This is a genomic window from Kitasatospora sp. NPDC101155 (assembly GCF_044768305.1).
Lineage (GTDB): Bacteria > Actinomycetota > Actinomycetes > Streptomycetales > Streptomycetaceae > Kitasatospora.
This window is the reverse complement of sequence record NZ_JBIWPN010000013.1, coordinates 161,023-218,693: the sequence shown is the minus strand read 5'-3', so window position 1 is coordinate 218,693 and position 57,671 is coordinate 161,023. Positions and strand designations below refer to the sequence as shown.

At 71.2% G+C, this 57,671-nt stretch carries 45 protein-coding genes and 1 tRNA gene (1 of these 46 running past the window's edge); 20 read left to right on the top strand and 26 right to left on the bottom strand.

Going from position 1 to position 57,671, the window contains the following annotated elements; genetic code table 11:
- Nucleotides 1-59, top strand: the end of a protein-coding gene (gene kynU / locus ACIRYZ_RS21660; protein WP_402946397.1) for a kynureninase. It extends 1,168 nt beyond the left edge of the window; 59 of the gene's 1,227 nt are visible here — the last part of the coding sequence; its start codon lies off the left edge, out of view; the stop codon is at nt 57-59.
- 24 nt (nt 60-83) lie between these two features.
- On the top strand, nt 84-236 hold the full coding sequence (locus ACIRYZ_RS21655) for a hypothetical protein (protein ID WP_402946395.1): 153 nt from the start codon (nt 84-86) through the stop codon (nt 234-236).
- Nucleotide 237: 1 nt separating this feature from the next.
- On the opposite strand, the gene ACIRYZ_RS21650 is transcribed toward ACIRYZ_RS21655, so the two are convergent.
- Nucleotides 238-1,200: a hypothetical protein gene (locus ACIRYZ_RS21650; RefSeq protein WP_402946393.1), complete on the bottom strand. Its 963-nt coding sequence runs from the start codon at nt 1,198-1,200 to the stop codon at nt 238-240.
- Nucleotides 1,201-1,276: 76 nt separating this feature from the next.
- Here ACIRYZ_RS21650 and ACIRYZ_RS21645 point away from each other — a divergent pair, with 76 nt between their 5' ends.
- The 4 genes from ACIRYZ_RS21645 (at nt 1,277) to ACIRYZ_RS21630 (ending at nt 4,227) form a co-directional block, all read left to right on the top strand.
- Nucleotides 1,277-1,906: a TetR/AcrR family transcriptional regulator gene (locus ACIRYZ_RS21645; RefSeq protein ID WP_402946391.1), complete on the top strand. Its 630-nt coding sequence runs from the start codon at nt 1,277-1,279 to the stop codon at nt 1,904-1,906.
- Between the two features lie 114 nt (nt 1,907-2,020).
- Entirely contained in the window at nt 2,021-2,728 is a 708-nt protein-coding gene (locus ACIRYZ_RS21640) for a 4'-phosphopantetheinyl transferase family protein (protein WP_402946390.1), read from the top strand.
- Between the two features lie 120 nt (nt 2,729-2,848).
- The gene (locus ACIRYZ_RS21635; RefSeq protein ID WP_402946388.1) at nt 2,849-3,331 is read left to right on the top strand and encodes a DUF2269 family protein; all 483 of its coding nucleotides are present in this window, start codon (nt 2,849-2,851) and stop codon (nt 3,329-3,331) included.
- A gap of 71 nt (nt 3,332-3,402) precedes the next feature.
- A complete protein-coding gene (locus ACIRYZ_RS21630) occupies nt 3,403-4,227 on the top strand; it encodes a helix-turn-helix domain-containing protein (protein ID WP_402946386.1) in 825 nt (274 codons plus the stop codon).
- Nucleotides 4,228-4,259: 32 nt separating this feature from the next.
- Here ACIRYZ_RS21630 and ACIRYZ_RS21625 read toward each other — a convergent pair whose 3' ends face one another.
- Nucleotides 4,260-5,249 (bottom strand): Lrp/AsnC family transcriptional regulator, encoded by a 990-nt coding sequence (locus ACIRYZ_RS21625; protein ID WP_402946384.1) that lies wholly within the window; start codon nt 5,247-5,249, stop codon nt 4,260-4,262.
- Between the two features lie 115 nt (nt 5,250-5,364).
- On the opposite strand from ACIRYZ_RS21625, the gene ACIRYZ_RS21620 reads away from it, so the two are divergent.
- On the top strand, nt 5,365-6,171 hold the full coding sequence (locus ACIRYZ_RS21620; protein WP_402946382.1) for an inositol monophosphatase family protein: 807 nt from the start codon (nt 5,365-5,367) through the stop codon (nt 6,169-6,171).
- Here the strand turns inward: ACIRYZ_RS21620 and ACIRYZ_RS21615 are convergent.
- From ACIRYZ_RS21615 to ACIRYZ_RS21590, 6 genes are all read right to left on the bottom strand, one after another.
- Nucleotides 6,164-7,045 carry an amidohydrolase family protein gene (locus ACIRYZ_RS21615; RefSeq protein ID WP_402946380.1) on the bottom strand — a complete coding sequence of 294 codons (882 nt, stop codon included), beginning with the start codon at nt 7,043-7,045 and terminating at the stop codon, nt 6,164-6,166. The two genes, ACIRYZ_RS21620 and ACIRYZ_RS21615, sit on opposite strands and share 8 nt — an antisense overlap.
- Nucleotides 7,042-8,676: an acyl-CoA dehydrogenase family protein gene (locus tag ACIRYZ_RS21610; RefSeq protein WP_402946378.1), complete on the bottom strand. Its 1,635-nt coding sequence runs from the start codon at nt 8,674-8,676 to the stop codon at nt 7,042-7,044. Before ACIRYZ_RS21610 ends, ACIRYZ_RS21615 begins: the two co-directional genes overlap by 4 nt.
- Nucleotides 8,660-9,298, bottom strand: a complete 639-nt coding sequence (locus tag ACIRYZ_RS21605) for a TetR/AcrR family transcriptional regulator (RefSeq protein WP_393032634.1) — start codon at nt 9,296-9,298, stop codon at nt 8,660-8,662. Before ACIRYZ_RS21605 ends, ACIRYZ_RS21610 begins: the two co-directional genes overlap by 17 nt.
- 175 nt (nt 9,299-9,473) lie before the next feature.
- Complete coding sequence (locus ACIRYZ_RS21600) at nt 9,474-10,967, bottom strand: S28 family serine protease (protein WP_402946376.1); 1,494 nt, start codon at nt 10,965-10,967, stop codon at nt 9,474-9,476.
- 285 nt (nt 10,968-11,252) lie between these two features.
- Complete coding sequence (locus ACIRYZ_RS21595; RefSeq protein ID WP_402946374.1) at nt 11,253-12,134, bottom strand: serine protease; 882 nt, start codon at nt 12,132-12,134, stop codon at nt 11,253-11,255.
- A gap of 143 nt (nt 12,135-12,277) precedes the next feature.
- A complete protein-coding gene (locus ACIRYZ_RS21590) occupies nt 12,278-12,907 on the bottom strand; it encodes a TetR family transcriptional regulator (RefSeq protein WP_402946373.1) in 630 nt (209 codons plus the stop codon).
- A 132-nt stretch (nt 12,908-13,039) separates the two neighbouring features.
- Here ACIRYZ_RS21590 and ACIRYZ_RS21585 point away from each other — a divergent pair, with 132 nt between their 5' ends.
- The 3 genes from ACIRYZ_RS21585 to ACIRYZ_RS21575 all read left to right on the top strand — a co-directional run bounded on the left by ACIRYZ_RS21585 (nt 13,040) and on the right by ACIRYZ_RS21575 (nt 14,640).
- Complete coding sequence (locus ACIRYZ_RS21585; RefSeq protein ID WP_380610684.1) at nt 13,040-13,195, top strand: hypothetical protein; 156 nt, start codon at nt 13,040-13,042, stop codon at nt 13,193-13,195.
- 61 nt (nt 13,196-13,256) lie between these two features.
- Nucleotides 13,257-13,562, top strand: a complete 306-nt coding sequence (locus ACIRYZ_RS21580; RefSeq protein ID WP_402946371.1) for a DUF4190 domain-containing protein — start codon at nt 13,257-13,259, stop codon at nt 13,560-13,562.
- A 193-nt stretch (nt 13,563-13,755) separates the two neighbouring features.
- Nucleotides 13,756-14,640 carry a metallophosphoesterase family protein gene (locus ACIRYZ_RS21575; protein WP_402946369.1) on the top strand — a complete coding sequence of 295 codons (885 nt, stop codon included), beginning with the start codon at nt 13,756-13,758 and terminating at the stop codon, nt 14,638-14,640.
- Between the two features lie 105 nt (nt 14,641-14,745).
- On the opposite strand, the gene ACIRYZ_RS21570 is transcribed toward ACIRYZ_RS21575, so the two are convergent.
- A complete protein-coding gene (locus ACIRYZ_RS21570; RefSeq protein WP_402946367.1) occupies nt 14,746-17,307 on the bottom strand; it encodes an ATP-dependent Clp protease ATP-binding subunit in 2,562 nt (853 codons plus the stop codon).
- Between the two features lie 154 nt (nt 17,308-17,461).
- Between ACIRYZ_RS21570 and ACIRYZ_RS21565 the strand changes: the two genes are divergently transcribed.
- Entirely contained in the window at nt 17,462-18,646 is a 1,185-nt protein-coding gene (locus tag ACIRYZ_RS21565; RefSeq protein ID WP_402946365.1) for an RNA-guided endonuclease InsQ/TnpB family protein, read from the top strand.
- Between the two features lie 174 nt (nt 18,647-18,820).
- Here ACIRYZ_RS21565 and ACIRYZ_RS21560 read toward each other — a convergent pair whose 3' ends face one another.
- The 4 genes from ACIRYZ_RS21560 to ACIRYZ_RS21545 all read right to left on the bottom strand — a co-directional run bounded on the left by ACIRYZ_RS21560 (nt 18,821) and on the right by ACIRYZ_RS21545 (nt 21,071).
- Nucleotides 18,821-19,525: a VIT family protein gene (locus tag ACIRYZ_RS21560; protein ID WP_402946363.1), complete on the bottom strand. Its 705-nt coding sequence runs from the start codon at nt 19,523-19,525 to the stop codon at nt 18,821-18,823.
- A gap of 34 nt (nt 19,526-19,559) precedes the next feature.
- A complete protein-coding gene (locus ACIRYZ_RS21555; protein WP_402946361.1) occupies nt 19,560-19,724 on the bottom strand; it encodes a hypothetical protein in 165 nt (54 codons plus the stop codon).
- A gap of 33 nt (nt 19,725-19,757) precedes the next feature.
- Complete coding sequence (locus ACIRYZ_RS21550) at nt 19,758-20,264, bottom strand: hypothetical protein (protein WP_402946359.1); 507 nt, start codon at nt 20,262-20,264, stop codon at nt 19,758-19,760.
- 192 nt (nt 20,265-20,456) lie between these two features.
- Complete coding sequence (locus ACIRYZ_RS21545) at nt 20,457-21,071, bottom strand: HAD family hydrolase (RefSeq protein WP_402946357.1); 615 nt, start codon at nt 21,069-21,071, stop codon at nt 20,457-20,459.
- A 351-nt stretch (nt 21,072-21,422) separates the two neighbouring features.
- On the opposite strand from ACIRYZ_RS21545, the gene ACIRYZ_RS21540 reads away from it, so the two are divergent.
- The gene (locus tag ACIRYZ_RS21540) at nt 21,423-21,815 is read left to right on the top strand and encodes a hypothetical protein (RefSeq protein WP_402946356.1); all 393 of its coding nucleotides are present in this window, start codon (nt 21,423-21,425) and stop codon (nt 21,813-21,815) included.
- Between the two features lie 620 nt (nt 21,816-22,435).
- Here the strand turns inward: ACIRYZ_RS21540 and ACIRYZ_RS21535 are convergent.
- Nucleotides 22,436-29,437: a polymorphic toxin-type HINT domain-containing protein gene (locus ACIRYZ_RS21535; RefSeq protein WP_402946354.1), complete on the bottom strand. Its 7,002-nt coding sequence runs from the start codon at nt 29,435-29,437 to the stop codon at nt 22,436-22,438.
- Between the two features lie 568 nt (nt 29,438-30,005).
- Between ACIRYZ_RS21535 and ACIRYZ_RS21530 the strand changes: the two genes are divergently transcribed.
- Both ACIRYZ_RS21530 and ACIRYZ_RS21525 read left to right on the top strand, forming a co-directional pair.
- Nucleotides 30,006-34,502, top strand: a complete 4,497-nt coding sequence (locus ACIRYZ_RS21530; RefSeq protein ID WP_402946352.1) for a LamG-like jellyroll fold domain-containing protein — start codon at nt 30,006-30,008, stop codon at nt 34,500-34,502.
- A gap of 211 nt (nt 34,503-34,713) precedes the next feature.
- The gene (locus ACIRYZ_RS21525; protein ID WP_402946350.1) at nt 34,714-34,878 is read left to right on the top strand and encodes a hypothetical protein; all 165 of its coding nucleotides are present in this window, start codon (nt 34,714-34,716) and stop codon (nt 34,876-34,878) included.
- Nucleotides 34,879-35,262: 384 nt separating this feature from the next.
- Here the strand turns inward: ACIRYZ_RS21525 and ACIRYZ_RS21520 are convergent, their stop codons facing one another.
- Complete coding sequence (locus tag ACIRYZ_RS21520) at nt 35,263-36,531, bottom strand: Ig-like domain-containing protein (protein WP_402946348.1); 1,269 nt, start codon at nt 36,529-36,531, stop codon at nt 35,263-35,265.
- Between the two features lie 321 nt (nt 36,532-36,852).
- Between ACIRYZ_RS21520 and ACIRYZ_RS21515 the strand changes: the two genes are divergently transcribed.
- Complete coding sequence (locus ACIRYZ_RS21515; RefSeq protein ID WP_402946346.1) at nt 36,853-38,154, top strand: helix-turn-helix domain-containing protein; 1,302 nt, start codon at nt 36,853-36,855, stop codon at nt 38,152-38,154.
- A 708-nt stretch (nt 38,155-38,862) separates the two neighbouring features.
- Here ACIRYZ_RS21515 and ACIRYZ_RS21510 read toward each other — a convergent pair.
- Nucleotides 38,863-39,057 carry a hypothetical protein gene (locus ACIRYZ_RS21510; RefSeq protein ID WP_402946344.1) on the bottom strand — a complete coding sequence of 65 codons (195 nt, stop codon included), beginning with the start codon at nt 39,055-39,057 and terminating at the stop codon, nt 38,863-38,865.
- A 434-nt stretch (nt 39,058-39,491) separates the two neighbouring features.
- Nucleotides 39,492-39,563 (bottom strand) — tRNA-Val (locus tag ACIRYZ_RS21505).
- Between the two features lie 207 nt (nt 39,564-39,770).
- On the opposite strand from ACIRYZ_RS21505, the gene ACIRYZ_RS21500 reads away from it, so the two are divergent.
- Together ACIRYZ_RS21500 and ACIRYZ_RS21495 are read left to right on the top strand one after the other, a co-directional pair.
- A complete protein-coding gene (locus tag ACIRYZ_RS21500) occupies nt 39,771-41,141 on the top strand; it encodes a hypothetical protein (RefSeq protein ID WP_402946342.1) in 1,371 nt (456 codons plus the stop codon).
- Between the two features lie 75 nt (nt 41,142-41,216).
- Complete coding sequence (locus ACIRYZ_RS21495) at nt 41,217-41,435, top strand: zinc ribbon domain-containing protein (RefSeq protein ID WP_402946340.1); 219 nt, start codon at nt 41,217-41,219, stop codon at nt 41,433-41,435.
- On the opposite strand, the gene ACIRYZ_RS21490 is transcribed toward ACIRYZ_RS21495, so the two are convergent.
- From ACIRYZ_RS21490 to ACIRYZ_RS21480, 3 genes are all read right to left on the bottom strand, one after another.
- Entirely contained in the window at nt 41,432-42,265 is an 834-nt protein-coding gene (locus ACIRYZ_RS21490) for an HAD family hydrolase (RefSeq protein ID WP_402946339.1), read from the bottom strand. The two genes, ACIRYZ_RS21495 and ACIRYZ_RS21490, sit on opposite strands and share 4 nt — an antisense overlap.
- Nucleotides 42,265-44,787 carry a phosphoribosyltransferase gene (locus tag ACIRYZ_RS21485; protein WP_402946337.1) on the bottom strand — a complete coding sequence of 841 codons (2,523 nt, stop codon included), beginning with the start codon at nt 44,785-44,787 and terminating at the stop codon, nt 42,265-42,267. The genes ACIRYZ_RS21490 and ACIRYZ_RS21485 overlap by 1 nt, the downstream gene beginning before the upstream one ends.
- 112 nt (nt 44,788-44,899) lie before the next feature.
- A complete protein-coding gene (locus tag ACIRYZ_RS21480) occupies nt 44,900-46,093 on the bottom strand; it encodes an HpcH/HpaI aldolase/citrate lyase family protein (protein ID WP_402946336.1) in 1,194 nt (397 codons plus the stop codon).
- Nucleotides 46,094-46,445: 352 nt separating this feature from the next.
- Between ACIRYZ_RS21480 and ACIRYZ_RS21475 the strand changes: the two genes are divergently transcribed.
- Nucleotides 46,446-47,693, top strand: a complete 1,248-nt coding sequence (locus tag ACIRYZ_RS21475; RefSeq protein ID WP_402946334.1) for a TerD family protein — start codon at nt 46,446-46,448, stop codon at nt 47,691-47,693.
- 90 nt (nt 47,694-47,783) lie between these two features.
- Here the strand turns inward: ACIRYZ_RS21475 and ACIRYZ_RS21470 are convergent, their stop codons facing one another.
- Complete coding sequence (locus ACIRYZ_RS21470) at nt 47,784-48,530, bottom strand: Tellurium resistance (protein ID WP_402946332.1); 747 nt, start codon at nt 48,528-48,530, stop codon at nt 47,784-47,786.
- 390 nt (nt 48,531-48,920) lie between these two features.
- Between ACIRYZ_RS21470 and ACIRYZ_RS21465 the strand changes: the two genes are divergently transcribed.
- Nucleotides 48,921-50,183 carry a DUF2637 domain-containing protein gene (locus tag ACIRYZ_RS21465; RefSeq protein WP_402946330.1) on the top strand — a complete coding sequence of 421 codons (1,263 nt, stop codon included), beginning with the start codon at nt 48,921-48,923 and terminating at the stop codon, nt 50,181-50,183.
- A gap of 75 nt (nt 50,184-50,258) precedes the next feature.
- On the opposite strand, the gene ACIRYZ_RS21460 is transcribed toward ACIRYZ_RS21465, so the two are convergent.
- The 5 genes from ACIRYZ_RS21460 to ACIRYZ_RS21440 form a co-directional block, all read right to left on the bottom strand.
- Nucleotides 50,259-51,350, bottom strand: a complete 1,092-nt coding sequence (locus ACIRYZ_RS21460; RefSeq protein WP_402946328.1) for a DUF475 domain-containing protein — start codon at nt 51,348-51,350, stop codon at nt 50,259-50,261.
- Nucleotides 51,351-51,499: 149 nt separating this feature from the next.
- Complete coding sequence (locus ACIRYZ_RS21455; protein ID WP_402946326.1) at nt 51,500-52,078, bottom strand: TerD family protein; 579 nt, start codon at nt 52,076-52,078, stop codon at nt 51,500-51,502.
- 207 nt (nt 52,079-52,285) lie between these two features.
- The gene (locus ACIRYZ_RS21450) at nt 52,286-52,861 is read right to left on the bottom strand and encodes a TerD family protein (RefSeq protein WP_380610698.1); all 576 of its coding nucleotides are present in this window, start codon (nt 52,859-52,861) and stop codon (nt 52,286-52,288) included.
- A 208-nt stretch (nt 52,862-53,069) separates the two neighbouring features.
- Nucleotides 53,070-53,528: a peroxiredoxin gene (locus ACIRYZ_RS21445; RefSeq protein ID WP_402946324.1), complete on the bottom strand. Its 459-nt coding sequence runs from the start codon at nt 53,526-53,528 to the stop codon at nt 53,070-53,072.
- A gap of 240 nt (nt 53,529-53,768) precedes the next feature.
- Nucleotides 53,769-54,209, bottom strand: coding sequence for a DUF3052 domain-containing protein (locus ACIRYZ_RS21440; protein WP_393032402.1), 441 nt, complete (start codon nt 54,207-54,209; stop codon nt 53,769-53,771).
- A 517-nt stretch (nt 54,210-54,726) separates the two neighbouring features.
- On the opposite strand from ACIRYZ_RS21440, the gene aceE reads away from it, so the two are divergent.
- Nucleotides 54,727-57,477 (top strand): pyruvate dehydrogenase (acetyl-transferring), homodimeric type, encoded by a 2,751-nt coding sequence (gene aceE / locus ACIRYZ_RS21435; protein WP_402946322.1) that lies wholly within the window; start codon nt 54,727-54,729, stop codon nt 57,475-57,477.
- Nucleotides 57,478-57,671: the final 194 nt, after the last annotated feature.

The following is a 57,671-nucleotide window of genomic DNA, read 5'->3' as shown; positions in this document are numbered from 1 at the left end:
TGCTGGCGAGCGGCGAGTGGCGGGAGGAGCGCTTCTCCCGCCGGGGCGAGGTGACGTAACCGGAGGGGTTCGGTCCGCCTTCGTTGCCCGCCGCCGACCGGGCCGCGGCGGCCACCCGGCTGCGACAGGATGTCGGCGGGCTGGCCGTCACCCTGGCCGGCCGGGTGGTCGGCGAACCGGTGCACACGATCGCCGCCGAGCGGCGCACGGTGGACCGGTTCTTCGAGGCCCACTGAGCTACGGCGCGTCCGGACCGGCCGTCAACTCCGCGACGAGCTCGCGGTAGACGTCGAAGGCCGGCTTGCGGGTGTAGTCGTCGCGCAGCAGGCCGAAGTGGTGGAACAGTCCCGGGCCCGCGCTGTCGGCGTCGCGCAGGGCGAAGAACGTGTAACCGGTGACGGTGAGTTCGGCGGCCAGCCCGGCGACCGTCCGGACCACCTCCTCGACCACCTCGGCCTGCCGCTCCTCGCTCCGCCCGGGGCCGGTGGGCCAGCCGTTCTCGCAGATCCGCAGCGGGACGGTCGGCCCGATCCCGGCCCGGGGCAGCGCGTCGTCACGGAATCCGGTGAGCACCGCCCGTACGGCGCCGGCGAGTTGGTCGGCCGGGACCGGCCAGAAGGCGTCCGGGAAGAAGTCCACGCCGACGTAGTCCAGGGCGCGGTGGAAGCGCTCGTCGGCGAGCTCGCCGAGCTCGTCCCAGAAGGTGTCGGCGGCGGCGCCGAAGGACGGCACCGCGTTGAAGCCGACCGCCAGCCGGTCGTAGCCGCAGGTCAGCGCCTCCTCCTTGGCCGCGATGACGCCCTCGACCAGCGCCCGGCGGACGTTCGGGATGCTGCCGTCCACGGGCGGGAGGTCGAGGTTGGGCTCCTCGCAGATCTGTACGCAGGCCAGGCGGCCGCCCTCGGCCCGGACCGTGCGCCGGACGAAGTCCAGCCAGCCCGCCAACTCCCCACTGCGCTCCCGGAACTGGAGCACGAGGTCGAGCTTGCGGCCCTCGACGGCGTACTGCTCGGGGCGCTCAGGGGTGTGCGCGCCGTCCGGGAACAGCCGATAGGCGCGGACGATCAACTCGGGTGCGTCACCCTGGAGTTCGCGCAGGGCTGCGGCGATCCGCGCGGGGTCGTCGGGGCGGACGGGTTCGATCAGGCCGGTGTCGTCGCCGAGCAGCCCGCCGGGATAGATGCCGAAGGTGAAGGTCATGCCGACACCGTAGCGGATATTTTTGGTGTCACTGCAAATTTGCTGCGACACCATGGTTCGCCCGTAGGATTCCGCCATGGGACTTCGCGAACACAAGAAGCAGCAGACCCGGGAGCTCCTGGCCGACACCGCCATGGGCCTGTTCGCCGAGCGCGGCTTCGAGCGGGTCACGGTGGTCGAGGTGGCCCGCGCTGCCGGGGTCTCGCCCAACACGGTGTTCAACTACTTCCCGACCAAGGAGGACCTGTTCTTCGACCGGCAGGACGAGGTGGTCGCCCACCTGGCCGAGGTCGTCCGGGGACGGCCCGCCGGCAGCTCCGCCGTGGACGCCGTACGGGCCGACCTGCTGACAGCCGTCGCCGACGGTGAGCCGACCATCGGCCTCAACCCGCGGATGGCGGCGTTCTGGCGGATCATCGACGACAGCCCGGCGCTGCGGGCCCGACTGCTGGAGCTCGGCGAGCGCGCCGAGGCGGCGCTGGCGGCCGTCCTCGCCGAGGAGTCGGAGGCCGGGGCGGAGGACCCGCTCCCCCGGGTGGTGGCCGGTGCCGTGGCCGGCGCCCACCGTGCGGTGCTCGCGGAGATCCGGCGGGCGATGGTCGCCGGCGAGCCGACCGACGCAGTGCGCGGCCGGGTCGAGGCGGCGGTGGAACGGGCCTTCGGCCTGCTCGGCTCGGGGCTCGCGGACTACCCGCCGAGACGCTGACCCCGAGGGGGAGTTGAGGCCTTCGCCGTCGGCGTCGTCCGTCCGGGAGTCCCAAGGCCCGCCCCGCCCGGCCCGAGCAACCGCCGGGCCGCCGCCCCGGCTAGGTTGGACGGCATGACCACCGAGGCCCAGGACCAGAGCGCGCCGCTCGTCGCCGTCGCGTCCGCCGACGCCGTACTGCGCCACCCCGAGGCGGGCGAACACCTGCTCACCGACATCGAGCGGGCGCGCGCCGAGCGCTTCCGGCACGAGTCCGGGCGGACCGACTACACCGCCGGGCACGTCCTCGTCCGGCTCTGCGCCGCCCGGCTGCTCGGCGTCCCGGCCGTCGAGGTGGTGCTCGCCCAGGAGTGCCCGGACTGCGGCCTCGCCGACCACGGCAAGCCGTACCTGCCGGACCACCCCGGGGTGCACGTGAGCCTGTCCCACACCAGCGGCGTGGTGGCGGCCGGAGCCGGCTACCAGCCGGTCGGCGTGGATGTCGAGCTGGCCGCCCGGAGCGGCTCGCTGCGCGCGGTCGCCCGCCGGGTACTCGCCCCGGCCGAGCTGGCCCTGGTCGAGGCGGCACCGGAGCCGAACCGGGCCTTCCTGCGGCAGTGGGTGCGCAAGGAGTCGCTGATCAAGATCGGGCGGGCCACCCTGGACACCCTCGGACGGATCGACCTCTCCGCCCTGCCACTGGACGTCCCGCCCGGCGCCCCGCTGCACAGCCGGCACGAGGACCTGTACCTGCTCGACTGGACCGACCCCGAGCACGGCGCCGCCGTCGCGGCGGTCAGCACCGCCTCGCCGCGCATCGTGGAACTGGCCGCGGCCGGGTAGGACCAGGGGCACCCGAGCGCGGGGCCGGTGAATAAGCGGTGTTAGCGTGCCTGGTCGTGGGCACGCCGACGGCGTGCGCCCGCCGACCCAGCTACCCACCGGATCAAAGGGTGCCCCGCCATGGCCAAGTTCCTGCTGAGCCTGCACGTCCTCGCGTCGGTCCTGTTCATAGGCCCGGTCGCGGTGGCCGTCAGCATGTTCCCCCGCCGGGCGAAGGCCGCCCTGGCCGGCGGGCCGGACCAGGCCTCGGACGCGGGCGTGCTGGGCGTCCTGCACCGGATCACCCAGGTCTACGCCCTGCTCGGCGTCGCGGTGCCGGTGCTGGGCATCGGCCTGGCGCAGGTGATGGACGTGCTCGGGCAGTCCTGGCTGATCGCCTCGATGGTGCTCACCGCGATCGCCGGGCTCTCGCTGCTGCTCTTCGTGCTGCCCGGCCAGCAGGCCGCCGTGGACGCGCTCGGCCTCGACCCGAAGGACGAGCAGCACACCAAGGCCGTCGGCGGCCTGCGGATGCTGCCCATGACGGCCGGGGTGTTCAACCTGCTGTGGGCCGTGGTCGTGGTGCTGATGATCGTCCGACCGGGGTCGACCACCGGAGCCTGAGCGGCCCCGCGGAGCCCGATCCGCCCGGCCCCCTCCCACCGACCGGGTCGGTTCGAGTACCGTCCTTGGCCATGACGATCATGGCGGGCATGGGCAGCCCGACGGGGACGGGCGTCGGCCCGCTGCTGCGCGGCTGGCGCGAGCGACGACAGCTCAGCCAACTGCAACTGGCACTGCGGGCGGACTCCTCGGCCCGGCACCTCAGCTTCGTCGAGAACGGCCGCTCCCACCCGAGCCGCGAACTGGTGCTGCGGCTGGCCGCGCAGCTGGACGTCCCGGTGCGCGAGCGCAACACCCTGCTGCTGGCGGCCGGTTACACCCCGCACTACCCCGAGACGCCGCTCGACGACCCGTCGATGGCCGCGCTGCGCGGCGGCATCGAGCGGCTGCTCGCCGCCCACGACCCGTACCCGGCGCTGGTGCTGGACGGGACCTTCCGGGTGCTGGCCGCCAACCGCTCGCTCGCCCTGCTGCTGGACGGCGTCGCCCCGCAGCTGCTCCGACCGCCGTTCAACGCGATCCGGGTCACCCTGCACCCGGACGGGCTGGCACCGCGCATCGTCAACCACCGGCAGTGGCGGGGGCACCTGCTGGAACGGATGGAACAGCAGCTGGAAGTGGTCCGCGCCGAGCCGCTGCGGCAGCTGTACGAGGAGGTCAGCGGCTACCCCGAGCCGCTCGACGACCCGGCCGGGCAGGTGCCGGAGAACGGCTTCCCGTTCGCGCTCCCGCTGCGGATCCGGCACGACGGGCAGGTGCTCTCCTTCCTGTCCACCATCGCGACCTTCAACACCCCGCTGGACGTCACCGTCTCCGAGCTGACCATGGAGACCTTCCTGCCGGCCGACGCGGAGACGGTCCGCTTCCTGCAGTCCGCGGTGGGTCCGGAGCGCTAGCGGCTGTACCTCGCGGGTAATGGCCGTTGAGCTCATGCCCTGCCCGGCCGGCGCAGCAGCACGCCCGCCCGCTTCACCGCGCGGGCGGTGATCGTGGTCTCCGCGCGGGTGACCCCGAGCGGGCCGAGGGTGTCGGTGAGGAAGCGGTAGAGGCCGCCGTGGTCCGGGCAGAACAGCGTGGCCAGCAGGTTGGCCGGGCCGCTGGTGGCGAAGACGCCGTGCACCTGCGGGTGGCGGGCCAGCTCGGTGCCGACCTCGGCGAGCCGGCCGGGCGGCACGTCCAGCCAGAGGTTGGCGTCCACGGCCATGCCGAGCAGCCGCGGGTCCACGGTGGCGTGGGTGCGCAGCAGCCCGGCCTCGGCCAGCCGGTGCAGCCGGCGCCGGACGGTCGACTCGGGCGCGCCGACCAGCCCGGCCAGCACGGCGTGGGACTGCCGGGCGTCCTCGCCCAGCCGGTCCAGCAGCGCGCGGTCGAGCCCGTCCAAGGGCGGGGGCGCGGCGGGGCGCGGGGGGACGGGCCGGGCGAGTGCGGCGGCCTCCCGCTCGGTCAGGTAACCGGCCTGCCACTGCCCGGCGTCGGCGAAGGCGTGCAGCACGGCGTGGGTGGTGGTCTCGGTGACGGCGCCGGTCGCGGGCAGTTGCCCGTACAGCAGGCGGTCGCGGGAGCCCGCGTCGCTCAGCATGACGGCGCCGACCTCGTGGCCGCCGAGCATCACGTCGACGAAGGGCACGTCGGGGCGGGCGGCCAGCGCCTCGGCGATCGCGTCCACCCGGCCGCGCAGCACCCGGACCCGCAGCAGCAGCGCGCCCACGGCGGCGTCCTCGACGTCGGGCATCCGGACCACCCGCAGCACCCCGGCCTGCCGCATCCGGCTCAGGCGCCGGGTGACCGTCCGGGCGGAGACGCCCAGCACCTCGGCGATCCGGCCGGGCTCGGCCCGTCCGTCCAGCTGGAGCGCGCAGACCAGGCGGCGGTCGAGGGTGTCCAGCCCGGTGTCCGGATCGGTCGTGGTGAGGTCCATGGTGTCCGATCTCCGTCGTTCCGAGCCGCTTGAGCGTCCTGTTCGGCAGTCCTGACGGTACTCCTTGTCCTGGGCGGCCGGAGCGAACCGGCCCGGGAACGGAGGAGTCGCCGCGATGGACGAGCTGTGGACGCTTGCGGAGGGTGCGGAGGCCGCGGTGCGGGAGGTCGGCGGGAGGCTGGCGGCCGGTCGGCCGGTCGAGCCGACGCCGGCGCGGACCGCGGCGGAGGCTGCGGCGCGCTTCGCGGAGCTGGACGGCCCGGCCACCGCCGAACTGCGCGAGCGGCTGAGCGCGCTGTACCCGCGGGCCGGCTGGGTGCCGGAGGAGTTGGACGGCTCGGTGCCCGGCGAGGGCGAGTGGTGGGTGTGCGACGCGACCGACGGTGCGGTGCAGTACCTGCTGGGGCAGCCCCACTGGGCGGTGACGGCGACGCTGGTGCGGGACGGCGCGGCGGTGCTGACCGTGGTGCACTCCCCGGAGCTGTTCGGCGCGGGCCGGACCTACCGGGCGGTGCTGGGCGGCGGGGCGCAGCTGGACGGGCGGCCGATCGCGCCGCTGGAGCGCGAGTTGGCGGTCACCGTCGCCGCCACCAGCCAGCCGCCCCGGGTGGCCGACGACCCGGTGGCGCTGCGCCGGGCGGGCGAGTCGCTGTCCGCGATGGCGGGCGCGGTGCTCGCGGTGCGCAACCTCGGCCCGACCGCGCTGCAGGTGGCCCAGGTCGGCTCCGGGCACCTGGCGCTGTTCTGGGAGTACGGCGCGGACGCGGGCAACCTGCTGCCCGGCGCGCTGATCGCGAGCGAGGCGGGCGCGGCGGTGACGGACGCCGCCGGGGCGGCCTGGACGGCCGGCTCCGACAGCTTCCTCGCCGCCGCGCCCGGGCTGCACGCGGACGCGCTGGGCGTGCTGCGGGCGGTCAGCTGAGCCCGAACAGGGCGGCCGCGTTGTCGTGGCAGACCGCCCGCAGCCACTCCTCCCCCAGGCCCAGCCCGGCCAGCGCCTCCAGCTGGTGGACGTACCGGTACGGGATGTTGGGGAAGTCGCTGCCGAGCAGGACGCGCTCCTGGAGCCCGCGCAGCCGCGGCAGTTCGTCGCGCGGGAACGGGGCGTCGACCTCGGCGAAGTCGGTGAACGCCATGGTGGTGTCCAGCCGGACGGCCGGGTGGCGCACGGCCAGGTCGAGGAAGTCGCGGTACTCGGACATGCCGAGGTGGGCGACCACCAGGACCAGTCCGGGGTGCCGCTCCAGCACCTCGCCGATCGGGCCGGGCCCGGTGAACTTGCCCGGCACCGGCCCGGATCCGCAGTGGGTGACCACCGGGGTGCCGGTCTCGGCGAGCAGCCCCCAGACCTCGTCCAGCCGCGCGTCCGTCGGGTCGTAGCCGCCGACCTGGAGGTGCGCCTTGAACACCCGGGCGCCGTCCTCGACGGCCCGTGCCACGTACCCGGCCGCCCCCGGTTCGGGGAAGAAGGTCGCGGTGTGCAGGCACTCCGGGGTGCGGGTGGCGAAGTCGGCGGCCCAGGCGTTCAGCCAGGCGGCCATGCCGGGCTTGTGCGGGTAGAGCATCGAGGTGAACGCCCGGACGCCGAACTCCCGCAGCCGCCGGACGCGTTGTTCCTCGGCCTCGCGGTAGGTGATCGGCCAGGGCCGGTTCACCAGCGGGCCGGCCGCGTCGAAGTACGCCCACACCTTGTCGAGGACGTTCTTCGGCATGAAGTGGGTGTGCACGTCGATCAGTCCGGGCAGCCCCAGGGACTGCCAGAACTCCCGTACCTCTTCGGCTTCTCGGGCGCTCACGCGGGCACCGGGCGGGCGCGGTCGATGATCGCGGCGGTGTCCACGCCGGGCGGCAGGGTGCCGAAGGCGGCCCCGTGGTCGCCGCCCAGGCGGGTGGCGCAGAAGGCGTCGGCCACCGCCGGGTCGCCGTACCGGACCAGCAGCGAGCCCTGGAAGGCCAGCGCCATCGACTCGACCAGCCGCCGGATGCGGTACTCCAGGTCGGTCAGGTCGCTGAGCTGCTTGCGCAGTTCGGCGACCGCCGCGTCCAGCCGGCGGTCCGCGCCGGCGGCAGCGTCGAGTTCGCCGAGGAAGGCGTCGACCGTCTCCGGGCGCTTGGCCATGGCGCGCAGCGCGTCCAGGGCGGCGACGTTGCCGGAGCCCTCCCAGATCGACACCAGCGGCGCCTCGCGGTAGAGCCGGGGCATCCCGGACTCCTCCACGTAGCCGTTGCCGCCCAGACACTCCAGCGCCTCGGCGGAGTGCGCCGGACCGCGCTTGCACACCCAGTACTTGACCACCGCCAGGCCCAACCGCCGCACCAGCGCCTCGGTTTCGTCCCCGGCCAGGGCGAGGTCGGTGGACTGGGCGAGCCGCATCGCGACCACGGTGGCGGCCTCGGACTCCACCACCAGGTCGGCCAGCACGTTGCGCATCAGCGGCTGGTCGACCAGCGCCTTGCCGAACGCCCGGCGGTGCAGGGCGTGGTGGACCGCCCGGGTGGTGCCGTAGCGCATGCCGGAGGCGGCGCCGATCGTGCAGTCCAGGCGGGTCATGTTGACCATCTCGATGATGGTCTGCACGCCCCGGCCCTCCTCGCCGACCAGCCGGCCGACCGCGCCGTCGTACTCCAACTCGGCGGAGGCGTTGGACTTGTTGCCGAGCTTGTCCTTGAGCCGCATCAGGTGCAGCCGGTTGCGGCTGCCGTCCGGGAGGACCCGCGGCAGCATGAAGCAGCTGAGCCCGCCGGGTGCCTGGGCGAGGGTCAGGAAGAGGTCGGACATCGGCGCCGAGGTGAACCACTTGTGGCCGGTGAGCCGGTAGGTGCCGTCGGCGTGCGGGGCGGCGGTGGTGGTGTTGGTGCGGACGTCCGAGCCGCCCTGCTTCTCGGTCATCGACATGCCGGCGATCAGCCCGCGCTTGGTGCGCGGCTCGCGCAGCCCGTAGTCGTACTCGGTGGCGGCCAGCAGCGGCTCCAACTCGGCGGCCAGGGAGGGGTTGTGGCGCAGGGCCGGAACGGCGGCGTAGGTCATCGAGATCGGGCAGGTGTGGCCGGCCTCGACCTGGCCCCAGACGTAGAACTTGGCGGCGCGCGCGGAGTGGGCGCCGGGCCGCTCGTCCCGCCAGGGCGCGGCGTGCAGACCGTACGAGACGGCGGTGCGCATCAGCTCGTGCCAGTACGGGTGGAACTCGACCTCGTCGATCCGGTGGCCGAAGCGGTCGTGGGTGCGCAGCACGGGCGGGTTCTCGTTGGCCAGTCGACCCCAGTCGGCGGCCTGCTCGGAGCCGGCCAGGCGGCCGAGTTCGCGCAGCTCGGGCTCGGCCCAGCCGGCGCCGGCCCGGTCCAGGGCGGCGAGCAGGGTCGGGTCGGCGGCGGTGTCGTGTCCGTACGGCAGGGGCACCTGGTTGGTGACCTCATGCGTCGCTGTCATCGCGTCCTCCCAGGGCACGCAGGGTGAAGGAGACCAGGGCGGGGACCACCGTGGTGTTGTCGCTGTGTTCGGGCCCGACGCTTTCGACCGGCGCGGCGGCGAGCGGGCCGGCCAGTGCCTCGCCGACCGCGCCGACCAGGGCTGCGGCGGTCAGCACCGGGTCCTGCTCGGGGAGTTCGCCGTTCGCCACGGCGGCGGCGATCTCGGTGGCGATCACGTCCCGGAACGCCCGCCGGAAGACCAGGCGCTCGCCGTCCACCACCGCGTCGGCCGGCTCGACCAGCAGCGCGTACGCCAGCCGGGGCGCGCGCAGCGCACGGGCGGCGAAGGTCTCGACCACGGCGGCGATCCGCCGCTGCGGGGTGTCCCGGCGGGCCACGGCGGCGTTGACCGCCTCGATCTCCCGGGTGACCACCCGGCGGAACAGCTGCACCGACAGCTCGGCCTTGTTGGCGAAGTGCTGGTAGAGGCTGCCGGTGGCGACCCCGGCGCGCTCCGCCACGGCGGCCATGGTGCAGCCGCCGTAGCCGCGCTCGGCGAGCAGGCCGACCGCGGCCTGCAGTACCGCCTCGCGCTGGGCGTCCAGGCGGGCTTGCACGGCGGGGGTGCGTCGGTAGGCCATGGAAGCATTGAAGCACTGATTCACTGCTTCGGGGAGGGGGTCGGCGGGGGTGGCGGGGCCGCGCGGCCGGCGAGTGGTGGCCGGCATACGGCGGGAGGCCGCCCCGGGGTGGGGCGGCCTCCTGGTCTTACCGGTCCTGTCAGCCTTGTCGGCCTCGTCGGCCTTCCAAGGGGTGTCAGAGCGGGCGGCGCTCCTGCTCCAGTCGCTGGCCCTCGATGTCGAGCGGGCCGAAGGACGGGACCAGCTGCGGCGACCTGGCGAGCGAGCGGGCGGTGTCCTGGTCACCCAGGCCGGCCCACTCCAGCACCTTGGCGGTGGCCTCCGCCGACTGCTCGGCCGGCAGCTTGCCGATGTTGGAACCGTGGTTGCCGCCGGGCACGGTGTACACGTAGCTGTCGTCGCTGCCCCGACCGAGGTGGAACGGCTTGGCGCCCCACGGGTCGTTGCCGCCGTAGACGAACATGATCCGCTCGCCCTCGCGCTTGACCCAGCGGTCGACGTCGGGCATCGCGTACGGGTTGAAGACGGTCGGGATCTCCTTCGGCACGTAGGAGCGGGCCGAGTAGAGCTCCTTGTAGTCGTAGTGCAGCCGGTCCTGCAGGTACGAGACGTCGAAGAACGGCGCGCCCAGCTCGGTGGCGGCCTGGTAGTAGTACGCGGTGTACTTCGCCAGCGACTGGTCGCTGTTGCCGGTGATGCCCGACTGCGCGTCGAACCACGCGTACAGCTCGTCGTCGGTCGCGGTGGCGGCCACCGGGACCTTGGCGCAGTCCGACTCCAGGCTGTACTGCCAGAACGCCCAGACCACGTCCAGCACGCCGGCCTCGTAGGCGCGGTCCGGAGTGCCGAGGGTGTTGAAGGTGGAGCCGGCCGCCTTGTTGTCCGCGACATAGCGGGACTCCAGGCGGTCGCGACGCACCAGCAGCTCGCGCTGGGCGGCGTTCAGCTTGGCGCGGCACTCGGGGGTGCCGACGGTGCGGAAGAACTCGGTGTAGGCCGAGTAGTCGTTGACGTCGGTGTTGTTCGGCGCGACGTAGGCGATCGTGCCCGCCACGTCGTCCGGGTAGAACCGTCGGTAGTAGGTGGAGGACATGCCGCCCTTGCTGGCGCCGGTGGAGAGCCACTCCTGCTGGTAGATCCGCTTCAGCGCGGTCACCAGCTTGTGCGAGTCGGCGGCCTGCTGGCGGATGCCGGCCTTGGACCAGTCGGCCGGCTCGGGGCGGGAGGGGGTGAAGTAGCGGTACTCGATGGAGACCTGGTTGCCGTCCACCAGCCGGGTCGGCTCGGTGCGGGACGGGCTGGTGCCCAGCGTGTAGCCGTTGGTGTAGAAGACGGTCGGGCGGTCGTAGCCGCGGTGCAGCACGCTGAAGCGCTGCTGGAAGGTGCCCAGCCAGGGGCGGAAGTGGTCGATCGGCTGGGTGTAGGTGGCCAGGAAGTAGCGGTGGCCGGTGGTGGTCGACTTCTCCTCGGTGATGGTCACCCCGGGGATCGCCGCCAGGCGGTCCTTGATGTCGGCGGTCGGGTCGTCGGCCGGGCTGCGGCCGTGGGCGGCGCCCGCCGCCTCGGCGCCCTGACCGGCGGCGGCGAAGGCCGGGGTGGCCAGGCCGCCGATCGCGAACACCGGTATCAGCAGCACGGAAACCAGCAGTCTTCTCAGCTTGGTGGTCATCAACTCTCCATCTGGTCAACGGACATGACGGATACCTCGTCGGAACAACTCTGCGGTGCGGGTGGTGCGGCGGCCGCCTCGTGGACGGCCGAATGGACCACCCGCCTGGTCGCGAGTGGCCCATCGGAGGAAGGTGCTGGTCAGTGGCGTTGCCTCGGTTCCGTCGGCTGCTCGGGGCGGGTCGCCCGCTGATGGGGTGCGCGCGGGCGGCGGGTCAGGACTCACGGGCGGGGCTTGAGGGCGGGCAACGCCTTCGGGCGGGTCAGGCCTGCGGGCGGTCCTGGCTTACGGGCGGGGCAGGGTGCAGCCCGGCAGGGTGAGGTCGAGCCGGTTGCCGGGGGCGAAGCAGGCGGGGATGCCGTAGGTCTCCTGGGCGTAGCCGATGCCCTGGTGCACCGTCACCGCGCCGTTCTCGTCGACCTCGCACGGGTTGTCGAGGGTGCAGGACTCACCGTTCTCGTTGATCGTGTTGTTCACGGCGACCAGCAGACCGGTCGAGGCGTCGACCACCGGCGAGCCGGAGGTGCCGCCGATCACGTCGCAGCCGGAGGTGTAGCGGACCGAGTCCTTGAAGGTCCAGTCGGCCTCGTTCAGCTGGTAGGCGAAGCCATCGATCGAGCAGGAGTAGATCTTCTTCCAGTAGCCGGAGACAACTCGAATGTCGGCGCCCTGGGTGGGGTGGGTGTCGGCGACGGTCAGCGGGGAGATCCCGTACTTGGACTTGATCGAGGCGTAGCTGGTGTTCAGCTGGTAGATCGACACATCGGTGTCGGTCATGGCGCCGTAGACCACCTTGGTCGCGCGCAGGGTGGCGAGGCGGCCACCAGTGGCGCTGAGGAGGGTGAAGGTCCGGCTGGAGGGCTGGTCGAGCACCACTTCGCCGGGGCCGGGCATGCCGGACTCCAGGCAGTGGCCGTTGGAGAGTACGAGGGCCGGGTCGGTCGCGGCCGAGCCGGGCATCCGCACCAGCGAGCCGGAGCAGTTGCTGAGCGCGACCGTCCCGGCGAAGGTGACGGCGGCCTGCGGGGCGGCCTTGGTCGCGTGGGCCGCGTCGGAGATCGCGCCGGCGGCCGCCGGGGTGGCGGCCTGGGCCGGGAGGGCGCCGACGAGGGCGGTCGCGCCGGCGACCAGGAGCGTGGCGAGCATGCCTATGAGCGGCTTCTTCATGAGAGACCTCTCGGTGTGGGGGTCCCCCAAAGCTGTCGCGGACATGACTTACTGTCAAGAGTCAAAACCAGCCCAAGAGAACACCACAGGTCACGAGGGCGCGCCCCCGCCCTCAGTCGAAACCCGCTAGGGGCTCAGCACACTCAACTTCCCTGCCAGTGGCGCCGACCGAGGCTGATCAGGCGCAGCTGCAGCCGGGCCGTGGCGGCGATCCGCCGCTCGCGGGCAGGGTCCGCCTCCTGGGCCTCCAGGAAGGCGGAGGCCGTCGACACCATGTGGTCCACGTACAACTCGGCGAGCATCCGCAGGTCCTGCTCGCCCCAGCCCCGCGAGACCGGCTGGAGCGCCAGGGCGGAGCCCACCTCGGCGGCGAAGCGGCCGAGTTCGGCGTCGATCGCCTCACGCACCTGCCGGACCCCGCCGTGCCGCTCGCGCGCCAGGAAGCGTACGTGCGACCGGTGTTCGCGGACGTGCTGCCGGATCACGTCCACCGCCCGGTCGATCAGTTCCTCGGCACCGCCGGCCTCGGCGAGCGCCGAACGGATCATGACGTGCAGGCTGGCCAGCGACTCCTCGACCAGCGCGACGCCGAGCGCGGCGAGATCCGGGAAGTGTCGATAGAAGGCGGCGGGCGACAGTCCGGCCTCGCGGGTGACCTCGCGGACGCCCAGGCTCGCCAGGTTCTGATCGGCCAGCAGGTGCAGCCCGGCATCCAGCAAGGCCCGCCGACTCTGCTGCTTCTGGGCCTGTCTGACCCCTACGGTGTGACTCACGCCATTCAGTAAACAGTCGTTTGCCGAACTTGGCCAGCCGGGCGTACAGTGGTGCCCGAAGTCAGTGAACACTTGTCAACCGAAACACAGCCGAAACCGGCGCAGCCGCACCCGCAGCTGAAGGAGTCAGCCGTGATCCTGTTCTCCGCCCTGGTCGCCATGGGCGTCCTGATCGGCACCGCCGCCCACCTGCCCCTCCCGGTCTTCCTCACCGCCGCCGCCGCGATCACCGCCTGGCTGCTCGGCTTCGGCGCCCGCGAGGGCATCGCCCGCCTGCGGCACCGCTGACCGGGCCGCTCCGGCCACTCCAGCCGACCCGTCCACTCCGCCGAGAGGACCCGCCACCGCCATGAGCACCGTCACCGAAAGCGCCATCACCAAGCGCGCCGCAGACCGAGCCGCCACCGACCGTCAGGGCACCGCGGAGGCCGACAACCTGGCCATCGCCTCCTTCCTCCTCGGACTTCCCGGCCTGCTGCTCTTCAACATCGTCCTGGGCCCGATCGCCATCACCCTCGCCACTCTGGCCCTGGTCCGTGGCACCAGCCGTCGCGGCCGCGCCTTCCTCGGCCTGGCCCTCGGCATCGCCTCCCTGGTCATTCTCGCCGTCACCACCGCCACCTCCCACGGTGTGCTCATCGACATCAGCTCCTGAGTCCAGCCCTGGAGTCCAGCCCTGGAGTCCAGCCCTGGGGCCCACCCCGGAGGAGTGCCGCTTGAGGTCCGTCCCTGAGCGGACCTCAACTCCTCGTCCCACCCCTCGAACAGCTGATCCCGTCAACCCCGCCCACGACCCCGGACCGCCACGTAGGGTGGCCCCATTGACCGGGTGAGCACAGGGGGCAGGAGTGACTACCGAGATCCACAGCGGCGCAGAGCCGACGCCCACCAGGGCGGGCGGGCGGCTGCTCGCGGTGAGCGATCTTCACATCTCCTACCAGGAGAACCGCGACCTGGTGGAGAAGCTCCGGCCCGCCCACCCCGACGACTGGCTGCTCGTCGCCGGGGACGTCGGCGAGCTGACCACCAGCATCGAGTGGGCGCTCGGCCTGCTCGCCGAACGCTTCGCCCGCGTGGTGTGGGCGCCCGGCAACCACGAGCTGTGGACCCACCCCGAGGACCCGGTCCAGCTCCGCGGCGTGGCCCGCTACGAGCACCTGGTGGAACTGTGCCGCGGCCTCGGCGTCATCACCCCCGAGGACCCGTACCCGCTCTGGCAGGGCGCCGGCGGCCCCGTCCGCATCGCCCCGCTCTTCCTCCTGTACGACTACTCCTTCCGTGCGCCCGGCACGACCACCAAGGAGGAGTCCCTGGCGGCCGCCTACGAGAGCGGCATCGTCTGCGCCGACGAGCGGATGCTCCACCCGGACCCGTTCCCGGACCTGGACTCCTGGTGCCGCGAGCGCGTCCGGCTGACCGAGCAGCGGCTCGCGGCCTGCGACCCGGAGGTCCCGCTCGTCCTCGTCAACCACTACCCGACCGTCCGCCACCCCACCGAGGTGCTCTGGTACCCCGAGTTCGCCCAGTGGTGCGGCACCGAGCTGACCGCCGACTGGCACCGCCGCTTCAACACCGCCGCGATGATCTACGGCCATCTGCACATCCCGCGCAAGACCAACTACGACGGCGTCCCCTTCGAGGAGGTCTCGCTCGGCTACCCGCGCGAGTGGCGCAAGCGCGGGCTGCCGGACCCGCTCCTGCGCGAGGTGTTCCCGCGGGCCGCGGCGGGCTGATCCTCGGGGACCTCCTCGCCGCACGGCCCCGCGCCCCCGCCCCGCGCGTCCTCCACCAGTGGCGTTCGGGCGTACTCCCGCTGGAGTGCGCCCGAACCCGGTGCGCTACTCCGCCGAGGCAGCCCGCGCCTTCGCCTCCGCCTCCTCGAAGGTCGCCGACGCCTCCGGCCGCGCCAGCGACACCGTCAGCTCCCCGTCGCTCACGTCCGCGATCAGCGTGTCCCCCTCCCGCGCGGTGCCCTCCAGCAGCAGGTTGGAGATCCGGTTGTCCAGCTCCGACTGGATCGTCCGACGCAGCGGCCGCGCCCCGAACTCCGGCTGGTAGCCCCGGTTGACCAGGAACTCCTTCGCCGCCTCGGTGACCTCCAGCTGCACGCCCTGCGCCCGGAGCCGGCGCCGGGTCCGCTCCAGCAGCAGATCGACCACGGACACCAGGTCCTTCCGGGTGAGCGCGTGGAAGACGATCACCTCGTCGATCCGGTTCAGGAACTCCGGACGGAACTGCTGGCGCAGGTCCCGCATCAGGTCGTCCCTCAGTGCCTGATCAGGAGCTCCGCTCCGGGCATCGAGGCTCCCCGCACGATCCAGGATCCGCTGCGAACCGATGTTGCTGGTCATGATCACCACGGTGTTGCGGAAGTCGACCGTACGCCCCTGGGAGTCGGTGAGCCGTCCGTCGTCCAACACCTGGAGCAGCAGGTTGAAGACGTCCGGGTGCGCCTTCTCCACCTCGTCGAAGAGCAGCACGCTGTACGGCTTGCGGCGCACCGCCTCGGTCAGCTGCCCTGCCTCCTCGTAGCCGACGTACCCGGGCGGGGAGCCGACCAGCCGGGAGACGGTGTGCTTCTCCTGGAACTCGCTCATGTCGAAGCGGATCATCCGGTCCGGATCGCCGAACAGCAGCGCCGCCAGCGCCTTGGCCAGCTCGGTCTTGCCGACGCCGGTCGGCCCGAGGAACAGGAAGGAACCGGTCGGCCGCTCCGGATCGCCCATCCCGGCCCGGCCGCGGCGCACCGCCTGGGCGACGGCGGTGACCGCGTCGTCCTGGCCGATCACCTTCTCGTGCAGGTGCCCCTCCAGCTTGAGCAGCCGCTCCTTCTCGGTCTCGTTCAGGTCGGCGACCGGGATGCCGGTCCGGGAGGACAGCACCTGGGCGATGTCGTCGGCCGTCACGTCGACGACCTCCTCGCGGGACTCGGCGATCGCCGCCAGCTCGTCCTCGGTCTGCCGCAGCTCGGTCTTCAGGTTGGCGGCCCGCACGAACTCCTCGTCCGCGACGGCCTCGTCCAACTCCCGCTTCAGCTTGGTGATCCGGTCCTGCACCGAGGTGGCCTCGGTGGAGCCGCTGAGGCTGCGCAGCCGCACCCGCGCGCCGGCCTGGTCGAGCAGGTCGATCGCCTTGTCGGGCAGGAAGCGGTCGCTGACGTACCGGTCGGAGAGCGTCGCCGCCGCGTCCAGCGCCTCGTCGCTGAACCGCACCTGGTGGTGCGCCTCGTACGCGTCGCGCAGTCCCTGAAGGATCTCGATCGTCTCCTCGACGCTCGGCTCCGGCACCAGCACCGGCTGGAAGCGGCGCTCCAGCGCCGCGTCCTTCTCCACGTGCTTGCGGTACTCGTCCAGCGTGGTCGCCCCGACCACGCTCAACTCTCCGCGCGCCAGGGCCGGTTTGAGGATGTTGCCGGCGTCCATCGAACCCTCGCCGCCACCGCCCGCGCCGACCACGGTGTGCAGCTCGTCCAGGAACAGGATCACGCTCTTCTCGGCCGCCGTGACCTCGTCGATCACCTTCTTCAGCCGCTCCTCGAACTCGCCCCGGTACTTGGAGCCGGCCACCAGCGCGGTCAGGTCGAGGGTGACCACCCGCTTGTCCTTGAGGCTCTGCGGCACGTCCCCGGAGACGATCCGCTGGGCCAGGCCCTCGACGATCGCGGTCTTGCCGACGCCCGGCTCGCCGATCAGCACCGGATTGTTCTTGGTCCGCCGGGAGAGGATCTCGACGGTCTGCTCGATCTCCTCGGCCCGCCCGACCACCGGGTCCAGCCGGCCCGAGCGCGCGGCCTCGGTGAGGTCCTGCCCGTACTCGTCCAGCGTCGGCGTCTCGCTCGGGTGCGCGCCCGCGCTGCTGCGCTCGCCGCCGGTACCACGCCCCTCCAGCACCGACTTCAGCGCCTCCTGCGAGGACGCCGCGTTGCGCAGCGCCGTACCCGCGCCCGAACGCTCCTGCTCCAGCAGCGCGCCGAGGATGTGCTCCGGGCCGATGTACGAGGCGCCGACCGCCTGCGAACGGGCGTGCGCGGCCAGCAGCGCGCGCTTGGCCGAGGGGGTGAGCGCGGGCTGCCCGGCCGGCGGCTCCGAGGTCCCGGACGGCAGCGCGTGCTCCAGGTCCGCGGACAGCTCGTCCGGGTCGATGCCCGCGCGCTCCAGCATCCGCCGGGAGGGCTCCACCCGGGTGGCCGCCCAAGCCAGGTGCGCGGTGTCCAGGTCGCTGCTCCCGTCCTCGACCGCGCGCTGGGCGGCGTACGCCAGCAGCTCCTGCGAGGACTCGCTGAGCAACCGCCCGATCGGCACCCTCTGCACGGCGGGCGGGGAGGCCAGCGGGCTCATCCCGAAGAACCGGCTGAGCAGGTCGGAGAACGGGTCGTTCGATCCGAACGGGGGAATGGACACGGCGGTTCACCTGATTCTGTCGAGGAAGCCCGGGGCTTCAGCCCCGGGAGGAATCGGCTCCTTGGATCGGAGCAGCGAAGCGGCGGAGTTCTCTTCCATGTGCTCTGACCTCCCGGTTTGATTTTTCGATTTTGTGCGAACTACGTTCTTTCGCGTGAAGATCGTTGTCCGGGTGAAGCTAGAGCCGTCGCCGTATCAGGCGGACGCGCTCGCTGCGACACTGCGCGCGTGCAACCGGGCCGCGAACCACATCTCCCACGTCGCCTTCGAGAAGAAGGAGATCCGGCGCAACGGCTTGCAGCCGCTGGTGTACCGGCACGTCAAAGACGAATACGATCTCGGCGCGCAGGCCGCCGTCAGGTCGGTGAAAAAGGTCTGCGACGCCTACGCCACGCTTCGGGCGAACCTCAAGGCCGGGAATCTCGGCCCGAAGGGGTCGAAGCGACGGAACAAGGCCGAGTCCAAGCCGATCAGCTTCCGCGAGGATGCGGCGCAGCCGTTCGATGACCGGATGCTGACGTGGAACACCGACACGAGGACCGTGTCCATCTGGACAACGGCCGGGCGCTTGAAGGGCATCGGGTTCCGCTGCTCTGTGGACGCGCTCAAGATGATTGCCGACCACCGGCGGGGCGAATCGGATCTGGTGGTTCGTGACGGCTCCTGGTACCTGTTCGCGACCTACGACATCCCCGAACCTCCGGTCTCCGAACCGGCCGACTGGCTCGGCGTGGACCTCGGGATCGTCAACATCGCCACCACCTCCGACGGCACGGTCATGTCCGGGCGCCGTCTGGAGCGCTACCGCAAGCGGATGCGCACTGTGACCGCGAAGCTCCAGGCCAAGAAGACCAAGAACGCGAAACGCCGGTTGAAGGCCTTGCGTCGCCGTGAGGCCCGGTTCGCCGCCGACACCAACCATCGCATCTCCAAGACCATCGTCACCACCGCTGAACGCACCTCGCGCGGGATCGCCCTGGAAGACCTCACGGGCATCCGCGAGAGGGTCAAGGCCAAGCACGACCAGCGGTACCGCCTCCACTCCTGGGCATTCGCCCAGCTCGGAGCCTTCGTGGAGTACAAGGCCCAGCGCGCCGGAGTCCCCGTCGTGCACGTCAACCCGGCCCACACCTCCCGTCAGTGCTCCACCTGCTGGCACACCCACAGACAGAACCGAGTGGACCAGGCCACATTCGCGTGCCGCGCCTGCGGCGTCACCATGCACGCGGATGATGGGGGTACCTCCCGGCCGAAGGCTGGGGGAGGCTCCCGCAACATCCGCCACCGTGCGGCTGATGCATGGCAGCGGGGCGCAGTCAACCGCCCCAGCAGCGTCTAGCGCTGCTGAGACGAGGTGACCACCGGTAGGGCGACTCATCGGGCACATGGTTAACCTCAAGCCCAGCCCATCAGGGCCGGGTCGTTGACCTCTCCCAAGCGGTTTGCAGCCACACAAACACAGGGCGCGTCCGCCCGCCTCCCGAGCGAATCGGCCCGAACGAACCCGAGCGGCTCAGCCGGTAATGCCGTCCAGCAGCACGCCCCCGCTGTACGTCACCGCCATCGCCAGCAACCCGCCCGCGACGTTGCGCGCAACCGCCCGCCCCGAACCGGCCCCGCCCAGCCGGGCACTCGTCCAGCCCGAGGCGGTCAACGCGACCACCACCGCCGCCGCCGTCACCCCCAGCCGCCACGACTCCGGCGGCAGCATCACCGCCAGCAGCGGCACCAGGGCGCCCATCGTGAAAGCGGCCGCGCTGGCCAGTGCCGCCTGCCAGGGGTTGGTCAACGCCTCGGGTTCGATGCCGAGTTCGGTCTGCGCGTGGGCCGCCAGCGCGTCCCGCTCGGTCAGCGCCGCCGCCACCTCCCGGGCCAGGCCGGCGGTCAGCCCGCTGTCCCGGTAGTAGTCGGTCAGCTCGTCGAGCTCCCCCTCCGGATCCTCCGCCAGCTCGCGCTGCTCCTTGGCCAACGCGGCCCGCTCGGTGTCCCGTTGGGTGCTGACCGACACGTACTCGCCGACCGCCATCGACATCGCCCCCGCCAGCAGCCCGGCCACCCCCGCCACGAGCAGCGCGGTACGGGAGCCCGCCGCGCCCGCCACCCCGGTCACGATGCCCGCCGTGGAGACCACGCCGTCGTTGGCGCCCAGCACGGCCGCCCGTAGCCAGTTCAGCCGCGCCGACAGCTCCGCCCGGCTCTCCCCCAGCTGCTCCGCCATCCGCCCACCGCTCCCAGGGGTCCGTCCACCGCGCTCAGGGGTCCGTACGGTCCCCCCGATCCTCGCCCGGCCCCTCCGGCCCCGCCACCCGCGACCGCACGTCGGTCAGCAGCTTGTCCAGCAGGCCGGCCAGGGTCTCGCGCTCGACCGGCGACAGGCCGTCGACGAGCCGCGCCTCCCGGCCCAGCACCACGTCCACGGACTGCCCGACCAGCTCGCTGTTGCGAGACCGCTACATGTCCCAGCGATCCTCATTGGCGCGACTGTTCGGCCCGAGGCCACGGACATCGCCCGGTTCCTCGTTCCCCCACACGTCGGCTGCCCCGTCCATGAAGCCGCCCGCGTACATCATCGCCTCGACCACCAGTCGCATGGCGGTCCCGTCGAGCTCGTAGAGGAGGTCCCGGAGTCTTGCGGCCGTCTTCCCGGCCAGACTCGTCGCCAGGACGAGCACGGCACGGGCCGACTCGCTCAGCTCGGGCCTCTCCTCACGGAAGCCGGGCGCGCCGATCTCATGGTCGTCCGCGGCTGCCGCCGCCAGGTCGACTTCCAGGTGGTCGAAGTCCTTGCCCGGGACGAGCTCGACATAGCCGTGCCGCAGGAGCCACGCCCAGAGCTCCTCGACCTGGAACACCAACCGATAGGCCGCCTCCACCTGCGTGACCGTGCAGGCACCCCGCATCAGCGGCTCATAGAGATCCTCACGATCCGCCGAAAGGCTGACCCTGACGTTCTTCACCTCATCGTTCCTTCCGGTTAGTAAGCGGAATCCATCTCGGGGCCCGGCCCCTCCTCAGGGGGGCTGGCGCCTGGCGTCACCGCCAACGTCATCTCCCCCGTCTGCATCGAGGACACCAACTTCTTCCAGGGCGCCCTGACCCCTCATCATCGGACAGGCCCTGGACCTCAACGGCGGCGCCCACATCAACCGCTAGTTCAACACCGACGCCAGCGCCCGCCGCAGGTCCTCCGCCCCCCGGTACAGCACCCCGGTCATCCCCAACGCCACCGCCGCGTCCACGTTCTCCTGCCGGTCGTCCACGAACAGGCACCGCTCCGGCGCGGCCCCGGCCCGCTCCGCGGCGATCTCGTAGATCCGCCGCTCGGGCTTGGCGCTGCCCACCCGCGAGCTGTTGACCACCTCGTCCGCCAGATCCGTCAGCCCCATCCGCGCCAGGTCCTCGTCCAGCCACACCGTCGCATTGGTCACCAGCACCACCCGGCAGTGCTCCCGCACCCGTCGCAGCAGCTCCACCACCACCTCGTCGGCCCAGAACGGCGAGTTCGCGAACGCCTCCGCCAACCCGCGCGCCGCCCGCTCGGACACCCGCCCCGTCAACCCGCGGACGATCGACTCCACCCACTCCGCCTTGCTGATCCGCCCCAGCAACAGCGGCCGGTCGTTCTCCGGCGCGAACCCGACCGCCGCCGTACTCCCCTCCCCCACCCCCGCCGCCCGCTCCAATGCGGCCACCCCGGTCCCGTCGAAGAACCGGATCACACCGTCCACATCGCACAACACCGCATCAAACGCCCTGGTAGTCACCTCACCTCCCTACCACCGAGATCGCCACCCCCGACAAGCGGGGGCCTCGCCGTCGGGCACCTCGACGTGGTCGCGGGCGGCCATCGCGGCCTCCCCGTTGTCAGATGTCAGATCCCTCGACGCCGTTGCACGCTTCACGCGTACACGGAACGCGGTGACGTGTGACGGCGGTGATCAGCGATCCGTCGAATCCGCTGGGAGCAAGGCGCGTTCAGACCGCCTGGTCGGACGATGTCAGGTGTTGTCAGTTTCCGTCAGACGGTACCGAACACCCCTGGTGGTCGGGTCTGCTGTGTCCCGTCGTCGAGATCGGACGGCACCTCAACACCTCGACCGATTACGGGAGTCGACATGGTCAAGGGCATTCTCAAGAGGATCGGCCGCCGCGGAGCGACCGCGGCGGCCGTCGTGGCGGTGGCGGCCGGTGCGGTGGGCGTCTCGGCGGGCAGCGCGTCCGCCGATGGCTGGTACGCACTCCGCTACCACGCGAGCGGTCACGGCGTGGGCGTCTACTCGCAGCCGTACTCCTGGACGGCCAAGGTCGCCGGCGACGTGTACTCGTACTCGTGGTCGTCCGATGAGATCTACATCGAGTGCTGGACCAGGGGCGAGGACATCAACAGCCAGGGCAACGTCTGGTACCAGATAGGCGGAACGAACGGCAACTTCTTCGGAACGGCCTACGTCTACGGCGCGTACGCCGATGGCAACTGGTACTTCCACAACGGCCTGCGGGCGTGCTGACGGCCTGCTGACCGCATCCGCCCCGCCCGCTCGCCGGGCGGGGCGGCGCCGCGTCGGGGCCCGTCGCCAAGTCCCGGTGTCGCCCCACATCCCAGGAGCCCACCGGAATATCCGGTGGGCTCCTGGTCAAAAGCTACGATCGCCCCCTGTATGCCTCCCAGGCCATCCAGTGCAACAACTGATCCCGCACCCTGGCCTTGGCGGCCGGCAGTGATTTCAGATCCGCCTCCGACACGTCAAGCCTGGAGAAGCCGCATTGCGGCCTAATCCCATTTTCCAGATCAATGGAGTGCGGAAATTCGACAACGAGGCACATCGAACTGGGCTCAGGAGACGACTCCGGGAGGTAGGGGATGACAACGAACGTCTGCCCTGCCTCCAGATCCAAGCCATCCCCCTTCCTGCTGAACCCCCGCGCCGTTGCCACTGCCACCAGCTCGGCGACCCGCTCCCGCGTCGCGAGCAGGACGGGAGCAGGAACAGGCCAACCGAACCAGGACTGCACGCGCCTCAAGCGACCCGCCCGATTCCACAGTGACATTCTCACTGCAAACACCTCAACTAATGATAAAAAAAATTAAGCCGCCCAGCCCTAAGGCTGGGCGGCCATTCAGGAATCCCTACGGGACGGCCAAGATCTCTGTATCAGGGTGGAACAAATCATGCCCTGGGCTTTCCATTCGCCGTACAGCCTCGGCTATTCGATGGTTTCCATTAATGACCTCCCCATCCCCGAGGATGACGCTGCCCCCAAGCTCATCTGGATTGTTGATCGAGGCCAGCAAGCGCTCATCATCCATCCCACGCGTATTTGCCAGCTTATCAGCATCACCCAGATCCGGAGTCTTCATATCCTTCAGATCTCCGAGCCTCATCGGAACCCGCTTCGCGCGCATGGCTTCATCCGCTTTTTGCGCCTTGCTCTTGAACAGGTTGCTGAAGAAGCCACCGCCCTCAGGGCAGTTGTGGACGAGGACCGGCGTGGCACCTGCCAGCACATAGTACGTGTGGAGGTCCGCAACGCTGAGGTTGCGGGCTTCCTGCGGCTGGGTTTCGTAGTTGCGGGTGGCCTGGACGGTGAGGAGGGTTCCGTCCGCCGCGCGGAGTTGGTCGCCGATTCGGACGTCGGCGGCGTTGGTCCAGCGCTGGGTGGTCTCGTCCCAGAAGGGGTGGTGCTGGGTCGAGGTGATGGTGGCGGGCGACTTCGCCTCGGCGGCGAGAGTCAGGTCCGTGAACTGCCGGTCGTCGGGGGTGACGATGGTGGCGGTGACGGGTTCGGCGCTGGTGGTGTCGGTTTGGGGATCGGTGGACAGGACGTTGTCGCCCTGTTTGACGTCCTTGATGGGTTTGGTGCTGCCGTCGGCGAGTAGGACGGGTGTGTCGGGTTTGAAGCTGTTCTTCCCGCCGATCAGGCAGCTGCCGGCGATCTGCTCGGCTTCGCGGGCTGCCTTGGACTCGGCACGCCAGGCCTTGAAGCCGTCGTAGAGCTCGCTGGCGAGGCGCTTGATGGTCTTGGCAAGTTCCAGGGCCTTGCCCCAGTGAAGGGCGTACTTCTTGGCGATCTTGGCGAGCGGGCCGCCGCCGATGAGGCTGGTGGCGACGTTGAGGACGGTTTCCCCGCAGGCTCCGAGGTCGCCCTTGGTGACGCAGTCGAAGGCGTCGGTGATGCCGAGCTCGTCAGCGGCGATCTTGGCCAGCTGCTTGCCGGCGCCCAGCACCTTGTCCTTGGCCTGGCCCTCCTTCTGGTGGGCAGCTTCGACCCTCTGCTTCGCGGCTTCGGCCCTGCGCGCGCTCTCCTCGGCCTGCTCGATCGCGGCGATCTGATCGACGTGCTCGGCGACCCAGGTCACCGCCGCGACAACTGCGGTGACGGCCGGCTGGAAGAGGGTGGAGACGGACCACAGGCCACTGGGGTCAGAGCGGTTGACGGGGTCGTTGTTGCTGTAGGAGTAGCCGTTCCACTGCTGGGGGTCGGACCGGTCGAGGACGGGGTCGAGGCTGAGGAACCGTCCGGTGGTGGGTTGGTACTGCCGGGCACCGAGGTTGGTGAGACCGGTGACGTCGTCCTTGGTTCCGCCGACGAAGCCCTTGTCCCCGGCCCAGGAGCTGGGCTGGGTGCCGCGCGGGTTGCCGAACGGGTCGCTGGGTCGGCGGTATTCGGTCAGGGTTGCGGAGTCGATGCCCAGAACACCGGTGCCGTGGTGGTCGGCGATCTGGTACATGAGCTTGCCGCCGCCCTGGCGGACCAGGGTGGTGCCACCGGGAAGGTCGTAGTAGCGGGCGCCGGTGAGCTGCTTGGTGTTGGTGTCGAAGCTGAGCTCGTCGCCCCCGATGCTGATGGTGGTCTTGCCGGGGTTGCGGCGCAGGAGCTGGTTGCCGCCGGCGTCGTACAGATAGGTGGTGGTGCCGGCGCCGGTCTTGGCGAGCGCGTCGAGCCGGTCCTCTCCGTTCCAGGCGAGGGTGGCGGTGCCGTTGGTGTCGGTGATGGCGGTGGTGCGGCCGGACGCGTCGTACTGGGTGGTGCTGACGGTCGGCGTGCTGCCGCCCGTTGTGCTGGTGGAGCTCAGAAGGGCGTGCGGCCCACCGGTGCCGCCACCGCTGTTGGGCGCGCCGGTCGGGGCGTTGCGGGTGCCGGCGGACGGGAAGGTCTGGGTGACCGTGGTGTCCTTGGCGGTGTCGCCGGCGGGGTCGTGGGCGACGAGCTGGGTGCGGTTGCCCGTCAGGTCGTACTGGTAGGTCTGCCAGTAGGGCGCATAGCCGCCGACAGTGGTCCGGGTGGGTACCTGGGCGCCGCTGGTGGGCGTGGAGTTGACGCAGGCCCCCTGGCCTCCGACGGCCGGGTTGGGTGCCTGGTCAAGGCGTCCGGTGTCGGTCCACGCGGTGGTCAGCCGACCGAGGTAGTCGTAGTTGAAGCACTGCAGGTCGGTGGCGTTCGGGGTGTTGTCAGGGGTGGTGCGGATCGCCGTGACACGGCCGGCCTGGTTGTAGGCGTAGGTGGTGTTCTGGACGGTACCGGTGGTCGAGGTCTGCTTGTCGACGTACTGGTTGAGGATGCGGCCGGTCGGCTCGTCGTAGGTGTTGGTGGTGACGACCTGGGTGCCCCACGGGTTCATCGTGGTGCGGATGTTGCGGCCGTAGGCGTCGTAGTCCGACTGGAGGTCGTACGTCTTGCCGCCGAGCGCGCCGACCTTGGAGAGCAGTCCGTAGACCTCGTAGGTGTAGACGAGGGTCTCGGAGTAGACGTCGCCGACGGTCGGGCGGGTCTCCTCGGTCTTCGCCCCGGTGATCGGGTCGTACTTGGCGCTGGTGGTGTAGGTGACGGGGCCGGTCTGGCCGATCTCGCTGCCGGGGATCGTCAGGGTGGTCCTGGTCGGCCGGTAATCGGTGTCCAGCGAGACCACCGCGCTGGTGTAGGCGGCGCCGTTGGCCCCGCCGACGTAGCGGGTGGAGCTGGCCGGCTGGCCCTTGGCGACGGTGTCGTAGGTGTAGCCCGTCAGCTGGTTCGCCGGGCTGACCGTGCTGTTGAAGGTGCCGGTCTTGCGACCGAGCAGGTCGTAGGTGCTGGCGATGGTCTGGCCGCTGGCGTTCGTCGTGGAGGCGACGCGCCCCGCGGTGTCGTACGCGGTGGAGCTGTTGCCGGCGTCCGGGTCGCTGGTCCCGGTCGGCCGTCCACGTTGGTCGTAGGTGTAGGACCAGGTGTTGCCCGCGGCATCGGTGCGGGAGGTTTCCTGGCCGGCCGGGTTGAGGGCGTAGGCGGTGACGTCCGCGTCAGCGGTGTTGCCGGTGGCGACGGGCGTCCTGTACTGCCACAGCTGGGTCGTGCGGCCGCGGGCGTCGGTGACGGTGGTGGTCGGCGTCGCGCCCGCGGGCGGGGTGACGTCGGTGCGGTCCGCGCCCGGGTAGGACGTGGTGGTGGTGCTCTGCGCCACGCCGTAGGCGCGGAACTGGACGCTGGTGGGGCGCCCCTTACCGTCGAAGACGGTGTAGGTCTGGTTGGGGACCTTGGCGTCGTCCGGTTCGAACCGCGTGGCCGTGGGACCGGCCTGGTCGTTGTAGTAGGTGTTGTTGACGCGGTTGGCGCGGCCCTGGGAGTCGTAGTAGGTGTCGGTGATCATCCGGCCGTGGTAGGCGGAGATCGCCGGGTCGGCCTGGGTCTGCACGACGCGGGCCAACCCGTCCATGATCTGGATGGACTGCTGGTAGCTGCTGTTGGCACGCAGAGTGCCGGAGGTGACAGTGCTGGGAGCACTGTTGTCGATCGCGTAGTTGAAGGTGTGGTTCGGCTTGTCGCTGGTCGTGCGCCCGGCGAGCCAGACGGCGGTGAGGCGGCCGAGGGCGTCGTAGGCCTGGGTGACGGTGCGCCCGTTGGTGTCGGTGCCGGTGACCGGCAGGGCTCGGGCGGGGTTGAGGGTCGCGGTGGAGACTCGGCCGGTGGCGGCGTCGGGGGCGCCGGCGGGTGCCGGCGAGGTGATCGTCGTCGCGTTGGGCAACTCGCCGGGGTTGGCGGAGCCGTAGACCGTGGTGGTGGCCGCGCCGTTGGGGTGGGCGGAGTCGGTGGTGGTGGGGTCGGTGACGGTGACGGCGCGCCCGTAGACGTCGTAGGTGCTGGCACCGGTGGTGGTCCACTGGGCGTTGCCGGAGCCGTCGTACCTCTCCAGGACCTGGATGCTGCTCGCCTCGCCCTTGTCGCCGGCGCTGCCGAAGTCCGCGCCGTCGAAAATGGTGCGCGTGCCGGTGACGGTGTTGGCGGCCGTGGCGGTAGCGGTGCAGGCGTCGGGGCCGGAGACCGTGAGGGCCTGGGAGACCAGCCCGGTCATCACCGGATTGGTACCCGTGGCGTACGTGGTGCGGGCGCAGACGTCCGGGGTGCCGTCGGCCTGGTTGAGCACGGTGACGGGCCGGTTGGCGTGCGCGGGGTCGGTGGTGGTGGTGTCGGTGGTGGTGCGCCAAGTACCGTCGGCCTTGAGGGCCTTGGCCGTGACGACGTTCGTGGTCGAGGTGTAGCGCGCGACGAGGTCGGGCAGGCCTGCGCCACGCGCGTGGGTCGCTGTGGGGGCCGGGCCCGAGCTGGTGCTGACACTGAATGCGACCGGGTCACTCGCTCCGGCCTGGGCGTAGGTGTCCGATTCCAGCACCTGGCCGGAGAGCCAGTCACTGTCGGTGACCGGGCCGCTCATGGGGCCGGCGATCTTGCGGGGGGAGCGCACGGCGCCGGAAGCGGTGATGTCACCGTCCATGCCCTGGTAGTAGGTGGTCGACTTCTGGCCCTGGACGCCGTCCTTTCCGGTGCCGGTCACGGTGGTCACCGTGGCGAAACCCCGGAAGTCGTCCCAGGTACGGTCCTTCGCGTCGACGAACCGGCCGTCGTTGCGGTGCCAGGCGGCGTCGCCGTAGGTGTAGGTGGTGGTCTGCGGGAGCGCGCCCTTGACGAGGTCGGAGCGCGGGTCGACGGTGATCGTCTTGACCGGGTAGCGCAGGAACCAGTCGTCGACCGGGTCGGTGTCAGGTGTCGAGTTGGGTCCGTACCACTTGACGTTGAAGCAGGCACGCTTGTTGTCGTCCGCCGACGTCGGCATCACCCCGTCCTTGCGGGAGCAGGACGCCTGGTAGTAGTCGACGTTGATCGCGCCGCCGGTCTCCGTGGTCACCGAGGCGATGCGCGGCCGGTTGTAGTCGGGGCGGGAAGGACCTGCGCCGTCCACGCGGTTGGGCAGCAGGATGTCGGTGAAGGTGACGGCCGGAAGGACGACCGGCGCCTGGCCGTTGAAGTTGTCCTTGGCGGTGCGCTGGACGGAGGCCAGCCACGGGACCGCGGTGTTCTCGGTGGTGTTCTGGACCAGCTTGAAGGCGTGGCTGAGCGCGTAGGAGTCGACGTCGCGGTAGCCGTTGCCGGAACGGATCTGGGTGGTGATGGTGTTCAGCCACTTCGTGGTGAAGTAGCTGGGCCCGTAGTTGGCGCAGACGTCGGACTGCGCGCACTGCTTGTCCATGGGGACGTCGGGCCAGTTCACGGCGTTGGCGGCCGTGCGCTGGGCCGGGTCGCAGGCGGAGGTGCCGGTGACGCAGCGCTCGCCGGAGTCGAAGAGGATCCGGGAGGCGGGCTGGTAGCCGCCGTTGGCGTTCAGCTGGTCGGACAGCAGCTGCCCGTAGCCGATCGAGGCCACGACGCCGCCGCGGGTGTAGGCGGCGTTGGTGCCGCTGCCCTTGTTCTGGCCGCCGCCGCGCGCGTAGTAGTTGGTCTCGGGCGTGTAGCCGTAGGTGGTGAGGTTGCCGTTGGCATCGACGACGTAGTCGAGGTTCCAGCGCCACGCCGTCTGGCACCACGAGTCCTTGCCCTTGCCCGCGTCGTAGCAGGGGTCGCCGTTGTTGGGCGAGTAGACCGGTACGGTCCAGGCGGAGTTGGCGTCCGGGCCGATCGTGGTGGGGGCGCCGCTCGCGGAGGGCAGGTGGTTCAGGCCGAAGTAGTAGGCGACACCGGCGGCATCGGTCAGCTTGATGTAGGAGCCGTTCCAGGTCCCGTTGGTGGCTCCCGTCAGGAACTCGATCTTGCTGCCGTCGTCGGTCCTGAGCCGCCAGGTGCACTTGGACTGCTCGTCCGTGCCTGCGGCGTTCACGCATGAGACGTCGTCGGGCACCAGCTCACCGGAGTGGCCGGCGAGCGAGATGGTGAGGTTGGCTTCGCCCCAGCACTGGTCGCCGGAGCCGGTGATGCCGTCCTTGGAACAGGGGCGGAAGGAGCGTTCGACGAAGCCCGGGCTGTAGTCCCAGCCGTCGCCGATCCAGGAGGCCTGGGAGTTCGTCGACGAGGTCTTGCCGTCGACCGCGGCCGAGCTGTACCCCAGTGCGATCTTCGGCGCGGCGCCTCCGATGCTCGGGGGCGATTGCACGGGGTAGCTGTAGTTGAAGGCACCCGAAGCGTCGCCGGCCGTCCAGGACTGGCTCGGCGAGAGGCTGGTGGCGCTGTAGGTGCCGGCGCCGCCGGTGGCCGGGGCGTCGGCGGCGAGCACCGTCGGCGCGGCCGCGGTGTCGGCGGCGGCGGTGACTCCGGTGCGGAACGCGGCCTGGGTCACCCCGGTCCGCGGGGCGGCCGGGGTGGTCGCGGCGGCCGCCAGGTCGACGTCGGCGACCAGCTTCATGGACTGGGCGTCGTAGTGCGACTCGACGGGCTTGCGCTCCAGGCATCCCTTGACCTGCGGCGTGGTCAGCGAGCAGCCGGGCAGGGTGTACAGGCGGGCGCGCTGGGACCAGTCGCCACCGAGCCCTGCCCCGAAGGCGGAGGCGTCCAGGCTGACCCTGAGCTTGGTCGCGTTCGACGGGTCCGTCGGGGTGAGCGCCACCAGGTTGGTGCGGGATCCCGCGGACGCGGCGGTGTTCGCGTCGGTGACCTCGACGTGCACCGAGGGTTTGGTGCCTGGCACGACGGACGTGCCGTCCTTCGCGGACCCCTGGCTCTCGGCGGCAGCCACGGGTGCCAGCCACACCGGGAGGGTGCCCGCCTTGGTGGCGATTCCGGCGGACGGTTCGACCAGCGGCTTCCCGCTCTCGTCGAGCCTGGCCGCCTTGCTGCCCGCCGGCGGTTCGGTCGTCAGCTGGACGGTGGACGAGCCATGAGGAGCGGCCACCGGAGATTTCGGCGGCGCCCAGTCAGGCGTCGCCACTCGATTCGGAGAAGAGCCCGTCGGCGTGGCGTTCTTGCCGCTGACGGACGGGGTCGATGGCAGCGGCGTGCTCTGCGGCGACCAGATCTTGTTCTCGTCCGCACCAACGGCGAATGCCGGCGCGCCCGCGGCCGGCAGGAGAAGTCCGGCCACCAGAGCCAGCGTGCTGACCAGGGCTGTTCGGGGATGTCTCGCTTGTTGGGCGGCCCCTCCCCTGGTCGAGCGAGTACGACGGATGAACGCCACTAATACCCCCGGAGGAATGACCATGCCCCCAGGCACGGAACGGGCAATAAACCTCGGTGACTTTACGAACTTGTCGACATCACCGTCGAGCCGAAGATGAAGATTCCATTAGTGGCGAAGATCACGATGGTTGACAAACCGTCAGTTCGGCACGTCAAGTCGGACATAACGTCAGGCAACGATTTGACCAACCTTCACCACATGGCCGAAATTGTGCCTGTCCTGTGCGCATTGTCCGAACCCGGCTGTGTCCGCACCAACCATCACTTCCGGGGGAGGCCCCGTCATGCCCGAAAGCCCGCCGAGAGCACGCACGAGAACACGGGGACGGGGCGGTTCACGGCTGCGTCTCGCCGCCGTCACGACCGGATTCGTCCTGGCGCTGTCCTCCGCGATACCCGCGGCCTTCGCCAACACCGCCCCGAGCGGCACCGACGCCAAGAGCCTGGCCGAACTCATGGCGGCGGCGGATACCGCGCACGCCAAGGAGCGTCCGACGGACCGGACGGCCGACGACCCCGTCTTCGCCCAGGCCAAGTCGAGCGGCAAGAACGTCCTGATCGACCGTCTGACCACGGAGTTCACCGAGACCTACGCCACCCCGGACGGCAAGCTGCAGCAGTCGCGCCACCCGCAGCAGCAGCGGTTGAAGACCGGCGACGGCCAGTGGCACCCGCTGGACGCCACGCTGGCCGCGCGACCGGGCGGCGGCTTCGCCCCCAAGGCCACCCCGTCCGGCGTGGTCCTGTCGGGCGGTGGAGACGGACCGCTGGCCACCATGACCAGCACGGACGGAAAGAAGCTGGCGCTGACCGCGCCGTTCCCGCTGCCCGCACCGCAGATCCAGGGCGACAGCCTGCTCTATCCGGCGGTCCTCGGAGCCGACACCGACCTGAAGGTCACCGTCGGCAAGAACGGCAGCGTCAGCACCGTACTGATCGTCAAGACGGCGGCCGCAGCCGCGAACCCGGCTCTGAAGAACCTTCACTTCGGCACCGTCACGGACGGGGTCACGATCACGTCCGACGCGAACCACGACCTGACCGCCTCCGCCCCCGACGGTCCCCGCTGGCACGCCCCCGCACCCCGCATGTGGGACAGCACCCCGACGACTGGCACGCCACAGACCCCTGCCACCTCTGCCCCGGGCAGCACTTCGGGCGTCAAGGCCGCCAGTTTCCGGGCCGTGGCCGCACCCGCGACCGACGCGACGACCTCACCGTCACCGGCCCCCGGCGCCTCCTCCGGCTCGGGCGGACGGGACGTGGTTCCCCCGGTGAGCACCGCGGCGGCACCGGGCGCCGGCGCGAAGGTCGCGACGATGCCCGTGGCCACCACGTCCTCCGGCATCGACCTCACTCCGGACCAGAACATCCTCGCCACGGGCACCGCCCCGTACTTCATCGACCCCGCCTGGATCCCCTGGGCCAACGGCAGCTACGGCTCCACCTTCGTCCAGTCCGCACACACCGGCGCGACGCACTACAACGTCAACGGTTCGGCGGACAGCGACCACCTGGGCGTCGGCAAATGCGGAAGCTACCCGAACGCGCCCAGCTGCAACCCGGCCGACATCGAGCGGGCCTACTTCCAGATCGACACCCGCGGTCTGAACGGTGCGGCCATCAACTCCGCGCGTCTGGACTTCGCCGAGTACATCTCCGCCGACTGGGACTGCAACAAGACCTACGGTGTCGACCTGTACCTGGTCGACCGCCCCATCGGCACCGGCACCAACTGGGACAACCGGCCGCAGCCCGTCGGCGGTCCGATCGAGACCGCCCAGGTCTCCGGCTCCGGCCGCAGCGGCTGCCACGACAACGTCCCGGTGACGTTCTGGAACGTCGGGCCGACCGTGGCCAAGTGGGTGAACGAGCCCTGGCTCACCTTCGGTCTCCAGGCCTCCGACGAGAACAACGCCTACGCGTTCAAGCGCTTCGACTACGGGGCCACGCTCACCGTCACCTACGACCGCACCCCCAACACTCCCAGCAACCCCTACACCTACCCGGTCCCCCACACCGCCGACCCCGCCCGCCAGACGCAGGGCTGCAACGGCGCCGACTGGGGCTGGCTCGGTGCCGGTTCGGACCTCAACGGCGCCGTCACCCTCAACGCCACCGTCAGCAGCCCCGTCCAGGGCCAGCTCTACTCCTGGTCCCACATCTGGGACTACACCGTCTCCGGCGTACCCGACGTCGACAGCGGCTACTCGCCCCTCGTCAACAACGGCAGCAACGCCCCCTTCACCGTCAATCCGAGCGTCATCAAGGACGGCCACCTCTACGGCTACGGCATCATGGCCAGCGACCAGCTGGTCGGCCTCTCCGCCTCCACCCCCACCTGCCGCTTCGGTGTCGACCTGACCCCGCCGCAGGTCTCCGTTCCCGGCGTCTACGACAAGCTCTCCGACAACGCGCTCGCCACCCAGTTCCCGCCGTCCGGCAACGGGCAGACCACCAAGGTCCGCACGTGGCAGACCGGATACATCCCCGTCACCGTCACCGACCCCGCCCCCAACGGCGGCGTCGCCTCCGGAGTGAAGTGCCTTCGCTCGGGCTGGGACCCGCAGCTCGCCGGCTCCAACTGGCAGTGCGGCTCCGCCATGCCCACCGGCGGCATTCCGGTCATGGCCGGCCGATGGGGCACCAACATCTACTACATCCAGGCCGAGGACGACGCCGGAAACGTCTCCCCGATCACCCAGTACGCCTTCTACGTGCCCTGGAACCCCGACGGTCCGCCGCCGGTCTTCGGCGACATCACCGGTGACGGCGCTCCCGACATCGTCACGTACGACCAGGGCGGCAACCTCCGCGCCTACAACGTGCCCGGCAACTCCCTCGCCAAGAGCCCCACCGCGGCCCTGGCGGCACTGCCGGCCGACTCCCCGACCGGCAGCTGGGCCAAGGGCGTCCAGTTCACCCACCGCGGCACCCTGACCGGCGGGAAGAACGTCGACGACCTCATCGTCCACCCGGCGGGCAACAAGGACATCTACCTCTACGGCAACCCCGGCAACACCGGCTACGCCGGCCGCTTCGACAGCAAGGCGACGCTCACCAAGCCCGCCTGCAGCGACGCCGCCAACCCCCCGCCGCAGTGCGCGCCCGGCGCATACGCCGCCGACTGGTCCACTACCCTCCAGGTCGCCTCGCTCGGCGACCCCGCACACAGCGACCTCGACACCAAGCTCCAGTTCAAGAACCAGACCGGCCTGCTCACCACCGAGAGCACCGGCAACGGCTCCGACGCCGCCCTGTGGTTCTACCCGGCCACCGGCGCCCAGACCCTCGGCGCCCCGGTGCAGCTGGCGGCCTCCGGCTGGAAGGACCTCGAACTGATCACCCCCGGTGACTGGGCCGGCCAGGGCCACCCGGGCCTGTGGACCCGCAACCGCCTTACCGGCGACCTGCGCGCCTACACCCTCACCACCGGCACCTACGCCCCGACCCACGACGGCGAGCCCGTCCGGGACGAGTCCGGCAACCCGATCAGCGTCCCGACGGTGACCACGATCTCCGCCGCCATCCCGCTCGGCAACGTCCCCGTCGCGGGCTGGCCGGTGCTCGGCTCCGACGGTGACCTGACCGGAAACGGCGCGCCCGCCCTGTGGGGCCGCACTCCTGACGGCCAGATCCAGATCTGGTGGGGCCACCGCAGCGGCGACACCGCCAACCCCACCTTCACCTGGGACGCCGGTCCCCAGAACGCCGCCAGCTCCGCCGTCACCCCGAGCTGGTGGGCGCTGGACGGCAGGACCGACAAGATCGTCGACAGCAGCACCGCCAACCCGCTGAGCCCCAGCGGCAGCCCCACCCGCACCGCTGACCACAACGGCGTGGCCGGCGCGGCCACCGCCCTCAACGGCAGCAGCTATTTCAAGTCCCAGCAGAGCCCCGGCATCGACACCACGCACAGCTACAGCGTCTCCGCCTGGGCCAAGATCAACAACACCAACGGCTTCCGCACCATCGTCTCCCAGACCGGCAACCAGCGGAGCCCGTTCTACCTCCAGTACTCCGCCTCCTACGGCCGGTGGTCGTTCACCCTCGCCGGCGAGGACCACTACCCGCCGGCCAAGTACTACACGGTGAACGACTACGCACCGCCTCAGGTCGGCGCCTGGACCCACCTGGTCGGCACCTACAACGCCGACACCCAGGCCATCACCCTGTACGTCAACGGCCAAGCCGCCGGCACCACCAAGGTCGACCCCGACTGGCACGGCTGGACAACCAACGGGCCGCTCACCATCGGCGCCGAAACCACGTTCCAGCTTCCCGACGTCGCCGGACTCGACGGCGCGGTCAGCGACGTCCGCCTCTACCCGTACGCCCTCACCGACCAGCAGGCCAACAACCTCGCCACCGCCAACGCCAGCGTCCACGTCCAGAACGCCTTCGCCTCCGGCAAGTGCGTCGACGACTGGGGCGGCGGCTCAACCGGCGCGGTGATCGCCATCTACGACTGCTGGAACGGCAACAACCAGCACTTCACCTTCACCCCCGACAACACCATGACCGTCGACGGCAAGTGCGTCGGCACCCAGGACAACGCCACCGGCAACGGAACCAAGATCGTCCTGCGCGACTGCAACCCCACCGAAGGCGGCCAGCAATGGCTGCGCCGCTACGACGGCACCATCTACAACCCGCAGTCCGGTCGATGCCTCGAACTCCCCAGCGGAGCCACGAACAACGGCACCCAGCTCGACATCTCGGACTGCCAGGGCGGAACCAACCAGCGCTGGATCTACACAGCGCAGACGACCAGCTCGTAGACACGACCCACTCCAAAGGGCCGGTGGGCCCCACCACTCGGTGGGGCCCACCGGCCTTGTGCCGCTCTTCAGCCTGCCGTCAGCGGAGTCCACGAGCCACCAATGCCACTCACACCTATGACTTCGTCGGCCACAGCACTTCCTGCAGCCTGTCGTACGGAAGCGGCATACCCTCCACCACCTTCCACCTCCGCACGCCGGTCAACGGCATGTGGGCAGCGGCATACCCTCCACCACCTTCCACCTCCGCACGCCGGTCAACGGCATGTGGGCGTGCGACGTCCCCCGCGGCTGGACCTACAGCGCCACCACCTCGAACCTGGACTGCGCCAGCATCCAGGGCGCGACGACCACCAAGTTCCGCCTGGTCGGCTGAGTCCGAGCAGAACCCGTGGAACAGGCGGGCGCCTCGGCCGCAGCCGGGGCGCCCGCCCCGCCCCGCTGCGGGCGGCTGTGCGGCCAGCCTGCGGCAATGCCGTACGGGCTCAACGACGTCATTGGAGGTTTCGACCTGCTCAGGAGCCGGATTGCCGGGAGGTGCAGCCACTCGCCATCTGCAAGACCTGCATCCCGAACGCGGTCCGCTGCCACGGGAGGAGGCCGTGGCCCGGCCGCGGACCTGGGCCGTGACCAGGACACGGGCCGCCGAGGCCGTTGATCGGTCACGTGATCGATCGATTCATGAGGACCTCGATCGACTCAACGGCCGCCAGGCCGGCCCGGTGCGCCGGGCGGAGGACGGCTGCTCAGCGGGCGGGTGCTACCAGTTGGCCCAGGGGAGGTTCCAGCCTCCGAGGCCGTTGTCGGGGGCGACGGTCTTCTTCTTGGTGTTCACGACCGTGACGACGTCGCCGATCAGCGAGCTGTTGAAGAACGACCCTGCGGGGGAGGTGTCGCTGCCGCCCTCCACGTCCTTGAGCGAGACGCAGCCGTGGCTGGTGTTGGCGTTGCCGAACGGGTCGCCCTTGTACCAGTAGTTCCCGTGGAGGTAGGTGCCGCTCCTCGTCAGCCGCATCGCGTGCGGGGCGGCGGGGATGTTGTACTCGTCGCCCAGGCCGACGGTCTGTGAGTTCATGTGGGTGACCTTCTCCTTGGACATGATGACCATGGTCCCGCCCCAGGAGGGATGCTCGTCGTCACCGAGGGTGGCGGGCACGGTGGTGGACCTGCCGTCCCGCACGATCGTCATCCGGTGCGTGGCAGCGTCCGCGGTGGAGACCTGGGACCGGCCGATGGTGAACGGTTCGTCCTTGTCGACGTCGCCCCACACACCGGGGGCGACTTCGACGTTCTTCAGCCGGTAGTGGATGGTGACCTTGGTGTTCGGCTTCCAGTAGTCCGCCGGGCGGAAGTCGATCCGGTTGTCGTCGAACCAGTGACCCTTCACCTCCGTCCCGTTGTCCGTTTCGAAGGTGATGGCCTTGGCGACGGCGTCCTTGTTCACGATCCCGCTGCTGAAGTCCACCTTGACGATCATGCCCACGCCGTAGGTCTGGCCGTCAGCGATGTTGTCGTTGGTGGACACCTGCTTGCCGGGCGAAGCGGTGGTGAAGGCGCTGGTGACCGCGGCGACCAGACCCTCGGGGTCCTTGGCCTGGGCGTTCACCGTGTACGCCGCGCCGGGGGCGAGCGCGGCGGCGGGCTTCCAGCCGGTGCCGTCCGCCGTGATCGAGCCCTGGACGGGCCTGCCGTCCTTGTCGGTCACGTCGACGGCGGTGAGCTTGCCGTGGGACACCGACACCTGGAGCGCGGTCGGTGCGACTCCCCGGGCCCCGTCCTTCGGCTCCACGTCCAGCACGGCGGTCGACGTCCTCGGCGCGGCCGTGGCCGCCGTGCCGCCGGGGGCGCCGGGCGTGGCGGAGGTGGCGGAGGTGACGGGGCCGGCGGCGTCAGCGCCCTTGCCCTGGCCGTCGCCGTCGCCGCAGGCCGCGGACATCAGCAGGACCCCGCCCACCGCCAGTGCCACCGCACCGCGGTGGAATCGGTCGTTGGTGCGTATCGCGGCCCGGGCCGCCCGAACAGTGCTCACAGTTGCTCCCTCTAGGTGTTCGCCGTCAGCTTGTGCGCCGGTTCGTCCCAGCAGCAACGGTGGGCCGGCGATCTGGGACGCGGGGACGCCTCTACCCTGTTTGAGCTGGGAAGACGTAACCTTCCTGGGACGCGCCGGCAGGGGCTCGGGATGGCGCGGCCGGTGCCGCCGCCGACCTCGGGGGAACCGTGAGACGGTCTGCGGCGTGCTTGTCTGCCGGAGCTCACGTCGGGTCGGCGTCCCGGCGATCCGGTTGCCGGCGACGGGCCGGATCACCGCGGCGGTAGCTCCGAGGGGGTTCGCGAGCGGGTGGAGGAATCAGTGCTGGAGGGGACCGGGGAGTTGAGGGAGGCACAGGAGATCGCACGGCTGCTCCAGGAACTGAAGAGCCGTTCGGGTCTCAGTTACGGCGCGCTGGCGAAGCGGCTGCACGTGAGCACGTCGGCGTTGCACCGCTACTGCACCGGCGACGTGATGCCGGTGGAATTCGATCCGCTGGAGCGCCTCGCGCGGTTGTGCCGGGCGACACCGGAGGAGCGCACCGAGCTCTACCGGCTGTGGGTCGTCGCCCACACGTCGCGGGGGAACCGGCAGGCGTCCGCACCCGCCCCCGCGCCGAAGGCCCCGCCAGCGGTTCCGGTGACGGCACCGGAAACGGAAGCGGCACCGGAAACGGTTCCGGTTCCCGAACCGGAACCAGACGCGCGACCGGCCGCCGAAGGCGTCGTGGAGGTCGGGACGGCCGCCCCTGCGCGTACCCCCGCCGTGCCGTCACGGCGGCGAGTACGCCGGGGCTCACTCGCCGCCGTGACGGCCGCCGCGGTGCTCGCCGCCCTCGGGGTCGTCGCCATCGGGCTCAAGACTCACCCGGGCGGTGACCCCACGTCCGCTCCGGCCCCGGCGGCGGACGCCGGGCCGTCCGCCGGATCCCCGACCCCGCTCTCTCCCCCCGGCGCCGCGCCGGTCGCCGCCGACGTGACCCCGTCGGCGCCGCCCGGCGCCGCGGACCAGGGTGCGAGTGCCCCGATCACCGTCACGGTCCGCCCGTCCCGCTGGGACGCCCCCGAGTGCGACAAGTACGTGGTCGACCGCCCGCCGTCGGAAGTCCCCCGTCCGCCCGCGGTGGTGGACGTCCCCGCCTGGGCCGCCAAGCTCGGCGCGGTCCCCGGCCATTACCAGTCGATCGAGCTCACCGTGCAGGGCATCGGCAGCGACACCGTCGTGCTGACCGCGCTCAACGTCCGCATCGCCCGGATCGCGGCCCCGCTGGCCTGGAACGCCTACTCCATGGGCGAGGGCTGCGGCGGCGGAGTCGACGTCCACTCGTTCGACCTCGACCTGGACGCGGCCCGCCCCCGTCCGGTCGTGCCCGAGGGCAGCACCGGCCTGCCGGTCAAGGTGAGCGAGCGGGATCCGGAGGTCATCGAGGTCAACGCCGAGACCACCTCACACGACGTCAGCTGGTACCTGGAACTGGAGTGGTCCAGCGGCAACCGGACGGGCACGCTGCCCATCGGCGTCCGTGACGGCGCGCCCTTCCGTACCAGCGCGGTCAAGGGCCGGCCGCTGTTCAGCTACCCGACCGGCGGGAAGGCCTGGGAACCGAGCCCCTTCCAGCAGTGACGGGACGTCCTCCGCCGACCGGTCGGCGGAGGACGTCCACCCGCGCCTGCCGGGCGTCCGGGCGTCGGCGTCGGGGGCAGGCGGGAGCACATCGGACGCCTCACGCTGTGCTCGAGCCCCGCATGAGGCGGTCCGCGGTCTGCGGGCGGACCGTCCGCACACGCCCGGTGGGTGGGCGTCATCCACACCGGTCCGTCATATCGGTCCGTGACCGGTGCCCGGGACTTCGCCGCCGCTCGCAGGCCGATGGTCCGTGCCCGCTTTCGCGTGGTGGGGTGCAAGGCGCGAACCCCGGAGTCCGCGCTCGTTCCGGCCCGCCGAGGTCTCCGGGATCCAATCCACTACGCCACTCGGCTACGAATCGGCTCGTGACCGTACCGCGGCGTGGGATGAGGACCGATGACACACCAGGGCGTCCCGGGCGGTGGTCCGGTACTGCCGGGTGGGGACACGGCACCGGACGCCCGGGCCCGGGCCCGGGCCACGCGGACCAGGAAGAAAACCAGTTGCTGGGTCGGGGTGGCGGGATTTGAACCCACGGCCCCTTCGCCCCGAAGCAACCTGAGCACCCGCCCAACCTCGGCCGGCAGCATCGCTTACCTGCCCGGACGGTCCCCAGCTGTCCGTGGCCGTCCGCCGATGTGCGCACCCGTTGTAACGCAGTTAGACACTCAGCCTGCCTGTCGCGCGTGGCTCGACCAGGCCGCACTACAACAGCTTGTACGCCCACTGCTCGGCATCCATGCTGCCCGCAGGTCGCTCTACCAGTCCAGTGACCGCGCGCCGCACGACCACCGAGCTTCGCTCCGCCCAGATCTGGTCTCCAGGGGTCAGGAACAGCGGTTGATCGAGATTGAACACGTAGCAGCCAGGCTCGAAGTCGATGCGGTTCAGGAGCAGCATCCTGGGGACCGTGGCCGGTGAACCATTGAGCGGTGTGCATCGTGAAGTGGCAGGTCACGGGCCTGGTGTGATTCCGCGCCCGGGTGCTCGCGTTGGTCGCGCGCGGCAGTCTGCCGTGTAGATCGTCGGGCAGGGAGGTCTTCGCGGGTTCTGGTCCGTTTCGACCCGCGAAGCTCTTACGCTCCCGGGCAACCGGCCCCTCTCCGAGCCCCGACCGAAAGCGCCCCCAAGCCATGCGAGTGGCTTGGGGGCGCTTCCGCGTTCCAGCGGCCCTGACCTGCTGGTTCGGCATGATCGTTTGGGGGATATTTAGGAGACGGACCCGTGTAGCGAGACCGTCCGAGAGTGTATCGAGACTGCGGGAATGACTGCGGCCCAGGTCGGGATCATGCTCCTGACCTGGGCCGCAGCCTACGTTTCAGCTGTTCACGGGGTGGGCGCGGACGGTTTCGAACCGCCGACATCTGCTTTGTAAGAGCAGCGCTCTACCACTGAGCTACGCGCCCCCGTTCGTGGCCCGACGGGCGCACGACGAGTGCCTAGGTTACCTGGTCCCGGGAGGTGGTGGTGGCGCGGGCGGTCGGTGGGGTGGCGGGGCAGGCGTATCGGCAGGCCCGGGGAGCGGGGGAGTGCACGGGACCGGGGTGCCCTCGTGAGGGTGGTATCGGGGAGAATGGGCGCGATCAGCGGGCAGTCGGAGCAGGGAGCGCGCAGTGGCGGTGGCCGGCGGGAGCGGGCGGCGGGGGCGGCGTCGGGTGGCGGGGGCCGTCGGGGATGCGCTGGTGCTGCCGGTGGTGCTGGCCGGGGCGTTGGGGGCGGTCGCGCTGGCGTCGGCCGGAAATGGCGGCTGGTGGGGTCGGCGTGGCGTCGGGGAGGGTGTGCGGGCGGAGGCCAAGGAGGCCCGGGCCGCGGCGCAGGAGGCGTTCTACGAGCTGGACGAGACCCAGCGCGAGGTGAAGCTCGCGGTGGAGACCGTGCGCGCCGCCGAGAACGACGCGACGGCGCAGCGCGCGCTGGCCGAGCTGCCGGCGATCTCCGGCCGGGTCGAGCAGGTCACCGTGAACTACCTGGCCGCCCTGGACGCCCACGACCTCGACAGCGAGGCGCTGGACACCGGTTCGGCCGCCCAGGCCCGGCGCCTGTTGGAGGACGTGAAGGGCCAGCTGGGCTCGGCCCGCGCCGAGCTGAACGACTTCCTGCGCCGTCTGCAGCCGACCCTCCAGCACGCCGAGCAGCAGCTGATGCGGGTCGCCCCGGCCGTCGAGCAGGCCAAGCGCGCGCTGCTGCAGGCCACCACCACGCTGGACGAGGTGCGCGGCGCCGGCCTGCGGGCGGACGAGCCGGCGGCCCGGCTGGCCGAGTTGGCCCCGGAGCTGGCTCGGCTGAACGAGGGCCCGGCACGGCACGGCGTGGCCGCCACGCTGGGCCGCGCCGACGAGGTGCGCCGGCGCGCCGAGGCGATCACCGCGGATGCCGCGCAGCTGCCGGAGCGGGCCCGGGAGCTCGACCGGCGGGTGTCGAGCCTGCGGACCCGGATCCAGGCGCTGGAGACCAAGGCCGCGACGGTGGAGCCCGCGCTGAGCGAGTTGCGCCGCCGGTTCAGCACGGCCTGCTGGCAGGACCTCCAGCGGGTGCCCGAGCAGGTCGCGGAGACCGGCCGCGCCGCCGAGCGCAAGCTCGCCGAGGCCGCCCGGGCCCGGGACGAGCAGCGCTGGGCGGACGCCACGGCCGCGATCGGTACGGTCCGCGCGCTGCTGGAGACCGCCGACGGCTCGGTGCTCGCCGTGAACGAGCGACTGCGCCAGCTGAACGAGGTGCAGCACGACCCCAACCGGGAGATCGAGCGGGCCCGTTTCGCCGTCCGGGACGCGCAGCGCCTGGCGATGGCGGGCCGCAGCGCGCCGGACCCGCGGCACGCGGCCCCGCTGGACCAGGCGGTGGCCCGGCTGGACCGGGCGGTGGCGACCCTCCAGGCGGCCGGCCGGCACCCGGACTACTGGCACTTCCTGACCGAGCTGGCGGCGGTCCGGGAGACGGCGGCGCAGGTGATCGGCATGATCCGCGGCGATCTCGGCCATCGATAGCACCGATGACACCAATACATCGATAACACCGATGACCGGTCCACCGGCCACATCGCCCGTCGGTACCCTGCCGTTATGCCACGCTATGACTTCCGCTGCCGCTCCTGCGGCGCCACCTTCGAGCTCAGCCGCCCGATGGCGCAGGCCAACGACCCCGCCATCTGCCCTGAGGGCCACCAGGACACGGTGAAGCTGCTGTCCACCGTCGCCGTGACCGGCGCCGCCGGTGCCGCCGGAGCCGCGCCGCAACCGGCCTCCGGGGGCGGCTGCTGCGGCGGTGGCTGCTGCGGTTAGCCCGTAAGCGGCCGGACGGCGGCCAGGAACCGACGGACGATCTCCTCCCCCGCCGCCACCCCCACCTCCGACAGGGCGGTGACGCCGGGGGCCGTCCAGCCGCTGTCGGCCAGTTCGCCGTGCCCGGGCCGCCAGGCGGCGTCGGCGGCGAGCAGCAGGTCGGCGTCCAGCAGCGAGTCCCCGGCCGCGAGCACGGTGCCCGCCCCGCCGCGCCGGACGACCTCGGCGAGCGCGGCGCTCTTGCCGAGCGGCTCCGGCACGGCGTACACCTTCCGTCCCTGCAGCGAGACCCGCCAGCCGCGTTCGGCGCACCAGCCGGCCAGCTCGGCCAGCCAGCCGTCCGGGAGCCGGTCGCGCTCGATCACCAGGTAGGCGAACGACTCGTCGGCGACGCGCCGTTTGCGCGTCCACTCCGGGTCGGCGCACAGCGCGAGCCGCCGGACCACCTCCTCCAGCGGCGCCGAGCCGGCCGCGATCCGGGCGGTGATCTCGCGGCGCCAGTCCTGGTCCGGCTCGCCGTCCACCAGCAGTTGTCCGCCGTTCGCGCAGATCGCGTAAGTCGGCGTCGGGCCGGGCAGGTTGACCCGCCGGTACTGCTCGACGGTCCTCGTCGTCGCGGGGACGAACGCGGCCTCGCGCCCCAGCTCGACCAACAGCGAAGCCGCCCGCTCGGTCAGGAAGGACAGCGGCCGCCCGTCCAGCACCTCGACGCAGAGCAACCGTGGCGCCCGCCGGTCGGGGACGTCCAGGGCCAGGGCCCGCTCGGAGTAGATGAGCGTACGGTCCAGGTCGCTGGCGACCAGCACGTCAGCCGTAGCCCCACCGCCCATCAGGACTCCCTCCCCGTCACGGCCTGACCCGTCACAGCCCGATCCGTCCCAGCCCGACCCGTCACGGCCCGATCCGTCACGGCCCGACCGCTCGCCCCGGTCGCGCCCCGACTGTAGCGGGGGTGGATCAGGCCGACACAGGTGTACGGCAGTCCGTCCACCTCCTCGACCACGACGCCGCGTTGGGCCGCGAGCAGCCGCACGTGGTCGAGGTCGGCACCGGCGCCGCGCCGGGCCAGCACCCGCCAGGGCACCCGGCGCAGCAGCACCCGGGTGGTCTCGCCGACGCCGGGCTTCACCAGGTTGACGTCGTCGATCCCGTACTCGGCGCTGATCCGTTCCACGGCGGCCCAGCCGGCCCAGTCGGGCGTACGGTCCGGGTCGGCGGCCAGCCGCTCGGCCTCCCCGACGGCGGCGGCGGAAACCGAGGCGAAGCACCCGGCCACGGTGTCCAGGAAGGCGGCCGAGACATCGCCTCCGGCCAGCTCGGCGTAGTGCTTGGCCCCGTGGAAGTCCTCCGGCCCGATCAGCCCGGCTCGCAGCACGGTGCGCGAAACCAGCCCGGACACCGTGGAGTTGAGGCAGGCGGACGGGATCAGGAAGTCGTCCCGGGTGCCGTACGTCCGGACGCAGCGGCCCGGGTCGGCGAGCACCGCGAGGTCGGGGTCGAAGCCGGTGCCGGCCAGCGCGTCGGCGAGTTCGCGGGTGATCGCGCCCTTGCCGGTCCAGCCGTCCACGAAGACCACGTCCGCCGCCCGGTGGTGGGCGGCGAGGTAGCGCAGGGCGACCGGGTCGACGCCCCGGCCGCGGACAATCGACACCGCGTAGTGCGGGACGTCGAGGCCGTGGGCGAAGGCCAGCCAGCGGCGGATCAGGATGCCGACCGGCGTCCCGGCCCGGGCCAGCGAGGCGAGCACCAGTCCGGGCCCGCGCTCGCGCAGCAGCGTCTCGGCGACGGTGCCGACGGCGAGCGCGATCCGGTCGGCGGAGCCGCGCAGCGCCTGGTGGAACAGCTCCTGGTACTCGGGGCTGGGCCGGTACTCGACCGGCAGCGACTCGGCGTAGTGGGCGCCGCCGTTCTGGACGGCCTCCTCGCGCTCCTCGGTGGGGGCTTCGAGCGGGACGTCGGAGAGGTCCTTGAGCAGCCAGGCCACCTCCTCGGGGCGGTACGAGGAGAACTCCGGCCCGTACAGCGGGGTGGGGAGCGCCGGCCGGTGCGAGGGCAGCACCGCGAGCACCACCCGGTCGGTGACCTGCCGCAGTTGGCGCAGCAGCGCGCGCTCGCCCTGGTGCAGGGCCGGGGTGTCGGCGACGTCGTCCACCACCAGCACCACGGCGTCGAAGCGGCGGGCCCGGTCCGTGCCGGGGGCGACGTTGTAGACGTAGCGTTCGCGCGAGGCCTCGTCCCGCGGGTCGTCGTGGGCGGGGAAGGCCAGCCGGGTGCGGATGGCATAGCCGGGGTCGTCGACGGCGAGGACGGGCGAGCGGGTGGTGGTGGAGTAGCGGACGCGGTCACCGCCGAGCCGCTGGGCGAGCGCCTCGGCCAGCCGCAGTGGGGCGTACATCAGCTCCTCGAAGCCGAGTACCAGCACCCGCTCCGCCGTAGCGGGCACGGCCTGCGCCAACTGCCCGGCCAGCGAGGGCAGTACGGCGTCGAGCCGCTCGCGGTCGCGGGCGGTGAAGCCGTGCCGGCCGCCGTCCGGGAGCCCGGCGGGCCAGTCCAGTCGGACCCGGACCAGCGGGGCGGGGGTGACCGCCGCGGGCACGACGGCCGGGGGCACCGAAGCGATCAGCTTCTCGGCTCGCTCGACGATGTCCGCGGGCAGGTCGACGCCGCCGCTCGCGGTGGCCACCACGTCCAGCCGGACGCCGAGTCGGGCGGCGGCCCCGGCGAGCCGGGCCCGGTCGTCGGTCGAGCGCAGGTCGACCAGGGCGACGACGACGTAGTGGCCGCGCGGGTGGCGGGCGTGCAGTTCGCGGATGGTGTTGAGGACCGTCCGGCCGGTCGAGAGCTCGTCGTCCACCAGCACCAACGGGCCGTCCCCGGCGAGGAGTCCGGGGTCGCTGGGGAGCAGCAGGTGGGCGGTGGCGTGCGAGTGCTCCTCCTCGAAGCCGCCGAGCGGGGCGATCCCGGGGACGGGCCGGCGGGTGGAGTGCAGGTACGGGGCGTCGAGGCCGTCGGCGACGCTGTGGCCGAGGCCGGTGGCGGTCTCCGCGTAGCCGAGCACGACGGCCCGCGCGGCCGCCTCGGCGCCGAGCAGGTCCGCTACCCGACGGCCGAGTTCGAGCCCGGCGCCGTGCACCACGGCGGGCCGCTGGGGGACGTGCTTGCCGAGCACGCTGGAGACCAGCAGGTGGGCTCGCCGGGGGTTGCCGGACCGCAGGGCCAGACCGACGAGTTCGGGCAGGCGCTCCGATCCGTTCAGCGCTATCCCGGCCCGGTCGGCGACCCAGCGCCCGGTCCACGTCTGTTCTGCTGTGGTCACTGCTGGTCCCGCCTTCGATGGTGCTTGTCGGATCATGTACTCAGGTAGCGGTCAGTCGCAGGGGGCAAACGGTCAGCCGCACTGGCAGGCGGTCAGCCGCACGGACAAGCGGCCAGCCGCACAAGCGGCCAACCGCGCGGACAGGCGGTCAGCCGCACAGACAGGCGGACAGCAGCTCCGCGAAGCTCACGTCCTCCCGGGCCACGCCGAACACCTCCGCCCGCAGCAGCACCCGTTCCGCCCAGGCGCGGTGCGGCCGGGCCTCGTTCATCTTGTTGGTGTACGCCGAGCGCAGTACCCCGCCGCCGCCCCGCTCCTGGCGGAGGATGTCGCGGGCGTCGCAGTACTCCTCGTGCGTGACCACCGAGAGCGCGTGCACCGCGGGGACGTGGCTGGGGTGGATGCAGGTCTTTCCCAGCAGGCCGTTGGCCCGGTCGAGTTCGACCTCGCGGATCAGCCCGTCCAGGTCGTGCTCGATGATCCGGCGGCGGACCTCCTCCCCGGAGGCCAGGGCCGTCCCGCCGGAGGCGGTGAACGGGGTGCGGCGCAGCTGCGGCTTGAACATCCGTTCCTGCACCGGGAAGTACTCCCAGACCGGCCCGGTCACGGTGTACCCGGTGCCGTCCGCCCGGCCGAGCACGTTGACCACGTCCCCGATCACCGAGGCGACCAGCGCCACGTCGTACGCGGTGAGGTCGGGCGAGCGGCGCAGCCCGTACGCGGAGCACAGGTCGGTGACGCCGAGCCGGACGGCGAGCACCCGCTCGCGGTGCCCGGCGAGCAGCTCGGCGATGCCGAAGAGCTGCTCCCGCCTGGTCTCCAGGTGGGCGAGTTCGGGCGACTCCAGGACGGGCATGGCGAACAGCCGCCGCCCGGTCGCGGCCTCGGCGGCGGCGAGCGCGGCCAGGTAGGCGCTGCCGCCCCCGGGGGTGAACTTGGGCAGCACGAAGCCGCTGAGCAGCGAGACGGCCGGGCCGAGCCGCTCGGCCAGGTCGGCGATCTGGGAGGCCGCGCGAACCCTGATGAAGAGGAGTGGGTGATCCTGTGTGCTGTCGGTGAAATCGTGAACCAGGTCAGCCAACTGCTCGACCAGGTTCCGCTCCCCCGCGTCCACCTCGTGGTCGGCGATCGCGTCCTCCAGGCACAGCACCATCGAAACCACACCCCGAGCCGCCTGTTTGCGGATGTCAGCGGCCAGTGCGGGCCTGGTGGCGGGGCTGTAGAGGGTGCCGCCGAGGGCGGTGGCGAGCACCGCCGGCTCGCTCTGCGCGGTGAACGTCCTCGGCTGCTCCAGGAACAGCCGGGCTCGGACGTCGTCGGCGAGGTGGCCGAAATGGCGCAAGGTGCTCTCCTCGGGGGTGGACGGCCTCCGGCCAGCGGTTCTACCTGGACGTTTCACCTGGAGGCACCACCGGCGGACTCCCCTCCGCCGGGCCCCCGGGGGCCTTTCGAACGACCATCGTACGGACGGTTTCCGGCCGTTCCCGGTTCCTGGGCACTGAACTCCCGGAACATCCCGAGGCGTCGGGATCCGCACGGACTCTCACTGGACGACCACCCGACGGTCCTGACACGGAGACGGCGAAGACGGCGGCAAACCTCGATCCGGCGCAAGTCTTGGCAAAGTCCACCCCAGCCACCGCGGTCCCGGTCACGTTGTCCGAAGCGGTGGCGAACAGGCAGGATGGTCCGCTATGACGCACGTGATGGCCAAGGGCGCCAACATCGCACTGCCGGCGGCGGCGGTCCGCGCCGTGCTGCGCTGGAGCGCCACGCCCGGTGCGCCGGACGTGGACGCGTCCGCGCTGCTGCTCGGCGCCAACGGCAACGTCCGTTCGGACGCCGACTTCGTCTTCTACAACCAGCCGCGCCACCCCTCCGGACTCGTGCGCCACCTGCCCAAGCAGCACACCTCCGGCGGTGCCGAGATCATCGACACGGTCGAGGTCGAGCTGGCCAAGCTGCCCGCCGACGTGGACCGGGTGGTGCTGGCCGGCTCCTCCGAGGGCGGGCCGTTCCGGGCCGTCCCGGGGCTGCGGCTGCTGCTGTTCGACGCCACGACCGGTGACGGCGCGACCCCGATCGCCGAGTTCGCGATCGTCGACGCCGAGAACGTCTCCGCGCTGGTCGCGGGCGAGCTCTACCGGCGCAGCGGGACCTGGAAGTTCCGGGCGATCGGCCAGGGCTACACCTCCGGGCTGATCGGCCTGGCCACCGACTTCGGCATCACCGTGGACGACGAGGCGCAAGCCCCCGCGTCCGGGCCGACGCCGCCCCCGGCGCCCGCGTCCACCGCCGGCCCCACCGGCGCGGTCGACCCGCGCGCCACCCCGCTGCCGGAGCAACGCCCGGCGGTCCGACCCGAGCCGGGCACCTTCACCCTGTCCCCGGCCGTCCCGACGCCCCAGCCCCCGGCCCAGCCGCAGCACTCCCCGGCACCGGCCGCGAGCGGCCCGGCGACCCCGCTGCCCGCCGCACCGCCGACCCCGCCGCCACCCACGGCGCCGCCGACCATGACTCCCCCGCCGGCGGCCCCGCCCACCGCGCCCCCGAACGTCCCGCCGGCCCCGCCCGCGCCGCCGACCCGGCCGGGCACCGGCTACGGCTACCCCCAGCCGCAGCCCGGCACCGGGTACGGCTACCCGCAGCAGCAGCCCGCGACCGGCTACGGCTACCCGCAGCCCAACCAGCCGTACCCGCCCGCACCGCCGGCCCCGCAGCCGGGCACCGGCTACGGCTACCCCCAGCCCAACCAGCCGCACCAGCCCGTCCCGCCGCAGCCGCACCCGGGCGCGGGCTACCCGCCGCACCAGCCCGGCACCGGCCAGCACCAGCCCGGCACCGGCCAGCAGCCGCCCGTCCCGCCGCAGCCCCCGGTGCAGGCCCCCGCCGGCGAGGAGTTCGCCCTCCCGCCGCAGGGCCCGCAGTTCCAGCCCCGCTAGCCGGCACTCGCCGCAGGGCCCGCAGTCCGAGCCCCGCCGGCTGGCACACCCCCGGCGGCGGGGCCGCCGCGAACGGCCCCGCCGCGAGGCTCAGTCCCCCGGCTGGTTCTTGTACCCCCGCTGCCACTGCATCCCGAACCCGTACAGCCGGTCGATGTCCGCCTGGAACCCGTTGACGTACCGCACCTCGCGGCGCACCGTCAGCTGGTTGTCCCCCGCGTTCTCGATCAGCACCACCGCGCAGGAGCGCGCCGACCGGGCCCGCTCGTCCAGCTTGATCTCGATCCGCGGCCCGGTCTGCGGCACGATCGTTATCACCGCGTGGGTCTGTTCGAAAGCCGGGGTCCCGTCGTAGATGTAGACGAAGATCAGCAGCCGCTTGAACTTGTCCTTCTTCTCCAGGTTGACGTACATCGTCTCGCCGGACGGCGCCCCGTACTGGTCGTCGCCGCTGAGCTTGATGTACGGCGGCTCCCGCAGGTCGCCGAAGAACCCGCCGAGCGGCTGCACCACGCCCCGACTGCCGTCCGAGAGTTCGTACATGCAGGCCAGGTCGAGGTCGACGTTCAGCTGCTCGTTGCTCCCCGGCGAGTCCGGCTCCAGCGGGCTGAGGATCCGGGGGCTGAAGAAGCGCTTGACGGTCTCCCGGGTGCTCGGCCGGACGGCGCCCGAGCGCATGGTCCAGTGCAGGTTGACGTAGAGGTAGCCGGTGGTGGCGGCCGAGCCGGTGATCGCGTGCTGCGGCGCCGACTTGGTGAGTGTGACCTTGTGCAGCGCGCCCGGGTTGTCGAAGGTGTAGCTCTTGTCCCCGCGCAGGTACTCCCAGATCGAGACCATCCCGTCCTCTCCCCCTTCCTCCGTCCGGCGATCTGACGATCCACCGGTCGACGATCCGCCGGTCGACCATCCGCCGGTCCATGATCGGGCATCACTCCGGCCGGCGGATACCAGAACCTCCCATTCCCCTACCCCACAGGACGGTTCACGCCCATCCTCGACGCGAACCGGTGGGTCGATTGGCCCGTGGAAGCCGCCCTCCCGTAACATTCCGCCCCTTCGGACGCGATATCGTCTAGCCGCACAGGTGTCCCGTCCGCCCCTGCGCGGGCGGCTGGGGACGCCGTGCGGAGACGAACTGAGCGTCAGGTAGTGCCCGCACGGCGGGACCTGACCGCCTGTGTCGCCCTGTGAACCTGTCCCCTGCGGAAACCCGAGGCCCGACCCGCAATGAACCTGACCTCCATACAGTTGGTCTGGACCGTCGTCGGCGGCGTAGCCCTGCTGTTCGTCGCCGTCCTGCTGGCGACGCTGCGCTTCAAGAGCACGAAGAAGGACGAGGCGGCCGACTCCTGGGAGCGCAGCGAGGAGCGCCGCCGCCGCAAGGAGATGATCTACGGCATCGCCTCCTACACCCTGCTGTTCGTCTGTGCCGGTGTCGCGGCCGCGCTGTCCTTCCACGGCCTGGTCGGCTTCGGCACCGAGAACCTCGGCCTGTCCGGCGGCTGGGAGTACCTCGTCCCGTTCGGCCTGGACGGCGCCGCGATGTTCTGCTCGGTGCTCGCCGTGCGCGAGGCCAGCCACGGTGACGCCGCGCTCGGCTCCCGCCTGCTGGTCTGGGTGTTCGCGATCGCCTCGGCCTGGTTCAACTGGGTGCACGCCCCGCGCGGCCTGGGCCACGCCGGCGCCCCGCAGTTCTTCTCCGGCATGTCGATCTCGGCGGCGATCCTGTTCGACCGCGCGCTCAAGCAGACCCGCAAGGCCGCGCTGCGCGAGCAGGGCCTCGTCCCGCGCCCGCTGCCGCAGATCCGCATCGTCCGCTGGCTGCGCGCCCCGCGCGAGACCTACGCCGCCTGGTCGCTGATGCTGCTGGAGAACGTCCGCAGCCTGGACGAGGCGGTCGAGGAGGTGCGCGAGGAGCGCCAGGCGAAGCTGGACGCCAAGGTCCGCGCCCGCACCGCCGACCGCCGCGAGCGCGCCGAGCTGAAGGCCATCTCCCGCCAGGGCGGCATGCTCGCCCGGGCCCGCGGCGGGCGTCAGGTGCCCGCGCTCACGGCGGCCGGAGACGGCCCGAGCGCTACGGAGCCTGCCCTAGCCGCCAGGGACGACAGCGCCACCTCCACCTCGAAGACCTCCACCGACCGGTTCACCGGCGACTCGTTCGAACCGGCCGCCCTGGACACCGGCCGCCACCCCCGGGCCGCGGTGGGCTCCTCCTACTCCTCCTCGGCCTACTCGTCCTCGACGTACTCCTCGTCGGACTACTCCTCGTCGGACTACTCCTCGTCGGACTACTCCTCGTCGGACTACTCCTCGTCGGCGTACTCCTCGTCGGCGTACTCCTCGTCGGACTACTCCTCGTCGACCGGCGACTCCGCCTCGACCCGTCGCAGCTCGACCGTCGACCTGACGGCCGACGACGACACGCTGTCGATGCCGAAGCTGGACTCGCTGGAGCGCAAGCTGCGCGCGATCGAACAGCAGCTGGGCTGACGGACCCGCACCACGGGAACAACGCGAACGGCCGCCCCGGAATCCCGGAGGCGGCCGTCGTGCTTGCCCGGCGGGCTACTTGCTGCCGACCAGTTCCTTCTCCTCCGCCGCACCCTCACGCCGGTTGCGCAGGATGGACGACCCGAGCGCCAGCCCGATGAAGGCGACGCCGATGAGGCCGGTGACGATCTCCGGGATGTGGTACTTGATCCCGACCAGCAGGATCACCGCCAGCGCGCCGATCGCGTAGTGGGCACCGTGCTCCAGGTAGACGTAGTCGTCCAGGGTGCCCTTGCGGACCAGGAAGACGGTCAGCGAGCGGATGTACATCGCGCCGATGCCGAGGCCCAGGGTGATCTGGAAGATGTCGCTGGAGATGGCGAACGCGCCGACCACGCCGTCGAAGGAGAACGACGCGTCCAGCACCTCCAGGTAGAGGAACAGGAAGAACGCGGCCTTGCCGGCCACCTGGACGATCGACTTGCCGGCCTTCTCGGCCTCCTCCTCGCGCTCGGCCTCCTCCTCCAGCCCCGATTCGAAGATCGAGGAGAGGCCGCCGACCGCCAGGTAGGTGATCAGGCCGAGCACACCGGCCAGCAGAACGGTTTCAGCGTGCTCCGCGGCGAAGAAGCGGGAGGCCAGCACCAGCGCGACCAGGGCGGCGACGCTGGACAGGGCGTCCAGCTTGCCGACCTTCTCCAGCGGACGCTCCAGCCAGCTCAGCCAGTTGTGCTCCTTCTCCTCGAACACGAAGTCGAGGAAGATCATCAACAGGAAGACGCCACCGAAGGCCGCGATGGCCGGGTTGGCCGCCTCCAGGTACTGGCCGTAGGTGAGGCCGTCGTGGGTCTTGTCGGAGTGCAGCGCGAGGTCGATCACCGTCGCCGGGTTGAGCTTCGCGGTCAGGCCGACGACCAGCAGCGGGAAGACCAGCCGCATGCCGAAGACGGCGATCAGCACACCGACCGTCAGGAAGATCTTCTGCCAGTACGGGTTCATCCGCTTCAACACCGTGGCATTGACCACCGCGTTGTCGAAGGAGAGGGAGATCTCCAGGATGGAGAGGATCAGCACGATGCCGAAGCCTTGGGCTCCCCAGAGCAGTCCGGCCGCGATCAGGCCGATGGCGGTGATCGCGAACGACCAGCCGAATGTGCGGAGGAACACGGGAGTTGGCTACCTTTCGGGATTCTGGCCGTGCCGGGGTCGGCCTCGCCCCGAGGCGCCTGACCGGGCCGGAGCCCGGTCAGGTCACCCCCGCACTGCCCTCTGTTCTCATGATCGTTGGTCGGGTGCGATAAGTCCGATTCATTCCCTCACTGTACGTTGACGCCGAAGTCGAGCGCGATTCCGCGCAGGCCGGAGGCGTAGCCCTGGCCCACCGCGCGGAACTTCCACTCACCCGCGTACCGGTACAGCTCGCCGAAGATCATCGCGGTCTCGCTGGACGCGTCCTCGGACAGGTCGTAACGCGCGATCTCCTGGCCGTCGAGGGAGTTGACGACCCGGATGTAGGCGTTGCGGACCTGGCCGAAGTTCTGCAGCCGGGCCTCGGCCTCGTAGATCGAGACCGCGAAGACCACCTTGTCCGCCTGCGCCGGAACCAGCTCCAGGCTGACCAGGATCAGCTCGTCGTCACCCGTCTCGTCGCCGCCCACGAGGTTGTCGCCCTGGTGCTCCACCGAGCCCTCGGGGCTCTTGAGGTTGTTGTAGAAGACGAAGTACTCGTCACCGAGCACTCGCCCGCCACCGCAGATCAGGGCGCTCGCGTCGAGGTCGAACGGCGCGCCCGTGGTCGAACGGGCGGACCAGCCGAGGCCGATCTGGACCTGCGTCAGGTTCGGTGCAGCCTTGGTGAGCGAGACGTTCCCGCCCTTGGCGAGCGTGACCACCATGGTGTTCTTCCTCCCTTGCTTCTCCCGGGGCGCGCCTTACAGGTGTAGTCCCCCGCGGCCCCGGCCGGCCCGCTTTGGCCGGCTGAACTTCCTGAACTCACATCCTCGCAGCGCACCGGGCCCGGACGAAGCCGGGGCGGCCCCGGACCTCAAAGGTCCGGGGCCGCCCCGGGAGTTCGGCGCGCAGACCGGTGCGCCGATGGGAACTCAGACGTTGACGCCGAAGTCCTGGGCGATGCCGCGCAGGCCGGAGGCGTAGCCCTGGCCGATGGCGCGGAACTTCCACTCGCCGCCATTGCGGTACAGCTCGCCGAAGACCATCGCGGTCTCGGTGGAGGCGTCCTCGGAGAGGTCGTAGCGGGCCAGCTCCGAGTTGTCGGCCTGGTTCACCACACGGATGAAGGCGTTGCGGACCTGGCCGAAGTTCTGGCCGCGGCTCTCGGCGTCGTAGATCGACACCGGGAAGACGATCTTCTGCACGTCCGCCGGGACGCCGACCAGGTTGACCTTGATCGCCTCGTCGTCGCCCTCGCCCTCACCGGTGCGGTTGTCGCCGGTGTGCTCGACCGAGCCGTCCGGGCTCTTCAGGTTGTTGAAGAACACGAAGTTGCCGTCCGAGCCGACCTTGCCCTGGTCGTTGCAGAGCAGCGCGCTGGCGTCCAGGTCGAAGTCCGTCCCGGTGGTGGTCCGGACGTCCCAGCCCAGGCCGACCACGACGGCCTGGAGCCCGGGGGCCTCCTTGGTGAGCGAGACGTTGCCGCCCTTGCTGAGGCTGACTCCCACGTGTCCTCCAAGAATCGGGAGGCACGGCTGGTGCCCCCGCGGTGGTGCGGTTCGAGGCCGGCCGCCCGGAACCGGACGTACGCCCCACCCCGCCAACGGCCCGAGCGTAGTGCCCGGTTCCCGCACACACCTCCGAACGGGGCCCGGGGCACCTCCGAACGGGCCCGGAACGCCTCCGAACGGGGTCCGGAGCCCCCGCTCGGGGGCTTCAGAGGGCTGCGAGGGCCTTCAGGTACTCCTGCTCGTCCCGGGCCTCCGGGAGGCCGTTGAGGACGCTCCATCGCACCGTGCCGGCCTCGTCGACCACGAAGGTGCCGCGCAGCGGGCAGCCCTTCTCCTCGTCCAGCACGCCGTAGGCCCGGGCGACCTCGCCGTGCGGCCAGAAGTCGGCGAGCAGCGGGAACTCCAGGCCCTCCCGGTCGGCGAGCACGCGCTGGCTGAACTGGGAGTCGCAGGAGATCCCGAGCACCTGGACCCGGTCGTTCTGCAGCCCCGCCAGCTCCCGCTGGATCGCGCCCAGCTCGCCGGTGCACACGCCGGTGAAGGCGAACGGGTAGAAGACCAGCACCACGTGCTTGCGGCCCCGGAAGTCGGCGAGCCGGACGCTCTCCCCGTGCTGGTTGTTGAGCTCGAAGTCCGGAGCCGGGGTGCCGACCGCGACGGTCATGAGCGGGACCTTTCTGACGCGACTCCGGCGCGAGTGCGGCGCGACCGGACCGCGCGGCGGGCGCGGCAGGGCACATCCTCGCATTCGCTCACGGGCGTTCGGCCGAACGGATGAGGCGCTCCGCCGGGCGGCCCAGCCCTTTCGCCCTCGGCGAACAGCCCCGGCCCGAAGACGCGAAAAGCGCCGGGCCCCGTCGGAGGAGTGCCCCGACGGGGCCCGGCGCTCGGCTTCAGGGCCCGTTCAGCGCTGCTTGGGCTGCTTCGCCGTGGACTTGGTGGCCAGGCGGGTGGCCGCCCAGTCCTTGGCGATCGCGATCGAGCTGGTCTGCGACAGGCCGGAGGTCTTCGCCGCGTCCGCGATCTCGGAGGCCTCGATGTGGCCGTCACGGCCGGTCTTGGGCGTCAGCAGCCAGATCAGACCGCCCTCGGCCAGGTACTCCAGGGCGTCGACGAGGGCGTCCGTGAGGTCCCCGTCGTCGTCGCGGTGCCAGAGCAGGACGGCGTCCGCGACGTCGTCGTAGTCCTCGTCGACGAGATCCGTCCCGGTGATCTCCTCGATGCCTTCACGGAGATCCTGGTCAGTGTCGTCGTCGTACCCCAGCTCCTGGACGATCTGGCCCTCTTCGAAGCCGAGACGGGTCGCCGGGTTGGACTTGTCCGCGGGGTCCGCGGTCGCGCTCACGGGAATAACCTCCAGTATTCGGCTCGGCGTCCATGCCGAGGCTGTGGCCGTAGTCCACACGGGCGCGGCGGTTCGCGCAAGTACCCGACCCCCGATCCCCTCCAAAGGTTGACGTGTCACAGCGGGACACGCCGGTCGACGTGTCGGGAATCACACCGATTTGCCCTTCTCTGCGTGAGACAAGGATGCTTCGGGTGGTCCCGGCCCACAGGCCGCACACGTGCCCGAGATGCGAACGGCATTCGGGGTCCGCGTGTGCGCGGGCGTAGAGTCTCCTGTTGGCCCTCGCCCCGGCCGCCCGCCATCGGGCGGACGGGACACCAGGTCGGACCACCTCTTTTCGTAACACCCGGGGGTGTACGGAGCGGACGAAGACGCCCGCACCGCGCACCACCAGACCGGCCCGCCCACCAGGCGGAACGGTTACCGATCGGTAGAGATGACGGATCTCCGAGCGCGGTAGCACGATGGAGGCGGCGCGACACACCTCAGTTTCGACCGACAGTGAAGGAACAGCGTGGCTTCCGGATCCGATCGCAACCCGATCATCATTGGCGGCCTTCCGAGTCAGGTCCCGGACTTCGATCCCGAGGAGACCGCGGAATGGCTGGAGTCGCTCGATGCGGCCATCGACGAGCGGGGGCGTGAGCGTGCCCGTTACCTGATGCTGCGGCTGATCGAGCGCGCCCGCGAGAAGCGTGTCGCCGTGCCCGAGATGCGCAGCACGGACTACGTCAACACCATCGCGACCAAGGACGAGCCGTTCTTCCCCGGCAACGAGGAGATCGAGCGCAAGATCCTCAACGCGACCCGTTGGAACGCGGCCGTCATGGTCTCCCGGGCGCAGCGCCCGGGCATCGGCGTCGGTGGTCACATCGCCACCTTCGCCTCCTCCGCGTCGCTCTACGACGTCGGCTTCAACTACTTCTTCCGCGGCAAGGACGCCGAGGGCGAGTCCGGCGACCAGATCTTCTTCCAGGGTCACGCCTCCCCCGGCATCTACGCCCGCGCCTTCCTGCTGGACCGACTCACCGAGCAGCAGCTCGACGCGTTCCGCCAGGAGAAGTCGAAGGCCCCGTACGGCCTGTCCAGCTACCCGCACCCGCGGCTGATGCCGGACTTCTGGGAGTTCCCGACCGTCTCGATGGGCCTCGGCCCGCTCGGCGCGATCTACCAGGCGCGGATGAACCGCTACCTGGAGCACCGCGGCATCAAGGACACCTCGGACTCGCAGGTGTACGCCTTCCTCGGCGACGGCGAGATGGACGAGCCCGAGTCGCTCGGCCAGCTGTCGCTGGCCGCCCGCGAGGGCCTGGACAACCTGACCTTCGTGGTCAACTGCAACCTGCAGCGCCTCGACGGCCCGGTCCGCGGCAACGGCAAGATCATCCAGGAGCTGGAGTCCCAGTTCCGGGGCGCCGGCTGGAACGTGATCAAGCTCATCTGGGACCGCAGCTGGGACCCGCTGCTCGCGCAGGACCGCGACGGCGTCCTGGTGAACAAGATGAATACCACCCCGGACGGCCAGTTCCAGACCTACGCCACCGAGACCGGCGACTACATCCGCGAGCACTTCTTCGGCGGCGACCTGCGCCTGCGCGCCATGGTCGAGAACATGACCGACCACCAGATCCAGCACCTGGGTCGCGGCGGCCACGACCACAAGAAGATCTACGCGGCGTTCAAGGCGGCCCGCGAGCACAAGGGCCAGCCGACGGTCATCCTCGCCCAGACGGTCAAGGGCTGGACGCTGGGCCCCAACTTCGAGGGCCGCAACGCCACCCACCAGATGAAGAAGCTGACGGTCGAGGACCTGAAGCGCTTCCGCGACCGGCTGCACCTGCCGATCACCGACAAGCAGCTGGACGAGGGCTACCCGCCCTACTACCACCCGGGTCGCGACTCCGAAGAGATCCAGTACATGCACGACCGCCGCAGCGAGCTGGGCGGCTACGTGCCGACCCGCAAGGTGCGCCCGCGCCCGCTGGTGCTGCCCGGCGACGACGCGTACAAGGCGGTCAAGAAGGGTTCCGGCAACCAGACCATCGCCACCACCATGGCGTTCGTCCGGGTACTCAAGGACCTCATGCGGGACAAGGGCATCGGCAACCGCTTCGTGCCGATCGCGCCGGACGAGTACCGCACCTTCGGCATGGACTCGCTGTTCCCGTCGGCGAAGATCTACAACCCGCTGGGCCAGACCTACGAGTCGGTCGACCGCGACCTGCTGCTGGCCTACAAGGAGTCGCCGACCGGCCAGATGCTGCACGACGGCATCTCCGAGGCCGGCTGCACCGCCTCGCTGATCGCCGCCGGTTCGTCCTACGCGACCCACGGCGAGCCGCTGATCCCGGTGTACGTCTTCTACTCGATGTTCGGGTTCCAGCGCACCGGCGACCAGTTCTGGCAGATGGCCGACCAGCTGGCCCGCGGCTTCGTGATCGGCGCCACCGCCGGCCGCACCACGCTGACCGGTGAGGGCCTGCAGCACGCCGACGGCCACTCGCACCTGCTGGCCTCGACCAACCCCGGCGTCGTCGCGTACGACCCGGCGTACGGCTTCGAGATCGCGCACATCGTCCAGGACGGTCTGCGTCGGATGTACGGCTCCAGCGCCGAGCACCCGCACGGCGAGGACGTGTTCTACTACATGACCGTCTACAACGAGCCGATCAAGATGCCGGCCGAGCCCGAGAACGTCGACGTCGAGGGCATCCTCAAGGGTCTGCACAAGTACGCGCCGGGCACCGCCGGCCAGATCCCGGCCCAGATCCTCGCCTCCGGCGTGGCCGTGCCGTGGGCCCTGGAGGCCCAGCGCATCCTCGCCGAGGAGTGGAACGTCAAGGCCGACGTCTGGTCCGCGACCTCCTGGAACGAGCTGCGCCGCGACGCGGTGGAGACCGAGGAGTTCAACCTGCTGCACCCCGAGGAGCAGCAGCGGGTGCCGTACGTGACCCAGAAGCTCCAGGGTGCCGAGGGCCCGTTCGTCGCCGTGTCCGACTGGATGCGCGCCGTTCCGGACCAGATCGCCCGCTGGGTGCCGGGCCAGTACCAGTCGCTGGGCGCCGACGGCTTCGGCTTCGCCGACACCCGCGGTGCGGCCCGTCGCTTCTTCCACATCGACGCGCAGTCGGTCGTCCTGGGCGTGCTCACCGAGCTCGCCAAGCAGGGCAAGATCGACCGCTCGGCGCTGAAGGAGGCGATCGACCGCTACCAGCTGCTGGACGTGACCGCGGCCGACCCGGGTGCCGCCGGCGGCGACGCCTGATCACCCGCTAACGCCTGAAGGGGCCGGACCTCCGTACGGGGGTCCGGCCCTTCGGCGTTCCCGGCGGTTGTGGGGCCGCCCCCCGGGGGGGGGGGGGGCGCCCGGCGGGCAGAGGAGCGGGGTGAAACCGAACCACCCCCAACACCCCCCCCCCCCCCGCGCGGGGAAACGCCACCTACACCCCAGTGGGGGCG

Excerpts from the sequence above, each read along its gene's own strand:
- ACIRYZ_RS21560 (WP_402946363.1), bottom strand. The coding sequence starts at position 19,525 with ATGGCGGAGCAGCTGGGGGAGAGCCGGGCGGAGCTGTCGGCGCGGCTG.
- ACIRYZ_RS21635 (WP_402946388.1), top strand. The coding sequence starts at position 2,849 with ATGGCCAAGTTCCTGCTGAGCCTGCACGTCCTCGCGTCGGTCCTGTTC.
- ACIRYZ_RS21580 (WP_402946371.1), top strand. The coding sequence starts at position 13,257 with ATGAGCACCGTCACCGAAAGCGCCATCACCAAGCGCGCCGCAGACCGA.
- ACIRYZ_RS21465 (WP_402946330.1), top strand. The coding sequence starts at position 48,921 with ATGAACCTGACCTCCATACAGTTGGTCTGGACCGTCGTCGGCGGCGTA.
- ACIRYZ_RS21495 (WP_402946340.1), top strand. The coding sequence starts at position 41,217 with ATGCCACGCTATGACTTCCGCTGCCGCTCCTGCGGCGCCACCTTCGAG.
- ACIRYZ_RS21640 (WP_402946390.1), top strand. The coding sequence starts at position 2,021 with ATGACCACCGAGGCCCAGGACCAGAGCGCGCCGCTCGTCGCCGTCGCG.
- ACIRYZ_RS21485 (WP_402946337.1), bottom strand. The coding sequence starts at position 44,787 with ATGATCCGACAAGCACCATCGAAGGCGGGACCAGCAGTGACCACAGCA.
- ACIRYZ_RS21620 (WP_402946382.1), top strand. The coding sequence starts at position 5,365 with ATGGACGAGCTGTGGACGCTTGCGGAGGGTGCGGAGGCCGCGGTGCGG.
- ACIRYZ_RS21540 (WP_402946356.1), top strand. The coding sequence starts at position 21,423 with ATGGTCAAGGGCATTCTCAAGAGGATCGGCCGCCGCGGAGCGACCGCG.
- ACIRYZ_RS21595 (WP_402946374.1), bottom strand. The coding sequence starts at position 12,134 with ATGAAGAAGCCGCTCATAGGCATGCTCGCCACGCTCCTGGTCGCCGGC.
- ACIRYZ_RS21510 (WP_402946344.1), bottom strand. The coding sequence starts at position 39,057 with ATGCTGCTCCTGAACCGCATCGACTTCGAGCCTGGCTGCTACGTGTTC.
- ACIRYZ_RS21605 (WP_393032634.1), bottom strand. The coding sequence starts at position 9,298 with ATGGCCTACCGACGCACCCCCGCCGTGCAAGCCCGCCTGGACGCCCAG.
- ACIRYZ_RS21475 (WP_402946334.1), top strand. The coding sequence starts at position 46,446 with ATGACGCACGTGATGGCCAAGGGCGCCAACATCGCACTGCCGGCGGCG.
- ACIRYZ_RS21600 (WP_402946376.1), bottom strand. The coding sequence starts at position 10,967 with ATGACCACCAAGCTGAGAAGACTGCTGGTTTCCGTGCTGCTGATACCG.
- ACIRYZ_RS21445 (WP_402946324.1), bottom strand. The coding sequence starts at position 53,528 with ATGACCGTCGCGGTCGGCACCCCGGCTCCGGACTTCGAGCTCAACAAC.
- ACIRYZ_RS21610 (WP_402946378.1), bottom strand. The coding sequence starts at position 8,676 with ATGACAGCGACGCATGAGGTCACCAACCAGGTGCCCCTGCCGTACGGA.
- ACIRYZ_RS21645 (WP_402946391.1), top strand. The coding sequence starts at position 1,277 with ATGGGACTTCGCGAACACAAGAAGCAGCAGACCCGGGAGCTCCTGGCC.
- ACIRYZ_RS21625 (WP_402946384.1), bottom strand. The coding sequence starts at position 5,249 with ATGGACCTCACCACGACCGATCCGGACACCGGGCTGGACACCCTCGAC.
- ACIRYZ_RS21650 (WP_402946393.1), bottom strand. The coding sequence starts at position 1,200 with ATGACCTTCACCTTCGGCATCTATCCCGGCGGGCTGCTCGGCGACGAC.
- ACIRYZ_RS21530 (WP_402946352.1), top strand. The coding sequence starts at position 30,006 with ATGCCCGAAAGCCCGCCGAGAGCACGCACGAGAACACGGGGACGGGGC.
- ACIRYZ_RS21455 (WP_402946326.1), bottom strand. The coding sequence starts at position 52,078 with ATGGTGGTCACGCTCGCCAAGGGCGGGAACGTCTCGCTCACCAAGGCT.
- ACIRYZ_RS21490 (WP_402946339.1), bottom strand. The coding sequence starts at position 42,265 with ATGGGCGGTGGGGCTACGGCTGACGTGCTGGTCGCCAGCGACCTGGAC.
- ACIRYZ_RS21630 (WP_402946386.1), top strand. The coding sequence starts at position 3,403 with ATGACGATCATGGCGGGCATGGGCAGCCCGACGGGGACGGGCGTCGGC.
- ACIRYZ_RS21470 (WP_402946332.1), bottom strand. The coding sequence starts at position 48,530 with ATGGTCTCGATCTGGGAGTACCTGCGCGGGGACAAGAGCTACACCTTC.